General features: G+C 54.9%; 52 protein-coding genes (2 of these 52 cut by a window edge). 16 read left to right on the top strand and 36 right to left on the bottom strand.

All coding sequences use genetic code 11. From position 1 onward, the window contains the following. From HEQ60_RS05350 to purC, 7 genes are all read right to left on the bottom strand, one after another. Nucleotides 1-2,160, bottom strand: the start of a protein-coding gene (locus HEQ60_RS05350) for an autotransporter domain-containing protein (RefSeq protein ID WP_168070274.1). The gene continues 2,670 nt to the left of window position 1, outside the view; the window shows 2,160 of its 4,830 coding nt (coding positions 1-2,160); the start codon lies at nt 2,158-2,160; its stop codon lies beyond the left edge, outside the window. 215 nt (nt 2,161-2,375) lie between these two features. Beyond that, nucleotides 2,376-2,807: a group III truncated hemoglobin gene (locus HEQ60_RS05345; protein ID WP_168070272.1), complete on the bottom strand. Its 432-nt coding sequence runs from the start codon at nt 2,805-2,807 to the stop codon at nt 2,376-2,378. 5 nt (nt 2,808-2,812) lie between these two features. Beyond that, nucleotides 2,813-3,046 (bottom strand): BolA family protein, encoded by a 234-nt coding sequence (locus tag HEQ60_RS05340; RefSeq protein WP_168070270.1) that lies wholly within the window; start codon nt 3,044-3,046, stop codon nt 2,813-2,815. 42 nt (nt 3,047-3,088) lie between these two features. Next, a complete protein-coding gene (gene purL, locus HEQ60_RS05335) occupies nt 3,089-5,284 on the bottom strand; it encodes a phosphoribosylformylglycinamidine synthase subunit PurL (RefSeq protein ID WP_168070268.1) in 2,196 nt (731 codons plus the stop codon). Continuing rightward, entirely contained in the window at nt 5,281-5,976 is a 696-nt protein-coding gene (gene purQ, locus HEQ60_RS05330) for a phosphoribosylformylglycinamidine synthase subunit PurQ (protein ID WP_168070267.1), read from the bottom strand. The genes purL and purQ overlap by 4 nt, the downstream gene beginning before the upstream one ends. Nucleotides 5,977-6,051: 75 nt before the next feature. Continuing rightward, nucleotides 6,052-6,294, bottom strand: a complete 243-nt coding sequence (purS, locus tag HEQ60_RS05325; RefSeq protein WP_168070265.1) for a phosphoribosylformylglycinamidine synthase subunit PurS — start codon at nt 6,292-6,294, stop codon at nt 6,052-6,054. 48 nt (nt 6,295-6,342) lie between these two features. After that, the gene (gene purC / locus HEQ60_RS05320; RefSeq protein ID WP_168022292.1) at nt 6,343-7,110 is read right to left on the bottom strand and encodes a phosphoribosylaminoimidazolesuccinocarboxamide synthase; all 768 of its coding nucleotides are present in this window, start codon (nt 7,108-7,110) and stop codon (nt 6,343-6,345) included. Between the two features lie 454 nt (nt 7,111-7,564). Between purC and HEQ60_RS05315 the strand changes: the two genes are divergently transcribed. After that, nucleotides 7,565-7,891, top strand: coding sequence for a DUF1476 domain-containing protein (locus HEQ60_RS05315; protein WP_168070263.1), 327 nt, complete (start codon nt 7,565-7,567; stop codon nt 7,889-7,891). Between the two features lie 69 nt (nt 7,892-7,960). On the opposite strand, the gene purB is transcribed toward HEQ60_RS05315, so the two are convergent. Then, complete coding sequence (purB, locus tag HEQ60_RS05310) at nt 7,961-9,280, bottom strand: adenylosuccinate lyase (protein ID WP_168070260.1); 1,320 nt, start codon at nt 9,278-9,280, stop codon at nt 7,961-7,963. Nucleotides 9,281-9,487: 207 nt separating this feature from the next. On the opposite strand from purB, the gene HEQ60_RS05305 reads away from it, so the two are divergent. Beyond that, nucleotides 9,488-9,859, top strand: coding sequence for a pilus assembly protein N-terminal domain-containing protein (locus HEQ60_RS05305; RefSeq protein ID WP_168070258.1), 372 nt, complete (start codon nt 9,488-9,490; stop codon nt 9,857-9,859). Nucleotides 9,860-9,863: 4 nt separating this feature from the next. Here HEQ60_RS05305 and HEQ60_RS05300 read toward each other — a convergent pair whose 3' ends face one another. Next, nucleotides 9,864-10,145 carry a hypothetical protein gene (locus HEQ60_RS05300; protein ID WP_168070255.1) on the bottom strand — a complete coding sequence of 94 codons (282 nt, stop codon included), beginning with the start codon at nt 10,143-10,145 and terminating at the stop codon, nt 9,864-9,866. Between the two features lie 425 nt (nt 10,146-10,570). On the opposite strand from HEQ60_RS05300, the gene HEQ60_RS05295 reads away from it, so the two are divergent. Together HEQ60_RS05295 and HEQ60_RS05290 are read left to right on the top strand one after the other, a co-directional pair. After that, on the top strand, nt 10,571-11,005 hold the full coding sequence (locus HEQ60_RS05295) for a helix-turn-helix domain-containing protein (protein WP_168070253.1): 435 nt from the start codon (nt 10,571-10,573) through the stop codon (nt 11,003-11,005). Nucleotides 11,006-11,333: 328 nt separating this feature from the next. Next, nucleotides 11,334-11,528, top strand: coding sequence for a helix-turn-helix domain-containing protein (locus tag HEQ60_RS05290; protein ID WP_209315422.1), 195 nt, complete (start codon nt 11,334-11,336; stop codon nt 11,526-11,528). Nucleotides 11,529-11,895: 367 nt separating this feature from the next. Here the strand turns inward: HEQ60_RS05290 and HEQ60_RS05285 are convergent, their stop codons facing one another. After that, nucleotides 11,896-13,047 carry an OpgC family protein gene (locus tag HEQ60_RS05285; protein WP_168070251.1) on the bottom strand — a complete coding sequence of 384 codons (1,152 nt, stop codon included), beginning with the start codon at nt 13,045-13,047 and terminating at the stop codon, nt 11,896-11,898. 184 nt (nt 13,048-13,231) lie between these two features. On the opposite strand from HEQ60_RS05285, the gene HEQ60_RS05280 reads away from it, so the two are divergent. Together HEQ60_RS05280 and HEQ60_RS05275 are read left to right on the top strand one after the other, a co-directional pair. Next, nucleotides 13,232-13,954, top strand: a complete 723-nt coding sequence (locus HEQ60_RS05280) for an SDR family NAD(P)-dependent oxidoreductase (protein ID WP_168070415.1) — start codon at nt 13,232-13,234, stop codon at nt 13,952-13,954. 27 nt (nt 13,955-13,981) lie between these two features. Further along, entirely contained in the window at nt 13,982-14,518 is a 537-nt protein-coding gene (locus HEQ60_RS05275; RefSeq protein WP_168070249.1) for a gamma carbonic anhydrase family protein, read from the top strand. 7 nt (nt 14,519-14,525) lie between these two features. On the opposite strand, the gene HEQ60_RS05270 is transcribed toward HEQ60_RS05275, so the two are convergent. After that, on the bottom strand, nt 14,526-16,340 hold the full coding sequence (locus HEQ60_RS05270; protein WP_168070247.1) for a PHA/PHB synthase family protein: 1,815 nt from the start codon (nt 16,338-16,340) through the stop codon (nt 14,526-14,528). A gap of 232 nt (nt 16,341-16,572) precedes the next feature. Between HEQ60_RS05270 and HEQ60_RS05265 the strand changes: the two genes are divergently transcribed. The 5 genes from HEQ60_RS05265 (at nt 16,573) to recJ (ending at nt 22,969) form a co-directional block, all read left to right on the top strand. Beyond that, nucleotides 16,573-17,382 carry a hypothetical protein gene (locus HEQ60_RS05265; protein ID WP_168070245.1) on the top strand — a complete coding sequence of 270 codons (810 nt, stop codon included), beginning with the start codon at nt 16,573-16,575 and terminating at the stop codon, nt 17,380-17,382. Nucleotides 17,383-17,546: 164 nt separating this feature from the next. Beyond that, nucleotides 17,547-18,782 carry an LL-diaminopimelate aminotransferase gene (locus HEQ60_RS05260; RefSeq protein WP_168070243.1) on the top strand — a complete coding sequence of 412 codons (1,236 nt, stop codon included), beginning with the start codon at nt 17,547-17,549 and terminating at the stop codon, nt 18,780-18,782. 33 nt (nt 18,783-18,815) lie between these two features. Then, complete coding sequence (locus HEQ60_RS05255) at nt 18,816-20,108, top strand: homoserine dehydrogenase (RefSeq protein WP_168070241.1); 1,293 nt, start codon at nt 18,816-18,818, stop codon at nt 20,106-20,108. Nucleotides 20,109-20,176: 68 nt separating this feature from the next. Then, nucleotides 20,177-21,181, top strand: coding sequence for a class II fructose-bisphosphatase (gene glpX, locus HEQ60_RS05250; RefSeq protein WP_209315421.1), 1,005 nt, complete (start codon nt 20,177-20,179; stop codon nt 21,179-21,181). 18 nt (nt 21,182-21,199) lie between these two features. Beyond that, nucleotides 21,200-22,969, top strand: coding sequence for a single-stranded-DNA-specific exonuclease RecJ (gene recJ / locus HEQ60_RS05245; protein ID WP_168070239.1), 1,770 nt, complete (start codon nt 21,200-21,202; stop codon nt 22,967-22,969). 60 nt (nt 22,970-23,029) lie between these two features. Here the strand turns inward: recJ and HEQ60_RS05240 are convergent, their stop codons facing one another. The 4 genes from HEQ60_RS05240 to sdhC are packed head-to-tail and all read right to left on the bottom strand — an operon-like array spanning nt 23,030 to nt 26,423. After that, the gene (locus HEQ60_RS05240) at nt 23,030-23,812 is read right to left on the bottom strand and encodes a succinate dehydrogenase iron-sulfur subunit (RefSeq protein WP_168070236.1); all 783 of its coding nucleotides are present in this window, start codon (nt 23,810-23,812) and stop codon (nt 23,030-23,032) included. A gap of 26 nt (nt 23,813-23,838) precedes the next feature. Continuing rightward, nucleotides 23,839-25,629, bottom strand: a complete 1,791-nt coding sequence (sdhA, locus tag HEQ60_RS05235; protein ID WP_168070234.1) for a succinate dehydrogenase flavoprotein subunit — start codon at nt 25,627-25,629, stop codon at nt 23,839-23,841. After that, entirely contained in the window at nt 25,629-26,015 is a 387-nt protein-coding gene (gene sdhD, locus HEQ60_RS05230; RefSeq protein ID WP_168070232.1) for a succinate dehydrogenase, hydrophobic membrane anchor protein, read from the bottom strand. The genes sdhA and sdhD overlap by 1 nt, the downstream gene beginning before the upstream one ends. 24 nt (nt 26,016-26,039) lie before the next feature. Further along, on the bottom strand, nt 26,040-26,423 hold the full coding sequence (sdhC, locus tag HEQ60_RS05225) for a succinate dehydrogenase, cytochrome b556 subunit (protein ID WP_168070230.1): 384 nt from the start codon (nt 26,421-26,423) through the stop codon (nt 26,040-26,042). Between the two features lie 385 nt (nt 26,424-26,808). On the opposite strand from sdhC, the gene HEQ60_RS05220 reads away from it, so the two are divergent. Further along, nucleotides 26,809-28,374, top strand: coding sequence for an ATP-binding protein (locus HEQ60_RS05220; protein ID WP_168070228.1), 1,566 nt, complete (start codon nt 26,809-26,811; stop codon nt 28,372-28,374). A 43-nt stretch (nt 28,375-28,417) separates the two neighbouring features. On the opposite strand, the gene HEQ60_RS05215 is transcribed toward HEQ60_RS05220, so the two are convergent. Further along, nucleotides 28,418-29,983 (bottom strand): catalase, encoded by a 1,566-nt coding sequence (locus HEQ60_RS05215; RefSeq protein ID WP_168070226.1) that lies wholly within the window; start codon nt 29,981-29,983, stop codon nt 28,418-28,420. A gap of 299 nt (nt 29,984-30,282) precedes the next feature. Here HEQ60_RS05215 and pdxY point away from each other — a divergent pair, with 299 nt between their 5' ends. Continuing rightward, nucleotides 30,283-31,161 carry a pyridoxal kinase gene (gene pdxY / locus HEQ60_RS05210; RefSeq protein ID WP_168070224.1) on the top strand — a complete coding sequence of 293 codons (879 nt, stop codon included), beginning with the start codon at nt 30,283-30,285 and terminating at the stop codon, nt 31,159-31,161. A 12-nt stretch (nt 31,162-31,173) separates the two neighbouring features. Here the strand turns inward: pdxY and ctrA are convergent, their stop codons facing one another. Then, a complete protein-coding gene (ctrA, locus tag HEQ60_RS05205) occupies nt 31,174-31,899 on the bottom strand; it encodes a response regulator transcription factor CtrA (RefSeq protein WP_168070222.1) in 726 nt (241 codons plus the stop codon). A 176-nt stretch (nt 31,900-32,075) separates the two neighbouring features. Between ctrA and fliI the strand changes: the two genes are divergently transcribed. Both fliI and HEQ60_RS05195 read left to right on the top strand, forming a co-directional pair. Then, on the top strand, nt 32,076-33,422 hold the full coding sequence (fliI, locus tag HEQ60_RS05200) for a flagellar protein export ATPase FliI (RefSeq protein ID WP_168070220.1): 1,347 nt from the start codon (nt 32,076-32,078) through the stop codon (nt 33,420-33,422). Nucleotides 33,423-33,436: 14 nt separating this feature from the next. After that, nucleotides 33,437-33,883, top strand: a complete 447-nt coding sequence (locus HEQ60_RS05195; RefSeq protein WP_167804767.1) for a hypothetical protein — start codon at nt 33,437-33,439, stop codon at nt 33,881-33,883. Here the strand turns inward: HEQ60_RS05195 and HEQ60_RS05190 are convergent. The 18 genes from HEQ60_RS05190 to HEQ60_RS05105 form a co-directional block, all read right to left on the bottom strand. Further along, on the bottom strand, nt 33,866-34,777 hold the full coding sequence (locus HEQ60_RS05190; RefSeq protein WP_168070217.1) for an amino acid ABC transporter substrate-binding protein: 912 nt from the start codon (nt 34,775-34,777) through the stop codon (nt 33,866-33,868). The two genes, HEQ60_RS05195 and HEQ60_RS05190, sit on opposite strands and share 18 nt — an antisense overlap. A gap of 135 nt (nt 34,778-34,912) precedes the next feature. Next, nucleotides 34,913-35,653: an energy transducer TonB gene (locus tag HEQ60_RS10860; RefSeq protein WP_209315420.1), complete on the bottom strand. Its 741-nt coding sequence runs from the start codon at nt 35,651-35,653 to the stop codon at nt 34,913-34,915. Further along, on the bottom strand, nt 35,650-36,075 hold the full coding sequence (exbD, locus tag HEQ60_RS05180; protein ID WP_168070215.1) for a TonB system transport protein ExbD: 426 nt from the start codon (nt 36,073-36,075) through the stop codon (nt 35,650-35,652). Before exbD ends, HEQ60_RS10860 begins: the two co-directional genes overlap by 4 nt. Nucleotides 36,076-36,081: 6 nt before the next feature. Next, a complete protein-coding gene (gene exbB, locus HEQ60_RS05175) occupies nt 36,082-37,005 on the bottom strand; it encodes a tonB-system energizer ExbB (protein ID WP_168070212.1) in 924 nt (307 codons plus the stop codon). A 221-nt stretch (nt 37,006-37,226) separates the two neighbouring features. Further along, nucleotides 37,227-38,498, bottom strand: a complete 1,272-nt coding sequence (locus tag HEQ60_RS05170) for a DnaJ domain-containing protein (RefSeq protein ID WP_168070210.1) — start codon at nt 38,496-38,498, stop codon at nt 37,227-37,229. Between the two features lie 117 nt (nt 38,499-38,615). Then, nucleotides 38,616-40,193: a hypothetical protein gene (locus HEQ60_RS05165; protein WP_168070208.1), complete on the bottom strand. Its 1,578-nt coding sequence runs from the start codon at nt 40,191-40,193 to the stop codon at nt 38,616-38,618. A gap of 23 nt (nt 40,194-40,216) precedes the next feature. Beyond that, a complete protein-coding gene (locus HEQ60_RS05160) occupies nt 40,217-41,020 on the bottom strand; it encodes a MinD/ParA family protein (protein ID WP_168070206.1) in 804 nt (267 codons plus the stop codon). Further along, on the bottom strand, nt 41,017-42,189 hold the full coding sequence (locus HEQ60_RS05155) for a GTP-binding protein (protein WP_168070203.1): 1,173 nt from the start codon (nt 42,187-42,189) through the stop codon (nt 41,017-41,019). The genes HEQ60_RS05160 and HEQ60_RS05155 overlap by 4 nt, the downstream gene beginning before the upstream one ends. Before the next feature lie 58 nt (nt 42,190-42,247). Next, complete coding sequence (gene flhA / locus HEQ60_RS05150; RefSeq protein ID WP_209315430.1) at nt 42,248-44,326, bottom strand: flagellar biosynthesis protein FlhA; 2,079 nt, start codon at nt 44,324-44,326, stop codon at nt 42,248-42,250. 162 nt (nt 44,327-44,488) lie between these two features. After that, a complete protein-coding gene (locus HEQ60_RS05145) occupies nt 44,489-45,823 on the bottom strand; it encodes a sigma-54-dependent transcriptional regulator (protein ID WP_168070199.1) in 1,335 nt (444 codons plus the stop codon). Nucleotides 45,824-45,901: 78 nt separating this feature from the next. After that, nucleotides 45,902-46,771 carry a motility protein A gene (locus HEQ60_RS05140; RefSeq protein ID WP_168070196.1) on the bottom strand — a complete coding sequence of 290 codons (870 nt, stop codon included), beginning with the start codon at nt 46,769-46,771 and terminating at the stop codon, nt 45,902-45,904. A 34-nt stretch (nt 46,772-46,805) separates the two neighbouring features. Next, complete coding sequence (gene fliN / locus HEQ60_RS05135; protein ID WP_168070194.1) at nt 46,806-47,162, bottom strand: flagellar motor switch protein FliN; 357 nt, start codon at nt 47,160-47,162, stop codon at nt 46,806-46,808. A 19-nt stretch (nt 47,163-47,181) separates the two neighbouring features. Further along, nucleotides 47,182-48,222: a FliH/SctL family protein gene (locus HEQ60_RS05130; protein WP_168070192.1), complete on the bottom strand. Its 1,041-nt coding sequence runs from the start codon at nt 48,220-48,222 to the stop codon at nt 47,182-47,184. A 32-nt stretch (nt 48,223-48,254) separates the two neighbouring features. Further along, entirely contained in the window at nt 48,255-49,274 is a 1,020-nt protein-coding gene (fliG, locus tag HEQ60_RS05125; protein ID WP_066135988.1) for a flagellar motor switch protein FliG, read from the bottom strand. Between the two features lie 70 nt (nt 49,275-49,344). Next, on the bottom strand, nt 49,345-50,961 hold the full coding sequence (gene fliF, locus HEQ60_RS05120) for a flagellar basal-body MS-ring/collar protein FliF (protein WP_168070190.1): 1,617 nt from the start codon (nt 50,959-50,961) through the stop codon (nt 49,345-49,347). Nucleotides 50,962-51,227: 266 nt separating this feature from the next. Next, on the bottom strand, nt 51,228-53,417 hold the full coding sequence (locus tag HEQ60_RS05115) for a flagellar hook-basal body complex protein (RefSeq protein ID WP_168070188.1): 2,190 nt from the start codon (nt 53,415-53,417) through the stop codon (nt 51,228-51,230). 134 nt (nt 53,418-53,551) lie between these two features. Next, nucleotides 53,552-54,664, bottom strand: a complete 1,113-nt coding sequence (locus tag HEQ60_RS05110; protein ID WP_168070186.1) for a FlgD immunoglobulin-like domain containing protein — start codon at nt 54,662-54,664, stop codon at nt 53,552-53,554. Nucleotides 54,665-54,685: 21 nt separating this feature from the next. Continuing rightward, entirely contained in the window at nt 54,686-56,257 is a 1,572-nt protein-coding gene (locus HEQ60_RS05105; protein ID WP_168070184.1) for a flagellar hook-length control protein FliK, read from the bottom strand. A 501-nt stretch (nt 56,258-56,758) separates the two neighbouring features. Here HEQ60_RS05105 and HEQ60_RS05100 point away from each other — a divergent pair. After that, complete coding sequence (locus tag HEQ60_RS05100; protein WP_066135973.1) at nt 56,759-57,031, top strand: HU family DNA-binding protein; 273 nt, start codon at nt 56,759-56,761, stop codon at nt 57,029-57,031. Nucleotides 57,032-57,125: 94 nt separating this feature from the next. On the opposite strand, the gene HEQ60_RS05095 is transcribed toward HEQ60_RS05100, so the two are convergent. Beyond that, nucleotides 57,126-57,671, bottom strand: partial view of a response regulator gene (locus HEQ60_RS05095; protein ID WP_168070182.1) — the 3' portion only. It continues 165 nt past the right edge of the window; the window shows 546 of its 711 coding nt (coding positions 166-711); its start codon lies beyond the right edge, outside the window; it ends in the stop codon at nt 57,126-57,128.

The following is a 57,671-nucleotide window of genomic DNA, read 5'->3' as shown; positions in this document are numbered from 1 at the left end:
AGCGGCAAGGTTTGCCGGTTTCGGGCCTTTTTCTCCAGCCTTCTTTATGATTTCGGTGGGCGATGCGTCCCCAAGCTTGCTGAAAACAGCAACAGTCTTCTTCTGCGTTTCCAGAACGCTGGATGACGTCGTAACGGCTTCTAAGGACTTTCTTTCGGCTTTTTCCAGAACGTCCTTCACGGCCCCCAAGGTGGGTTGATCGCCCAGAGTCCCAAGTCCAGCCGCCTTTGCCTCTTCTTTGATTTTTGTTTGTTCCGCCTCTATCGCCTTCAGGTCCCGATAGGCTTTGGTCAGGCGCTCGAGGCGGGTGACTGGCGTACTCGACAAAACCCGTCCATCATCCGTCCAACTACCCTGACCGGGAAGCCGTTTTATTTCAGCTTCAATCTGTGCCGCAGTCAAATCCGCAAGTTTGGTATCTGCCGTTACCGTCAGAACAGCCCCCCCGGTGTGCAAGTTGGCCCCGGTCACGCCCGTGTGCAGGGTTTCAAGATCAGTCCACGTTGCATCTGTTACGCCTGCCAGACCGGACAGGGCGCTGACCTTGTCATCCGAGGCATAGCTAGAAAGATCAGAAAACGGCGTGTTGTCGGTTGCTGCCCAATTATGATCAACAGCCTTGAGGTTTGTATCAAGAGCTGTGGCATCCAGCTTGCCTTCCAGGGCTTTGGCTTTTTCCCATACGGTGTAGGCCGCTTTTTGCTCAGGAGTCCAACCGTTCCGGACGTTCTCGTTGATCTCAGCGGTTTCATCCCAGTCAGACTTTACAGCCTTTACAGCCTCAACAGCCTTCGCCTTGGCTGTGCCCAGTGTGCCCCGCAATGTGCCGAGTGTGGTGGTGCCGTTTATAGTCAAGACTGTAGTATCGTCAGTATCCAGCAGGCTTGCTGTGCCCAGAGCGGTTTTCAAGGCAGCGATATCGCTATTTGTCGTGCTGAGGGTTTCTGCGGCAGCGCCTTTTGCTCCTACGGCAATTTTGACATCAGCAACAGTCCCGGTCAGGCCCGCCGTTTTGATCTTTTCAAGGACGCCTTTAACGTCATTCTTTTTGGTATTATCGCCCAGCAGATCAGACACAGCTTTGGCGTGTTTCTCGACGCTACTATCTGCGAAGCCTTCTCCCGGTGCCGTCAGGCCGCTGGTTATGGCGTCCGCTTCAGCTTTGATGCCGTCAAGGGCATCGGTATTCGCGCCAATCAGAGTTCTGAAGATGACAGCGGTGTCCCCGACGGTTCGTATCCTCAATCCACTCAGGTCATCAATCCGGCCTTTCAGGTCTTGTACATCTGTATCCTTTAGAGAGGCTAGCGCGGTATTCTTTATTTCGGCTTTTCGCGCAGTTCCAATCTCACCTTCAAGGCGGGCAATGGCATGGGCAGGCTCTTCTTCCTGTCCCTGTATTGTCGCTTTTTGTGCTAGCAATGCATCCAGAACCGCAGCGTATCCCGTCGTGTCGGTTGGCGCATCGTTTTCTCCTGCCAAGTCCTTGTAGACTTTCTCCTGCGCCAGAAAATTTTTGAAAGTCTTGTCCCCATCATTTGCGGGGATATCCAAACCTGCCGCAGTCCACAGATTGTTTGAGGCCGCTTCCCCCAGTTTCTGTTCCAGCCAAGCCTTTGCGTAGGATTTTGCCCTGGTTACCTTCTCTTGCTGAAGAGTAGCTGTGTCCTTCAGATTCCCATCCGTATTAAAAGCCACCGTATGTGTGCTCAGAATGGTTGCGTCAAAGTCGCTCGAGGTTGTGGCCACAGCATTGGCCAACTCGGGCAGCTTTTCCTGCCCCGGGGTACTTGCGGAGCCGGTGAAGGGCTGGGGGTTAGCTTCTTCTGACAATCTTGTATTGAAATCAAAGCCTTCTACCTCTGACGCAACACTCTCTGAAGGTCGAACATCTGTTTCTTTCCCGACCACAGAGTCGTAGTCCGTTACGGTTATCTCCGCCTTTGCTAGCGCATTCTGTGCCTTGGTTGTTGCAGCTGTCAGCACAGCATTTTTGCCATTTATCCTGGCTTGAGTAACGCAGACTTTGATAATATCGCCTGTCCGGTCTGCCTTGAAATCATCATCAGTGTCGCAGGTTGTTGCATACGCCACGCCGGGCAGGGACAGGGCAGCGGCCAAAGCGGTGGTGGCCAGAAGGTTTGTACGGATTTCAGACATAACGGGGGAATAATCCTTGTGCATGAACGCCAGACAACAACGGCACACGAACCGCGTACCAAAATGAACTGTTTCTATTAACGCGATTACTTATACGAAATCTACCGTATAAAATAAAATATATTTCGTAACTTTTTTGTATAAAAGTACGCAAAAACATGGCCCGTGCTTTTCAGAACACAGGCTATGTTGTGACGGAATAAAAACAGGATGGGCTAGAACAAACGCTCGCCGCGCTGGATGGCCAGCGCCATGCGGAATGATGCCGCCATGCGTTCCGCGCGTATGCACAGTTGCTCCGCCGGTTCAGGGCAGAACACATCAGTTGCGGTGGCGCGGAACAGGGCCAGCCACTGGGTAAAGTGATGATCCTGCAAATCCGGCAAAGCCAAGTGTGCGGGCAGGGGGCGCCCGTCGTAAGTGCGGGTGCCCAGCATCATGGAACACCAGAACTCCACCATCTTGTCTAGGTGTGGTTGCCAGTTGCCCTGGATCGTGTTCTCGAACACCGGCCCCAAGTCGGGGTGTGACCGCACGCGGTCGTAAAAGGCCAGCACCAGACGGCGCAGGGAATCCCGGTCGATCACCGCAGCCCGTTCCTGCGGGGTCCACGCGTGCCAGTGGGGGGGGTGATCGACCGGTGTCATGGCGTTTATTCCGGTACGGCGGTTTGCAGCGCCAGGGCGTGCAGATCTCCGCCCATTTTGCCCTTCAGCGCAGCGTACACCATCTGGTGCTGCTGCACGCGGCTTTTGCCGGCAAAAGCGCGGGAGACAACCCGGGCGGCATAATGGTCACCGTCTCCGGCCAGATCCTCGATCACCACGTCGGCATCGGGAAATGCCTCGCGGATCAGGGCTTCGATATCAGCGGCGTGCATGGCCATGGAGTGTGTCGTCCTTTTCGTTGTGTTGTTGTGGTGCCGGTTTCAGCCAGCCATGTAATCCGGCAGCCAAGCTTCGTGGGTATGGTGGAGATCTTTCACAGTGGGGCCAGGTTGATCGTTGACGGTGATGCGGTCACCGCCGGTGCGCCCGATCACGCGGGCTGAAACCCCGGCTCCGGCTGCCATCGCCAGTATGGTGCGTGCGGGTTCTCCATCTTCTGTCACCACAACATAGCGGCCCTGATCTTCCCCGAACAGGGCTGCGTGCAGCGGGCCGCCAAAGTCAACCGTCAGCTCTGCCCCGATGCCTGAGGCCATCGCCATATCAGCAACCGCAGCCAGCAGGCCGCCATCGGATACATCATGCACCGTGCGGGTGTGGCCACACTGGATCACGGAGCGCACAAAGTCCCCTGTCTTGCGTTCGTGGTGCAGGTCAACCGGCGGCGGGGCACCGTCTTCCCGGCCAAGGATTTCGCGCAGGTAAAGAGACTGCCCCAGCCAGCCCCGTCGCTCTCCCTGACCAACCAGGATAATCGTTTGCCCTGGTGCCTGGAATGGAATGGTTGCTGTTCGGTCCAGATCCTCGATCAGCCCGACACCGCCTATGGCTGGTGTTGGCAAGATCGCTTGGCCGCTGGTTTCATTATACAGGGACACGTTACCCGAAACCACGGGGTAGTCCAGTGTCGTGCAGGCTTGTGCAATACCCTGGCAGGCCCCGACGAACTGCCCCATGATGGCGGGCTTTTCCGGGTTGCCGAAGTTCATGTTGTCGGTAATGGCCAGAGGGCGGGCGCCGGATGCCGTCAAGTTCCGCCAGCTTTCGGCCACAGCCTGTTTCCCGCCTTCAACCGGATCAGCCTTGACATAACGTGGCGTGCAGTCGGTCGTCATGGCCAGGGCGCGGTTTGTGCCGTGCAATCTGACAACAGCCGCATCGCCACCTGGGCGAACTACGGTGTCGCCCATCACCATGTGGTCATATTGTTCCCATATCCAGCGGCGACTGGCCATGTTGGGGCAGGAGAGAAGCTTTGGCAGAACCTCTGTCCACGGATGTTCCGGAACGTCATCGGGTGTCAGCTCTGGCTGTGGTGGGGTAGGGACCCACGGGCGATCATATTCCGGACTGGCCTCGGCCAAGGGATCAATCGGCAGGTCACCGACCACATCGCCGTGCCACTTCAGCACCATGCGCCCGCTGTCGGTCAGGGTGCCGATAATGGCGAAGTCGAGTTCCCACTTCTCGAAGATACGGCGGGCCATATCTTCCTTGCCCGGAACCAGTACCATCAGCATGCGTTCCTGAGATTCAGAAAGCATCAGTTCGTAGGGAGTCATGCCAGGTTCACGCATAGGAACCTTGTCCAGCTCCAGCTCCACGCCCATGCCGCCCTTGGAGGCCATTTCGAAGGAAGACGATGTAAGCCCGGCAGCCCCCATGTCCTGAATGGCCACGATCGCATCGGTGGCCATCAGTTCCATGCAGGCTTCGATCAAGAGTTTTTCCGTGAACGGGTCGCCAACCTGTACCGTTGGCCGCTTTTCCTCGGCCCCCTCACCAAATTCAGCCGATGCCATGGTGGCGCCATGAATGCCATCGCGCCCGGTTTTGGAGCCAACGTAGACAACCGGATTTCCCACCCCTGCTGCGGCAGAGTAGAAAATACGGTCCTGGCGGGCAACGCCGACCGTCATGGCATTGACCAGAATGTTACCATTGTAAGACGGGTGGAAGTTAACCTCGCCGCCGACAGTGGGCACGCCAACACAGTTTCCGTATCCACCAATCCCCGCCACAACGCCTGATATCAGGTGGCGTGTCAGGGGATGATCCGGGGTACCAAAGCGCAGGGCATTGAGATTGGCGACCGGACGAGCACCCATGGTGAACACATCCCGCAAAATGCCGCCGACGCCCGTTGCTGCCCCTTGGCAGGGTTCGATAAAGGACGGGTGATTATGGCTTTCCATCTTGAAAACAGCAGCTAACCCTTCGCCGATATCAATGATGCCAGCATTCTCACCCGGTCCGCAGATCACCCACGGCGCCTTGGTTGGCAGTGTTTTCAGCCATTTCTTGGATGATTTGTAGGAGCAGTGCTCCGACCACATGACCGAAAAGATCCCAAGCTCGGTCAGGTTGGGCTCCCGCCCCATGATCTCCAGGATCAGCGCATATTCGTCCTGGTTCAGGCCATGGCTGGCAATAACATCCGGAGTCAGTGCGGTCATCGTGACAGGGTCTCCACCAGGGAATCAAACAATGGCTTGCCATCCATGCCGCCGAGTTTCTCGTCAGCCAGTCGTTCAGGATGGGGCATCATGCCAAGGACCGTTTTGCTTTCATTAAGGATGCCGGCAATGCTGTTACGGCTGCCGTTGATGTTTGCGCGCTCATCCACAACGCCGTCGACCGTGCAGTAACGGAAGGCGACCTGCCCGTTGTCTTCAATTCGGGCAAGGGTTTCATCATCGGTGAAAAAGTTTCCATCATGATGGGCCACCGGGATGCGAATGACTTGCGCCGACGCGTACTGAGCCGTAAAGGAGCTTTGATTGTTTTCTGTTCTCAGGAAGACATCACGGCAGATAAAAGCCAGATTACGGTTACGCATCAAGGCACCGGGTAGCAGGCCGGCCTCGGTCAGGATCTGGAATCCATTACAGATCCCCAGAACACGGGTTCCCCGTGCGGCCAAGCGTTTGACTTCACGCATGACAGGGCTTTGTGCAGCCATGGCACCACAGCGCAGATAATCCCCGTACGAGAAGCCGCCAGGGATGGCAACAAGGTCAAGATCATCAGGAAGCTGGCTTTCACGGTGCCAGATCATGGCCGGAGCCTTGCCCGAACTTTTCTCCAGAGCGACAGCAAGGTCTCGGTCGCAGTTGGAGCCGGGAAATACAATAACGGCGGCTTTCATCGGATATCCTGCTATATGTCAGGAGACGGGGTGGTAGTTCAGGTCACCCCGGTCAGGGGCGCACCTGATTCCGGCTTATGGCTCTATGGTGATGGTGTAATTTTCCATAACGGTATTGGCCAGAAGATCCCGGCAGGCTTTTTCCACCAGTGCACGGGCTTCCTCCGGATTGCTGTCTGCCAGTTCAAGTTCGATATATTTGCCTTGGCGGATATCCTGTATTCCTGACAGGCCCAGGTTTTTCAGCGCGTTTCCGATGGCCTTGCCCTGGGGGTCGAGAACACCGTTCTTCAGTGTGATATGTACCGTTGCCTTCACGGATTTTAGTCCTTCCGCAGAAATCTCGGGGTAGAGTCCAGCCCTGCCTTATTGCATGGTTGCGGGGCCGGGCATGTCGCGTGGGCCACCTTCGGGCAGGATTCCGAGGCGGCGCGCCACTTCCTGATAGGCCTCTTCCACAGAACCCATGTCACGGCGGAAGCGGTCCTTGTCCAGTTTTTCGTTGGTCTTTACATCCCACAGACGGCAATTGTCGGGGCTGATTTCATCGGCCAGGATGATCTGTGGCTCGCCACTCTCGTGATAAATCCGGCCAAATTCAAGCTTGAAGTCAACCAAGCGTAGCCCGACCCCAAGAAAAAGACCCGAGAGAAAGTCATTGATGCGCAGGCTGACGGAAAGAATTTCGTCAATGTCCTGAATCGTGGCCCAGCCAAAAGCGGTGATGTGCTCTTCGGAAACCATGGGATCCCCCAGCTCATCATTTTTGTAATAATACTCGACGATTGTGCGGGGGAGCAGTGTGCCTTCGGGAATGCTCAGCCGCTTGGAAAGGGAGCCGGCGGCGCTGTTACGAATAACAACTTCGATCGGTATGATTTCTGCGGCCCTGACCAGTTGCTCCCGCATATTCAGGCGCCGGATAAAGTGTGTCGGGACCCCAATGTCACCCAGTTTCTGGAACAGGTATTCAGAAATCCGGTTGTTCAGAACACCCTTGCCGGTAATGGTACCCTTTTTTTGGTTATTGAAAGCGGTTGCATCATCTTTGAAGTACTGCACCAAGGTTCCGGGCTCGGGGCCCTCGAACAAAATTTTGGCTTTTCCTTCATAAATCTGTCTGCGACGTCCCATCGTAAGCGATTGTCCGTTCGTGGCTCCACCTTGCCGCACGGCAGGAGAGCGGAATAGGTACAAGGATGAAGCCGTCCGCCAAAAAGCAGGGCAGGCCGGGGTTCTTCCGGTTCGGAAGCGGTATAGCAGGCGCCACCGTTACCGACAATGGTGAACTGATAGTCTTCCGGACCTTTGTCAGAGTCGGGCATTTGGGGAAGAGCAGTGTGCCCGTGTGGGTATGAGTATGATGCACTACGTTATGATTCCTTTTTATATCATATAATTATCTTGTTCCATGAGCTTGTCCTTATGCACAGGGGTCTGTTACAATGGACCCTGTAGAGCTTCGGGATCTTCGGTGGGCAATGAATTGGGGATGGAAGTAAATCCCCGGGTTTTCTTGGGTGGCCAGATTCTCCTTTTACGGGGTCTTGGTCCGTGATCTCTGGCCGCAATGGGGGATATGTGCAGCATGGCTGAGGTTTTTCGCGATCGTGAGAAAGCATTTGAGGCCCAGTTCGGGCATGATCAGGATCTGGCATTCCGGATTCGGGCCCGGGGTAATAAAATGCTGGGTCTATGGGTAGCCGAAGCCTTGGGAATAGCTGGCGGTGGGGCCGAAGAGTACGCGCGCAGCCTTGTTGCGGTCGCTCTGGAGAAAGCCGGAGAGGAGGGTGTGATCAGGAAGATACTCACTGACTTTCAGAGCCAAGATGTGGAGATGACGGAGGCACATCTGAAAGTGAAGATCGAGAAAATAATGGCTGAGGCAAGGGATAGCATCTTGCGTGATGGGTAGAGTCTTGTTTTGCTTGTTGCTCTGCAAAAAGCCCGGCATAACGCCGGGCTTTTTGATTGGTCTTCAATTTCAGATAATTTTATCCCCAAAAACCCGGCGAAATATAGTGTCCACGTGGCGTGTATGATAGCCAAGGTCAAACAGCTTTATCAGGTCCGTCTCCGGTATATGGGTGGTGATGTCCTTGTCCTGCTTGAGAATGGACAAAAGATCACCGTTTCCTTGCCAGACCTTCATGGCATTGCGTTGCACCAGTGCATAGGCATCTTCCCGGCTGACGCCCGCCTGCGTAAGAGCCAGAAGGATCCTCTGGCTGAAGATAAGGCCACCCATCTGGTTGAGATTGCGTTCGATGGCTTCGGGGTAAATGACCAGGTTCCTGACAACGCTGGTCAGCCGGGCCAAGGCAAAATCAAGGGTTATGGTGGCATCTGGGGCAATCATCCTTTCGACGGATGAATGACTGATGTCGCGTTCATGCCACAGGGCTACGTTCTCCATCGCGGGGATGACATAGCCACGTACCAGACGCGCCAGTCCTGTCAGGTTTTCTGTCAGGATCGGGTTGCGTTTATGGGGCATTGCAGAACTGCCCTTTTGTCCTTCCGAGAAGAATTCTTCAGCCTCGCGCAGCTCTGTCCTCTGGAGATGACGTATTTCGGTTGCGATCCGTTCAATGGAAGAAGCAATGACCCCCAAGGTTGCAAAGTATTCAGCATGCCGGTCACGGGGAATAACCTGGGTGGACAGAGGTTCAGGCTTCAGCCCCAGTTTCTCTGCGACGTATTCCTCAACAAAAGGATCGATGTTGGCAAAGGTCCCGACAGCCCCGGAAATAGCGCATGTTGCTATATTGTCCCGTGCCCGGAGCAATCTGGCGCGTGCTCTCTGGAACTCGGCGTGGAAGCCTGCAAACTTTAGCCCCATTGTTACGGGTTCTGCATGAATGCCGTGGCTTCGCCCCATGCAAACCGTCAACCGGTGTTCCAAGGCACGGGTCTTGAGGGCATCCAGAAGGGCATCGATATCTCTCAGAAGAATGTCTGATGCCTGTGTCAGCTGTACAGCCAGGCAGGTATCCAGAACATCCGAAGATGTCATGCCTTGGTGCACAAAGCGGGCATCTTCACCAATATGTTCAGCCAGCTCTGTGGTGAAGGCAATCACGTCGTGCTTTGTTGTTTGTTCTATGGCATCGATCCGTGCGATCCGTTCAGGCGTGTATGGCTTGTCGCCGTATGTGCGGACAGACTCAGCGGCTTTCTGTGGAATGATTCCCAGTTTTGCCTGAGCATCGCAAGCGTGAGACTCGATCTCAAACCAGATGCGAAACCGGTTGGCAGGTTCCCAGACAGAAACCATTTCGGGGCGGGAGTAACGGGGAATCAAGGCTTTTCTCCTGATAGGATTGGTGTATTGGGGGCCTAGTCCTGTATGAAGGGGACAAATGAAGCATCCGGAAAATCCGGTCGGGGCGTATTCCTGTCAAGGAATTCCTGTGATCATGACTACCCGGGCGTTCCCCCGTCGGCAGAGTTGCCAAGTGGATAGCCTTTTTGGCAGTGTAGAAAAGGGTTGTTGCAGGGGAGTGTTGCGGTGCGTATCTTAAGGTTTATTGTTATCTTCGTGTCTATGTTTTTATGGTTTTTATCTGGTCCAGTAATGGCCCAAGCCTTCAGGATGCCTTGGGAAGATGAAAAGGCAAAAGCACCCGTTATCAACCCGGACAAGATTCATGACGTGAAGGTGGTGAGAGATTCTCTGGAAATCATCCGCTTGCCGGCTGGAGGGAAGATTATTATTTCTTCGGCACCGGAGGTTGCCAACCTTTACCTAAGAGACCCCAACATGCTGTTTATTGTCGGACGTCTAAGGGGATCCACCAGTGTCGTTGTGGCTGACGAGGGACTTGCTCCGGTTTGGAGCGGTTCGGTCATCGTCACGGATATTGAAGAAGAGGAAGAATGAGGGGTTACTTGGGAGGCGCAGAGACTGTCAGGTCCAAGGCGATGGTTTTATCCCGGGTTATGCGGGCTGCCTTGTGAGCCTTGCGGGCGATCGGGATTTTTTGGTCCATACACCAGGCAATCAAGGCAGAACACAGCAGGGCTGCATCGTAGCTCTTGGATACCTGTCGTCCGCTTTGCATCTGAATAACGCCGCGCACGTTGACTGGATCGCTGTTGATAATTTCTATGCCAATAACAGTGCCGCTTTCATCTTCCTCTCGCCGATCGTCCATATCTATTGACATGGCCTTGCATACCTCATCTTGTGTGAAAAGCAGCCTGCGAACTTCTGTCGGCATACTTACTGTCCCTCCCCCCCCTGAGATAGCGCCCTGCATTAAGGCTGGTTGGGTATTCTGTTCCCGTATTCGTGGCGTTGCAAGAGCCCTGCTGCATACTGTGCCGGATTATCTCATTGTTTTGGCATGCTGATGGTTGTGTTGTCTCATCCTGGACATTGGGGCTCTGAGGTTATTTGCAATTCATGATTGATCTCTTTTTGGCATACCTTGGCGTTATAATGTATGTATTCATATTTACTTTTGGGATATAAGAGCTACTTGGGATGGCTATTTCATAGTCCTCTTGTATGGTGTGTGGCGCGGGTAATTGACCTTCTCTGCAAGGTTGTGCTTTATAAGTGCTATCGAGTTGTTGAGAGGTGTCTAACGTGAATAGTGAAAAAGATCCTGATCCGATCGACATCCATGTCGGTTCGCGGATGCAGCTGCGCCGTACCTTGATGGGCATGACGCAGGAACAATTGGCCAAAGCCATTGGTGTATCATTTCAACAGGTTCAGAAATATGAACGAGGTCTGAATCGATTGAGTGCCAGCCGCCTTTTTGATGTATGTCAGGCGCTTGGTGTTTCGATGCTCTACTTCTTCGAGGATATTACCGAAGAATTGTTGCGTTCCCGCAAGCGCAACGCTGATGTTATTGATCCTGCTGCCCTTGGCGGACGGGGTCGGCGACCGGTTGGTGACCTTATGAACAAGACAGAGAGTCTTGAGCTTGTTCGGTCTTATTGGCATATGCCGGCCAACCAGAGAGAGAAAATCCGGGCCTTGGTTGATACCTTGGCAAGAGCCAATCGGGAATGATTGAGACAGGCGCGGTTGAGAGACTCTTCCGCGCCTGCTGCTTGTTTTTTGATTTTGTTTTGTCTTTGGGGCTTTGATCCGGTATCCCCATTCCTTATAGTTGGTTTCCGAAGCGGATTTACCTTATTGGTTGAACTGCTCGGTGCGTTCAACGCAGGTTCCTGCAGGATGCCCTTCGGGGTTTGTGTCGGGGCTTCTTTCGCCGTCTTGTTTTGTATGCTTGCCTGGCAAGAAGGAAGCGTGCAGTTGATTCTGTGTCTGTGTAGTCCGGCTTTTGCCACAGGGGTTGCTCAAGCTGGTTTGGCGTAAGTTTTTGGGGGACTTGCCTGTGTTGACAGATCGTGAAGCTGAGGTGCTCACTTGGGTTGCGCGAGGAAAGAGTACCTGGGAGATCGGTCAGATTCTTAGGTTGGCCGAGAGAACGGTCCTGTATCACATAGAAAATGCGAAGAAGAAGATGGATGCCACAAGCCGGACTCACCTGGTTGTGAAGGCAATGATGGCTGATCTGATTGATCCTTGATCGGACAGGGGACCTGTGCTCGCACGCCGAATAGCAGGTGAGGAGCCCCCGCACCAAGTGTTTCGGAATATCGAGTTGCCGAGAGCGTCCTTCAGAGCCGAAGCTCCATGCGAGGCGAGAGAGGGGCGCTCACACCCGGTGCAGGGGCATGTGCCCTCGAACAGGAGAGCACGGATGCATACTACACCCTCATTGAATGGCATGCCCCTGTAAAAACACGCAACCCCATAATTTAACGATGATTTTTTCTGGATGATCCTTTCTGAAGCAGGGGGAATGCTTAACATTTTTTACTGGCAGTATCGATTCGTCAGAAACTCTCTGTCTGTATGTGGGTCTTTGATATTGTGTCTTTCCAGAAAACTTTTCAGGCTGTTTTTGCGGCTGTTCTGGATGAGTGCACTGGAATAATGCCCGCTTTCCTGTCTGTGGCGTTTGTAAGCAGTGCCAGGAGCATCGTTCCGGCAAGGCCGGTCACAATATGGGCGACAGGGCTGTTTCCCACCGTCCGGGCTGTAATAGTCAGGGGAGGCGTGATGATAACGCCGGTGCCAAAAACAAGCAGGGAGTGACGGCCCATTCTTCTCAGGCAAACAGAATACGTGTGATCCAGCCATGTCCCCGACGGGATCATCGCCCTGCCAATCCAGGCAAGGGCAAGAAAATGAAAGATGCGCAAGGGATCTGGCAGGCTCTTGTCAATGGGATAAAGCCATGCCGCTAACGTTTGGGGCATGAAAGCGTCGTGCAGTTCCGGAAATTTCCAGCTCCAGGAAAGCAGGAAGCTGGTGCCGAGAATCAGCAGGGCTATGGTGCGGGTACGTGAGGAGTATGAGGATGGAAGGAAGCAATCACCGTATAACGCGCACAGACTACCCAGACAAAAAAGAAACTGCCACCCAAGGGGGTTGAAGAAAAGGGGATTTGCGGCTGTTCCCGGAACAGAAAGGTCAAATAACAGGGTTGATGCATACAAGCATGCCGACAAGGCACCGAGAACAAGCGGACGGTAGACGAGAAGGGGTATTGTAATAACCATGCCAAGCAGAAGAATGACATAGAGTGGCAGTGGATCGAGCAGTGGCAGGCAGTATTGCAGGGTTACAATGCCCCACCACGCTTGTGTGTCATTCAGCCAGATCGGCAGTTGGCTCCATTCCTCTTTATGTGCTGATAATTGTGGCAGGAGCTGTAGGGCCCAGACATTGGCAACGAGCAACCCTGTCAGCAGGAGATACGTTCCATAGAGCGTTACGGCCCGTTTCAGGATGTGTTTTGCCGTAATCCAGTACCCTTTCAGTCGCAGAAGGTTCCCCCATGCCATAGCCGCAGAGTATCCGGCGAGAAAGACAAAGATTTCAGCGGCATCACTCAATCCGAAGTTCCGGATTGTGATCAAGCCCAGAGGATTGTCTGGAAGGTGGTCCCAGAACATGAATACCAGCGCCAGGCCCCGGAAGAAATCAACCCTGGGATCGCGCAGTTTGGTTGCAGGCAGTGTGGGCGTGACAAGGCCCATGGTGGTATTCTTCCCTCATTGGTGGAAGCAGGCTCGGGCGCGGATGTATAGAAGTGAAACGTTGTCCTTTCAATCGGGATATTTTCCTGTTCAGGCCAATATGTAGACCGATATCTGTCATGCTTTGTGTCATAGTGATGGTCTTCTGACTGGGGAAGAGTAAAGGGCATCGATTGTGGCTATTGTGCAGACTGTTTTTATCAGTGGCGCCAGCCGTGGCATTGGCTTGGCAACCGCCTTACGTTTCTGTGATGAAGGGTGGCGGGTTATAACCTGTGCCAGGGGTGCTGTGTCTGTGCCGCGTCCCGGGGAATGGAGCGAGCACCTCTGTGCCGATTTATCCTGCCCTGATTCTGTCGAGCGTTTGGTGGAGCAGGTGCATTCGGTCTTGGGTGGTGATCCGTTGCATGCATTGGTCAATAACGCGGGGATCTCCCCTAAAACGCCTTTCCGTGAGCGTTTGGGGGTCCTGAATGGTGATCTCGATGGGTGGCGCTCTGTCTTCGAGCTTAACTTCTTCACCCCCCTGCGTTTGGCACGGGGGTTTGCTGCTGATCTGCACCGGGGGCAGGGTGCAATTGTCAATATTACCTCGATTGCAGGGCATGCTGTGCATCCCTTTGCCGGTTCTGCCTACTCCACAAGCAAAAGTGCCCTGTCGGGATTGACCCGGGAGATGGCGGCTGAAATGGCCCAATTGGGTATCCGGGTTAATGCTGTTGCCCCCGGAGAGATAAAAACAGAAATGGTGTCGAGCGAGTATGAGGCTCTGATTCCACGTATTCCGCTGGATCGTATGGGAACACCCGAGGATGTCGCCTCTTGTGTGTTTCGGCTTTGTTCGTCAGAGTTTGGTTATATAAATGGCAGCGAAATTTTTGTGACCGGCGGGCAGCACTTGTATTAAGTCTGCGCAGGCAAAAGGAGCTTTCGCATGCAGACAAACCCTATCATCCTGCCGTGGCGTGGTGTGGCACCCGTTCTTGACCCCACGGTTTTTGTCGCCCCGGGTGCCAGTGTGATTGGTGACGTGGTGATTGGTGCGGGATCTTCGGTTTGGTTCGGGGCTGTGGTGCGGGGGGATGTTCACCAGATCCGGATTGGGTGCCGCTCCAATATTCAGGATGGGACGGTTGTCCACGTCTCACGCGGGAAGTCTGGTACCGCTATAGGGGATGATGTTCTGGTCGGTCATAACTGTATTATCCATGCCTGTACCTTGCAAAGTCGCTCCTTCATAGGCATGGGGGCCGTTGTTATGGATTTTGCCGTGGTGGAAAGCGGGGCTATGGTTGCTGCCGGTGCCTTGGTACCCCAAGGGCGCAGGATACCGTCCGGGGAATTATGGGGAGGGAGTCCTGCCCGTAAAATGAGGGATCTGACGCCGGACGAGACAGACTTTATCGTCAGTCAGTGCGCGCATTACTCTGCACTGGGAAAAGAGTACAGGGAGATGATCGTCTCACTTTGAGAGACTCTCAGCCGGCACGGATGCGGACATATTGGCCCGGCGCGGGTTCAAGTGGTGTCAGTGGGCCCTGTCCGGGGTCTCTGGCCGGTACGTCTTCACCACTTTGTGGCTTGAGCCATGTCATCCAGTCCGTCCACCAACTTCCTTTGTGTTCCTTGGCTTTCTGCAGCCAGTCATCCGGTGTTTTGGCCTTCTGGCCGTTGGTCCAGTATGCATATTTACCGGCTGCCGGAGGGTTTATAACGCCGGCAATGTGGCCTGATGCTCCCAATACAAAGCGTACCTTCCCCGTGAAAATATGTGTTGCGGTATAGGTTGCTTTCCATGGGGCGATATGATCTTCGCGGCAGGACAGCATATAGACCGGGGTATCCACGCAGCGGAGGTTTATCGGTGTTCCCTTCAGGGTAATACCACCAGGTTTGACCAGATTGTTTTCCCTATACATGTTGTGCAGGTAGAAGCTGTGCATGGATGCCGGCATCCGTGTGGAATCGCTGTTCCAGTAAAGAAGATCAAAAGGAAACGGTTCCTTGCCAAGCAGGTAGTTGTTAACGACAAAAGACCAGATCAGCTCGTTGGAGCGCAGCATGTTAAAGCTGTTCGCCATGTCTGCGCCATCAAGGTACCCTGTCCTTGACATCTTGCTGTCCAGAACTTCCAGCTGCTCGTCATCAATAAACACGCTGATCTCACCGGGATCGGAAAAATCGGTCAGGGCTGCCAGAAGGGTGGCAGAGGCTACGCACTTGTTTTGCCCCCTGGCCTTGAGCCATGCTAATGTGCTTGCCAGCAGTGTGCCGCCAAGGCAATAGCCCAAGGCATGGATGGATTCCGTGTGTGTCTGGGCCTTGATTGCCTCTATTGCAGCCAGTGGGCCTTCGGTCATGTAATCTTCAAAAGACTTTGCCGCCAGATGTTCATCCGGGTTGACCCACGAGATGACAAAGACACTGAAACCCTGATCAACACACCATTTGACGAGGCTGTTGTTCTCTCTCAGGTCAAGAATGTAGTACTTGTTTATCCAAGGCGGAATAATAAGAAGGGGTACATGTTTCACAGTTTCTGTTGATGGCGCGTACTGAATAAGCTGGATAAGGTCATTCTGGAAAATAACCTGCCCCGGTGTGGATGCAACATTCCGGCCGATATCGAAAGCATTCTCGTCAGTCATTGAAATCCGGAGCCGCCCGCGCCCGCGTTCAAGATCAGACAGCAGATGCTCAAGGCCCTTGATCAGGTTCTCCCCGCCAGTCTCGGCTGTAATGCGAAGAACTTCCGGGTTGGTCAGAACAAAGTTGGAGGGAGCCATCGCGTCGACAAATTGGCGTGTGTAGAAGTCAACCTTGCGTGCTGACTGCTCATCAAGACCTTCAACATCCTTGACGGTGCTGCGGATCCAGCGCGCTGTCAGAAGATATGACTGTTTGATAAAGTCGAAGAGTTCGTTATTTTGCCATGCCTCGTCACGGAAGCGTTTGTCGTTCTTGTCAGGCTCTACCACGGGGGGGGCTTTTTCACCCATCATGCGCAAGGCCGTGTTCTGCCAAAGATTGACGTAGTCCTGCCAAAGAGACACCTGAGCTTCGACAAGCCTGGCGGGGTCGGCCATCAGGCGGGTTGTCATTTCCAAGAATGCACCGGCAATATTGAGAGGGTCGAGCGTATCTGGTTCTACATTTTCGGGATGACGCCGGATAAATTCCTGAATCAGGCGCTGGCTGCGTTCTGCAATATTGGACAAGGCCCGGGATATGTCCGTGGGGTCTGGGATCTGGGCGTCCGGGCGCGCTGGATGATCAGGGCTCTTGTCCGGCATGGGCTTTTTCTTTCCTGGGTCCTTGATCGTTCAGGTCTTGGTGATGGGTCACAAATCAGGCAGACGAAAGAGGAGGGCCCAGAAATCAGGATCTGGGGAAGGAACGAGAAGATACCATCATGAAGATAGTTTTTGTGAATTTCACTACCTTTCAGTAGATTGTTTTGCTTGGGAGTTATAATAAATCCGGGTGGGGTATGGAACGGGTTTCTGGCAAGGGGGTATTCAAGACATGTTCAGGGCCTTCTATGTGCATCTTTCTGTCATGTCTTGGTTTCTTGCTGTGCTGATCTGCTGCTTGGAAGTGGTTATGCCTGCCAAGGCTGACGGGACGAATCCGGACCTTGTACGTGATCAGGCTCATGAGTCTGAAGGGTTGGTCGCTGCTCCATCCCGCCCAGATTATTTACCGGGCAGGAAGAGAGAGCAGCCTTCAGAGCAAAAGATGCTTAGCGGTTCTGCTGTTAAGTCTGATGATTCTGTCGATACAGCGTCTCCCCCTGCTGTATCAAAGCCCGTTGATACTGTAAAAGCGGGGTCTGTTGCTGATAGTGTTGCTCCATCAGCAACCCCAAGTAATGGGGGCAAAGCCTTCGTGGCAAAGCCTGTCGTTGATACTCAGCCGGAATTTCCCGTTACTGTGCTTGTTGATTCTCAAGGCGTATCTGCTCTTCCACCTGGCAGGATGATCATTCCTGAAAGGATGGCCCAAGAGTCCGGGAAAGCTACGTTGGTGGCAACCATTGAATACCAGCCCGCATCTTTTTCTCTCGACCGCACAGGCCATGACATTCTGCGCCAAGTTGCACATCTCAGGCATCAGCGCGGGGCAGATGAGACCGTCCATGTGGTTGGTCACGCTGCATCTTATGGTACAGCCCTGCAGCGGGCTCGCAGCGTGGTCGATGTTCTACAAGCCCAGGGAATTCCTGCTACGGCTCTCCATGTATCGGCTATTGTCACAGCTGACAGGGAAAGTCATGAATCGGAGGTTTCTTTGGATGAAGGGGGGCGTTATACCCAGATCTGGTTTGGTTATTGATATTCTATGTTTTTCCTTTTTTTGTTATGAATGTTCCCGAAAATTGCTTTGATCGTATTTTGATCACTGGAAAGCTGTTTTCTGAAAAACAACTATCGCTTCCGTTTGTGTGACGCGGTAAACAGTGCAGTATCAAGTGCGCAGTTTTTTTTCCGGAACGGGACATGGACCAGGAATTTCATCGTATAAAACGCCTTCCGCCCTATGTTTTTGCTGAAGTCAACGCGATGAAAGCAAAAGCTCGTGCTGCCGGGGAAGATATTATTGACCTTGGCATGGGGAATCCCGACCAGCCGACGCCGCCCCATATCGTTGAAAAATTGATCGAAGCTGCCACTAATCCAAGGGCACACTGTTATTCGCAGTCCCGGGGTATACCTGGTCTGCGCAAGGCCTTGGCAGGGTATTACCGTCGTCGGTTTGATGTCAGCCTTGATTCCGAAGACGAGGTGATTGTCACCATCGGTTCCAAGGAAGGGCTTGCCAATCTGGCCCAAGCCATAACCAGCCCGGGTGACGTGATCCTGTCTCCGGATCCCAGTTATCCCATTCATGCCTTTGGCTTCATCATTGCCGGTGCAGCTGTGCGGTCAATACCCGCCTGTCCGGATGAAGAGTTTTTGCGCGCCTTGGAGCGTGGGGTACGCCACAGTGTTCCCAAGCCGGTTGCTGTCATCGTCAACTTCCCGTCCAACCCGACAGCAATGGTTGCAACGCTTGATTTTTATAAGGATATCATCGCGTTCTGTCGTAAGCATGACATCTTTGTGCTGTCCGATATTGCTTACTGTGAAATTTATTTTGACGGGAATCCCCCGCCATCCATCCTTCAGGTTCCGGGTGCAAAGGATGTGGCAGTGGAGTTTTCCTCCATGTCCAAGTCTTACAACATGGCGGGGTGGCGTATTGGCTTTGCTGCGGGGAATCCAAGGTTGATCAAGGCATTGGCCCGTGTCAAAAGTTACTTGGACTATGGTGCCTTTACACCCATTCAGGTGGCCGCCACAGCAGCCCTGAATGGTCCTCAGGACTGTGTGGAACAGATCCGCACTATGTACCGCCAGCGCCGTGATGTTTTGATAGAGGGGCTGCACCATGCAGGCTGGATGGTTCCCAGCCCGCCGGCTTCCATGTTTGCCTGGGCACCTATTCCACCCGCTTTCAGTCATCTCGGGTCTGTTGAATTTGCCAAGCTGCTGATGCAAGAGGCCAAGGTCGCGGTTGCTCCTGGCCTTGGTTTCGGGGAGCATGGCGATGGCCATGTCCGCATTGGCTTGGTTGAGAACAAACACCGGATCCGCCAGGCTGTCCGCAATATCAAGGGGTTTCTGCAACGCCAGGGTGTGGGCGTATCGCTGGAATCCGAGATCGGGCGCGTTATGGACCGTCCGGTTATATAAATTCCTCTTAATTTCCAAGGAGCTTGTTTTCTCGTGCCCAATTCCCTGAAGGTTGCTGTTGTAGGTCTTGGTACAGTTGGTGCGGAAACGATCAGGGTCTTGCAGAGAAATGCCCCGGTTATCGCGGCCCGTTGTGGGCGCCCGATAGAGGTTGTTGCGGTTTCTGCCAGAACCCCTGGCCGGGAACGCGGTTTTTCCATGGAAGGGATTACGTGGTACGACGACCCTGTGGCGTTGGTTTCCGAACACCATGTTGATGTCGTCTGCGAGCTGGTAGGCGGCGAAGATGGTGTAGCTGGACAGGTTGTCAGGGCAGCCTTGGGGCGTGGATACCACGTGGTTACGGCCAACAAGGCTTTGTTGGCTCACCATGGCGTTGAACTGGCTGCCCTTGCGGAAAAGAAGGGTGTTGCCTTGGGCTGGGAGGCTGCTGTTGCTGGTGGTATTCCTGTCGTCAAGGTCTTGCGGGAGGGGCTGTCTGCCAACCAGATCAACTGCGTTTATGGTATCCTGAACGGTACTTGCAATTATATCCTTACAAACATGCGCGAGACCGGACGGAATTTTGCGGATGTTCTTCTGGATGCCCAGAAGCTGGGATACGCGGAAGCAGATCCATCTTTTGATGTCGATGGTGTTGATACAGCTCATAAGCTTGCCATTCTCACCAGCCTTGCATTTGGTACACGTACGGACTTTGATGCCATTTATGTCGAGGGTATTCGTTCGCTGACAGCCATGGATATAGCCTTTGCTGACGAGCTGGGATACCGCATCAAGCTGCTGGGAATTGCCCGGGCCACAGATCGTGGTATCGAGCAGAGGGTACATCCGTGCTTGGTTCGCAAGGATGCCCCCATTGCTGCCGTAGAGGGTGTTTTTAATGCCGTTGTCGCCGAGGGTCAGTTTGTCGGGCGCTCGGTCCTGGAGGGCAGGGGTGCCGGTGGTGGTCCGACCGCTTCTGCTGTGGTGGCTGATTTGATGGATATTGCGGCGGGGCGTGTTGGTCCTGTCTTTGGTGTTCCGGTGTCTGATCTTGTGCCTTTGCCGGAGTGGACCATGGAAGCCCGCAAGGGTGCTTATTATGTGCGTCTGATGGTCGAAGATCTGCCGGGTGTTTTTGCCGAGATTGCTGCAGCCTTGCGTGATGCCAAGGTTTCGATGGAAGCGGTCGTCCAGAGAGGTCGTGCGCCGGGTGAAGCGGTGCCGGTGGTCATGATCCTCCATGAGACGGTGGAGGCTGCCTTGAATGAAGCGTTGCGCCGGATCCGTATCATTGCAGCTGTTGTTGAGCCTCCGCAGGTTATCCGCATTGAATCCTTCTGACATTCTTTTGCCGGAATTCTTGCGGCATAGTTCTGTTTTGTTGATCACGGGTGAGCGGAGCCGGTGTTATGGCTGATACATCACGTACATCGGTTCCCGGGTTGGAACGGAATCTGGCACTGGAAATGTGCCGGGTTACCGAAGCGGCGGCTCTTTCAGCATCCCGCTGGATGGGGTGTGGCAACGAAAAGGCCGCAGACCAAGCTGCTGTTGACGCCATGCGTCGTGCCCTCAATTCCATTCTTTTTGACGGAACCGTTGTGATTGGAGAGGGAGAGCGCGACGAAGCGCCTATGCTCTATATCGGGGAGAAAGTCGGGCAAGGGCAGGGGCCTAAAGTCGATATTGCATTGGATCCGCTTGAAGGGACCACAATTGTTGCAACCGGAGGAGCCAACGCGCTGGCTGTTGTTGCCTGTGCTGAACATGGGGGTTTTCTCAATGCTCCTGATGTTTACATGGACAAGATAGCGGTTGGGGCAGGTCTCCCGGATGATCTCGTCGATCTTGATGCAACGCCACAGGATAATCTGGAAGCCTTGGCATCTGCCAGGAAGGCATCGGTCTCGGACTTGGTTGTATGTATTCTTGATCGCCCACGTCACAAGGACTTGATCAGAGCTGTGCGGGAAGCCGGTGCACGCATTACCCTGATCCCGGACGGAGATGTTTCGGGTGTGATCGCAACAGCAACGCCGGGGTCTGGCGTTGATATGTATATTGGCAGCGGTGGTGCCCCGGAAGGTGTCTTGGCTGCTGCGGCCTTGCGCTGTATTGGCGGCCAGATGCAGGGGCGACTTTTGTTCCGGAACGATGATGAGCGTGCGCGTGCCGCCCGTTGGGGTATTACGGATCTCGATCGCAAGTATGGCCTTGCCGATATGGCCAAGGGGGACGTTATGTTTGCCGCAACAGGGGTAACGGATGGTGCCATGTTGCGTGGTGTGCAGCGGTGGTATAACGGGGCGCGGACACATTCGTTGGTTATGCGTTCGCGTTCCGGAACGGTCCGTTGGGTTGAGGCCTTGCATAATTTTGATCGCAAGGTAGGCTTTCTGCCTGTCGATATGTAGGACGCGCGAGAGAAAACCATGGTTGCATTTCTGGATGTGGAGCGGTCATTGGCTGGCCGTCGGTGGTGTCTGCGTGCCGGTGACGAGCGCCATGCTGAAACCATCAGCCAGCGTTTCGGGCTTCCTGGTATTGTTGGTCGCATGCTGGCTGCGCGAGGTGTTGATGTGGATGCAGCGCCCTTGTTCCTCAATCCAACCTTGAAGGCTCTTTTGCCGGATCCTCTCCATCTGAAGGGCATGACACAGGCGGTAGAGCGTTTGTGCTCTGCTATCAGGGAAGGTGAAACGGTTGCCATATTTGGTGACTATGACGTGGACGGGGCTACCTCATCTGCTTTGCTGCTGCGTTTCTTGCGGACACTTGGCCTGCAACCCGTTCTTTATATTCCCGATCGTATTGCCGAGGGATATGGACCCAACACCGCTGCCATGCTTGCGCTCAGGGAGCGCGGTGTCGATCTGGTGATAACAGTTGATTGTGGAACAACAGCGTTTGAGCCGCTTCAGGCTGCAGCGACCGCGGGTCTTGATGTTATTGTGGTCGACCATCACGAGGCAGAGCCGACCTTGCCTGAAGCGGTGGCGGTTATTAACCCCAAGCGTCTGGATGACCCCAGCGAGCACAAGCATCTGGCTGCTGTTGGTGTGGTTTTTCTGTTGATTGTTGCCGTCAACCGTGCGCTGCGTCAGCAGGGTTGGTACAGCAGTTCATCCCGGCTCGAGCCTGATTTGATGACATGGCTCGATATTGTTGCCCTTGGTACGGTTTGCGACGTGGTCCCCCTTGTCGGGGTCAATCGGGCCTTGGTTACGCGTGGGCTGGAGGTGATGGGGCGTCGCGGTAATGTCGGTTTGGTAGCTTTGGCCGATGTGGCAAAGATCACCGAAACTCCGACAGCGTTTCATCTGGGGTATCTTCTGGGGCCACGTGTTAATGCCGGTGGGCGTGTAGGACAAGCAGATCTTGGGGCCAAGCTTCTGGCGTGTGACGATCCCGCCGAGGCTGGCGTTCTGGCCTTGCGTCTGCACGAGTATAATGCAGAGCGTCAGGATATAGAGGCTGCTGTCCTGTTCGAGGCCATCGAACAGGCAGAGAGTCGCACAAACACGGATGATCCGCTGGTTATGGTGGTCGGAGAAAACTGGCACCCCGGTGTTATTGGTATTGTCGCGGGGCGTTTGAAGGAGCGCTATAATCTGCCTGTTTGCGTGGTTGCGCTTGATGGGGGGATGGCCAAGGGATCAGGGCGCTCCGTTGTTGGCTTGGACTTGGGACGAGCGGTTCTTGCTGCTCGTGAAGCCGGCCTTTTGGAAGCCGGTGGTGGTCATGCCATGGCGGCGGGTTTTTCCCTGAAAGCAGAGCGTTTAGACCAATTCCGTCAGTTTCTGGCTGACAGGTTGGCAAGCCAGCTGAGAGAGGGGGGCTTGTCATCCGTTCTTGAGGTTGATGGTGCTGTAGATATTCGTGCGGCCACGCCTGATCTTTTGCAGACCGTCGAGAAAGCTGGTCCGTTCGGAGCGGGTAATGAACCGCCCAAATTTGTTGTGCCCTCTGCCCGTATTATTCGTGCAGATGTTGTCGGGCAAGGTCATGTGCGGATGACCCTGACCGGTGCATGTGGCGGGCGCCTGAAGGCCATTGCTTTCCGCAGCGTTGATACCGATCTTGGTGTTGCTCTGCTCAATGCCCAAGGGACAGCGTACCATCTGGCCGGGTCCCTGCGTCTGGATACGTGGCAGGGGCGGAATGAGTGCCAGCTGGTTGTCGAGGATGCGGCACCGGCCTGAGAAAAGAGAAAGGGGAAGCGCGATCATGCTTCCCCTTCTGGATAGTGTTCGTGCGTTCGATCAGAGTGAGCGCTCGATGATCTTCTTCTTGATATCGGCAATGGCTTTGGCTGGGTTTAAGCCTTTCGGGCACGTATTGGTACAGTTCATGATCGTGTGACAGCGATACAGCTTGAACGGGTCTTCCAGCGCGTCCAAGCGTTTCCCTGTTGCCTCATCACGGGAATCATTAATCCAGCGTGCAGCCTGCAGCAACACCGCAGGTCCCAGGTAGCGATCACCATTCCACCAGTAGCTGGGGCAGGACGTGGAGCAGCAGAAACACAGGATGCATTCCCACAGTCCATCAAGCTTCTCCCGGTCTTCTGGAGACTGGAGGCGCTCCCCGTTCGGGGGAAAGGGGGTATCAGCCTGCATCCAGGGTTCTATGGAGGCATACTGGGCATAGACGTGGGTCAGGTCCGGCACCAGATCCTTGACCACAGGCATGTGCGGCAACGGGTAGATCTTTACGTCACCTGCGACATCAGCAATAGGTTTCAGGCATGCTAGTGTATTTGTGCCGTCGATGTTCATGGAACATGAGCCACAGATACCTTCCCGGCAGGAGCGACGGAGGGTTAGTGTCGAGTCAATCTCATTCTTTATTTTCAGCAGTGCATCCAGAACCATTGGGCCGCACGCATCAAGATCAATCTCGAAGGTGTCCAGTCTCGGGTTCTGCCCGCTGTCCGGATCATAGCGATAAATCCGGAAGGTCTTGACGTTCTTGGCACCAGCCGGGGCCTTGACAGTTTTTCCTTCAGTAACCCGGCTGTTGGCAGGTAGGTTGAATTCAACCATGGTGTTTTCCCTTTCAGCCAGCGCGCTCAGTAAACGCGCTTTTGCGGCTTGATATACTCAACCTCGTTCGACAGCGTGTAGGTATGCACCGGCCGATAGTCCAAGCGGACAGAGTATTTCTCGTCAACATAAGCCAGCGTGTGCTTCATCCACGTCTGGTCATCGCGTTCCGGGTAATCTTCGTGGGCATGCGCCCCGCGTGATTCTTTTCGGGCCTCGGCAGAAACCATTGTGGCATTGGCGCAGGCCATAAGATTTTCAAGCTCCAGCGCCTCGATCAGGTCGGTATTGAAAATCAGCGAGCGGTCGGTAATGCCCATATCCGGCATGGTGCCTGCGATTTTCTTCAGGTTGCCCACGCCTTCTTGCAGGGATTTGGAGGTGCGGTACACAGCTGCATCCATTTGCATGGCTTTTTGCATGTCAAGGCGAATATCAGACACGCGACGCGGCCCTTTTGCGTGACGCACGCGATCCAGACGGTCCAGCGCATTCTGTCCGGCATCGGCGGGCAGTGGCTTGTGCTTGGATCCCGGCTTTATCAGCTCTGCTGCCCTGTGTGCTGCGGCGCGCCCAAAGACAACAAGATCCAGCAAGGAGTTTGTACCAAGCCGGTTTGCCCCGTGAACGGAAACGCAGGCGGCCTCTCCGACAGCCATCAAGCCCCCGCACAGGTTATCCGGGCTTCCCGCTTTGGGGCGCACAACCTCGCCAGTGTAGATCGTTGGGATGCCGCCCATGTTATAGTGTACGGTTGGCAGAACCGGGATCGGCTCACGCGTGGCATCAACCCCGGCGAAAATTTTGGCGGTTTCTGTAATGCCGGGCAGGCGTGCATGCAGAACATCAGCACCCAGATGTTCCAGATGCAGGAAAATATGGTCCTGCTCTTTTCCAACACCCCGTCTTTCGCGGATTTCCATGGTCATGGCGCGGGATACGACGTCGCGTGATGCCAGATCCTTGGCCGTTGGTGCATAACGCTCCATAAAACGGTCGCCGCCGGAGTTTGTCAGATAGCCGCCCTCTCCACGGGCACCTTCTGTAATCAGGCAGCCTGATCCATAAATGCCGGTGGGGTGGAACTGGACAAATTCATGGTCCTGAAGAGGCAACCCGGCGCGGGCAACCATGCCATTTCCGTCTCCGGTACAGGTGTGGGCGGATGTACAGGAGAAATAGGCACGGCCATATCCCCCGGTTGCCAATACCGTCTGGTGTGCCCGGAAGCGGTGGATGGCACCGGTTGCCATGTCGAGTGCGACAACGCCCAGACATTCTCCACTGGATGGATCCATGATCAGATCAAGGGCAAAATATTCAACAAAGAACTCTGCCTTGTGCTTCAGGCTTTGCTGGTACAGCGTATGCAGAATGGCGTGGCCGGTCCTGTCCGCAGCAGCGCAGGCCCGTTGTACCGGGGCCTTGCCAAAATCACGCATATGGCCGCCGAAGGGACGTTGGTAGATCTTGCCTTCGGGAGTACGCGAAAAGGGAACCCCGAAGTGCTCCAGCTCGTGGACAGCAGGTATAGCCTCGCGGCACATGTATTCAATGGCATCCTGGTCGCCCAGCCAGTCTGATCCTTTGACTGTGTCGTACATATGCCATTCCCACTTGTCCTCGGCCATGTTGCCCAAGGCAGCGCCGATGCCGCCCTGTGCGGCAACAGTATGTGAGCGCGTAGGAAAAACCTTGGTGATGCAGGCCGTCTTCAGCCCGGCAGCCACCATGCCGAATGTGGCGCGCAAACCAGCCCCGCCTGCGCCGACAACAACAACATCATACGTGTGGTCAATAAAGGTATATGCAGCCATCAGCCCCGGCCTCCCATTGCAATCATCAGCACCGAAACAACAGAAAAGATGCCGAACAAGACTGCAAGCAGTTTGGTAACAATAATTCCGGCAACCTTTGCCGCATTACAGTGGACGTAGTCTTCAAACACCACCTGAAGGCCCAGTTGGGCGTGGTGAAAAACGGCAACCAGAAGCGCAATCAGCAGCGTTGCATTGAGCGGCGAAGATAGCCAGCCCCGCATCGCTGCATGGTCGGCCCCTACGTGTGATGCCAGCGAGGCAACAAACCAGAAAACGAGGGGGATCATGGCAACCGCCGTGACACGTTGCTGCCACCAGTGGTGTGCACCCTCGTGGGCAGATCCAAGCCCGCGGGCCCGGGAAAGTGGAGTGCGCAAGGTCATGGTATTTTCAACTCCCTGTCCGGCTCAGTGCATCATGCCTACGCCCCAGGCCAGGGCGGTCAGGGCAATAGAGGCAATGAGAACAACAATGCCGGAACCCCGTATTTCATGAATTTCGAAAAGCTTGCCGGCATCCCAGAACAAGTGCCGGATACCGTTACATACGTGGTAAAACAGCGCAAAGCTCCATCCTGCAAGCAGGAGCTTGCCCAGAGGAGAACCAATCAGGGCTGCCGCGTGGGCATAGGCATCAGGGCCCGATGCCGCGGCCCACAGCCAGTACATTAGCAGGGCGGTTCCTGCGATCAGGGCAACGCCGGTAATGCGATGGCTGATGGACATCGCCATGTGCAGCCTGAAGGCATAAATCTGGAGGTGCGGGGATACTGGTCTGGTATCAGCTTTCATGGCCCAAGCCTCTTGCGGGGTTTCCCTGCCGGAGCGCAATACCCTGGATGCGCATGGTGCGGAAAATTTCTGGTTTACGGTGCGTCGGTGATGTAGCTCTTCGTCTCGTTTCTTGTCAATGATTGGAACAGTTTCCAAAGGATTGTCCGGTATCGTGCCCCAGACACGGGGCTTCTGCAATCCAAAGCCCCGGTATCATCCGCCTTGCTACGGTGTGAAAGCCCATTTCCATGACCTGAATGGCAGAAAGGCTGGGTAATTGGTGCCTTGGGCAGGAGGAGGCAAAGGGCTGTACAGACAACTTTGTTGTTGGCTCAAGGGTTGACATATACGCCCCAATAGACAGATTCGCCCCTTTGCTGTGTTGACCATTACCGGAGAGACCATGACCGTCAGCATCGATATGGGCCGGACGCAGACGGGAACCCCTGCTTTTCTTGATCTGGAAGAGCTGCTTGCAACACGTTTGCTGGTGCAGGGAAACTCGGGATCGGGGAAGTCACACCTGTTACGCCGTTTGGTAGAGCAGGCGGCCAGTCATGTCCAGCAGGTTATTATTGACCCTGAGGGTGATTTTGTAACCCTGTCCGAACGTTTTGGGCATGTTGTGGTGGATGCGGCCGAGCATTCCGAGAATGGCCTGCAGAAAGTGGCCGGCCGGGTCCGCGAACATCGCGTTTCCGTTGTCCTGACCTTGGAGCACCAAGAAACAGAACGGCAGCTGCGGTCGGCTGCAGCCTTTCTTGGGGGGCTTTTTGATTCAGATAGAACGTTCTGGTATCCGGCTCTGGTTGTTGTTGATGAAGCGCAGCTGTTTGCGCCATCTGCAGCGGGAGAAATATCGGATGAGGCCCGCAAGGTGTCCCTTGGGGCGATGACCAACCTGATGTGTCGGGGGCGTAAACGGGGCCTTGCCGGGATTATTGCAACCCAGCGCCTTGCCAAGCTGGCCAAGAATGTTGCCGCCGAGGCTTCAAATTTTTTGATGGGGCGGACCTTCCTGGATATCGATATGGCACGTGCCGCAGATCTTCTGGGGATGGAGCGGCGCCAGGCCGAGATGTTCCGTGATTTGCAGAGGGGGCAGTTTATTGCGCTTGGTCCGGCGCTTTCCCGTCGTCCCTTGCCCATCCGTATCGGTGCGGTCGAGACTTCGGGCCGCTCTTCCAGCCCGCGTCTTTTGTCTCCACCTCCTTCGCTGGGAGAGCAGGCCCGCGATTTGCTGATGGCTTCCGAAGGGCATGATATTCGGCCTGTGTCTTGTGTGCGGATTACCCCTGTGATGACGGAGCCTACCCCTCCGATATCAGACATGCCGTTGGCGCGTGCCCAAGATGAGGGGCAAGAGATTCTGTCGTCTGTTCTTGTCGAAGCTGGAGAAGCTGACTCCCTTCCAGCCCCTTGTCCTGTTGCTGCACCGGCTCCGGTCCAGGCAGTCAAGCCTATCGCTGAAATTGGACAGAGCGCTTTTTACGACATGGTGCTCCGCGATCTATTGTCTGATGACGATGCGCCCTATCGTTCAGTCGCCGTCCTGTATCAGGATTTCCTGGTCCGCTGTCGTAGTCATGGCGCCAGCGGTCGGGGCCTTGATCTTCCTGGCTTCCGGCGCCGTCTGGCTGTTGTGCGGGCCGGGTTGACCGAGCGTTGCATGCCGGAAGAGGATTGGAATCGTGTGATGGCGGCCGCAGATCTGATTCCTGAAGATTTACGGGCGTTGTTCCTGATGTTGGCCAAGGCCGCATTTGAGAAGGGCCCTTGTCCGTCCGATGCGGATATTGCCAAGGCCAGGGGCAGCCGGTCATCCCGTCGCGCCCGTGGCTTGTTAAGCCATCTGGAGGAGCAAGGCGTGATTGTCATTCGTGACGATGTGTATGGAAACAGGGCGATTGCACTGCCGGGTCTTGGTTGGGAAACTGCACCGGGGCATCCGGATGCTGTAGACGCTTAGGCAGCACCTGCCATCGTGTGAGATGACAGGTGCTGCATTAGGTCTACTTCTTACGTGTTCCTGACTTTGCCGTTTTGCTTTTGGCGATCACTGCTTTTTTCTTTGTCTCTTTTTTTGCCTTTGCAGCTTTCTTGGTTTTGTCACTTGACCCACCTTCTTTCAGGCCAAGTGCCTTGGCAACGCCAGCCCCGTAGTCTGGATGCACTTTCTTGAAGAGGGCAATCTGGCGCTTTTGGATATCCTTGGATATTCCGTCCATATCAGCAGCAATGTTCTGGTACAGCCTTTCTCTTTGCCCCTTGTCGAACAGCTCGAACAAGGCGCGTGGTTGGCTGTAGTAATCTGTATCCTCGCGATGGTTCCAATGATCCGCATCGCCTTCAATTTTCAGCGGGGGTTCGGCATGTTCCGGATGTTCATTCCAGTATCCGAAGCTGTTCGGCTCATAGGTCACGCGCCCGGAGTTGATGTTGTCAACGCGCATGGGTCCATCCCGGTGGTAGATCCCATGTGCCGGGCAACGTGATGCATTGACCGGGATTTGATGGTGGTTGACACCCAGCCGGTAGCGTTGTGTGTCCCCATAGGAGAAAAGCCTGCCCTGTAGCATCTTGTCCGGCGAGAACCCAATGCCGGGCACAACATCAGCCGGGTTGAAGGCTGCCTGCTCCACTTCTGAAAAGTAATTTTCAGGATTGCGGTTCAGTTCGAGCTCGCCGACCTCGATCAGGGGATAATCTTTGTGAGGCCAGACCTTGGTCAGGTCAAAAGGATTGAAGCGATATTTGGCCGCGTCCTTTTCCGGCATGATTTGTACACAGAAACGCCAGCGCGGGAATTTGCGGTTTGAAATGGCATCGTACAGGTCGCGTTGAGAGCTTTCGCGATCCTGCCCGATCAGGGTAGCTGCTTCTGTGGGGTCCAGGTTCTGGATGCCTTGCCGTGATTTCAGATGGAATTTGACCCAGAAACGCTGCTTTTTGGCATTGATGAAGCTGAATGTATGGCTGCCAAAGCCATGCATATGACGATATGAACGGGGGATGCCACGATCGCTGAAATCTATGGTCAACTGGTGCAGGCTTTCAGGCAGGTGGGAGAAAAAGTCCCATTTCCATGTGGCATTGCGCAGGTTGGTATGTGGATCACGCTTTACCACGTGATTGAGGTCGATAAACTTGAGCGGGTCGCGCAGATAAAAAACAGGTGTGTTATTGCCTACCAGGTCCCAGTTTCCATCCTCAGTATAGAACTTGATGGCAAATCCCCGGATATCACGTTCAGCATCGGCGGCACCGCGTTCCCCTGCAACGGTCGAGAAGCGTATGAACAGGTCGGTTTTCTTGCCAACCTTGGAAAAGATCTTCGCCTTGGTGTATTTGGTGATGTCCTTGGTAACGGTAAAGGTGCCATAGGCACCTGATCCCTTGGCATGCATCCGGCGCTCGGGGATAACTTCACGGTCGAAGTGCGCCATCTTTTCCAGGAACCATACATCCTGCAACAGGAGTGGCCCCCGGGGGCCTGCGGTCATGCTGTTCTGGTTGTCGGTAACCGGTGCGCCGGCTTTTGTGCGTAAGCGGCGATGTGATGTCGGTGTACTGGCCATGGATTCTTCCCCCCGAAATCCAGATTGTGTTCTAGAGCGGTAGTGAGAATGAGCGAGGCCATGACGGATGCAAAGAGGTGACAACAGCTGCTAAAATTCATGGAACGTACAGCCATGACTTCTTTTTATGATGCCGATAGTTATAAGATGTTACCCCATGGCGTCATCTTAGCAAATTTTCTGTTCGGAGATATACCGGTTCATTCTGGTGCTGTGAGCGCAACACGGTGCGGTACTGGAAAGATCGGTCTCGATGTTTTGTGCGATGCAGGTTTGTTCTTCAGGGGTGTTTTTTGGGCATGTTTCCTCCTGTCCGTAGTATCGTATCTGTGCAGTCGCATGTAGCCTATGGCCATGTCGGCAATGCTGCGGCTGTCTTTCCCTTGCAGCGCATGGGATTTGAGGTGTGGCCCGTTCATACATGTCAGCTGTCCAGCCGTCTTGGTTATCCCGATGTCCGCGGCGATATTTTTCGTCCGGCGCATGTCCGCGATGTTTTGTCGGGCCTGGAGGGGAATGGCATTCTTGGGCAATGCTCTGCCATGATATCGGGTTTTCTCGGACGCGCTGCGCTGGGAAAGGTCATTGCCAAGGCCGTTGGTCGTATGCGTGATTCCAACCCGGAAAGCTTGTATGTCTGTGATCCTGTGATGGGAGATGACAATGCTTCCGGAACCGGGGTCTTGTATGCACCTGCGGATATTCCAGCCTTCTTTGCTGATTATTTGGTGCCAATGGCTGATGTTGTGGTTCCAAACCGTTTTGAGTTGGCTCTCCTTGCCGGCCTGGATGTTCGTACAGTTGAAGATGCCTTGAAGGCAGCCAAGGCTGTTATTGGACGGGGGCCCCGTCTTGTGGTCACGACCAGCCTTCCTTTGCCTGATCTTGGCGAGATTGGTTGCCTGGCTGTAACTGCTGCGCAGGCTTGGTTGGTTCGTGCCGAACGTATTCCCGTCAAGGCCAGTATGCACGGAACCGGTGATATCTTCACCGCATTATTGACCGGTGCCTTGTTACATGATGTGCCGGTTCCTCAGGCCATGGCGCATGCGGCATCCTCGCTGCATGCCATTATTAAAGAGACCGTTCGTCGGGAAGAGGCGGAGCCACAACTGATTGTATGCCAAGAATATCTTCTGACACCCCCATACCTGTTTGATGCTGAAATTCTTGCGTAGTATGTGCTTGTTTTAGGCCGATACAGCATCGGATGTCTGAGACGCTGCTGTATCGGCGGCAGCGGATGGGTCGCGCAGCACATAGCCACGTCCCCAGACTGTTTCGATGTAATTGTCCCCGTCGGATGCTACGGCAAGTTTTTTACGCAGTTTGCAGATGAAAACATCGATAATTTTCAGCTCTGGTTCATCAATGCCATTGTAAAGATGGCTGAGAAATTGGTCCTTGGTGAGTGTCGTGCCCTTGCGGAGAGCCAGAAGCTCAAGAATACCGTATTCCTTGACCGTCAGGTGTACGGGATTGCTGTCGATCGTGACGGTATGGGCATCCAGATTGACGCACAGGCGTCCGGTTCGAACAACGGACTGGGAGTGACCCTTTGAGCGTCGCACGATTGCCTGAATGCGCGCGATCAGTTCTGAGCGGTCGAATGGCTTTGTCAAATAGTCATCGGCACCGCTGCCAAGCCCGCGGACTTTTCTGTCTGGTTCGTCAAGGCCGGACAGGATCAGGACGGGTGTTTCAATCCGCGCAGCTCGCAACTGCCGGATGACATCCATTCCGTCCATGTCCGGGAGGACCAAGTCGAGCAAGATGATGTCATAGTCGTAGAGCTTGCCGATTTCCAGACCATCTTCGCCCAAGTTGGTGGAATCAACAACCCACTGCTCTTTACGAAGCATGAGTTCGATACTCTGCCGGGTGGCTGTATCGTCTTCTACGACAAGAACGCGCATGGGGCACCCTCATGCTCTGCGCAGATGTCTTGATCCCTGTTCTTTGAATCCGGACATCCGATTAACCCGACATTAACGATAGAGTGATTGATTGTTACGTGCAAGCACCAAGTGTCTGTGTGCCCGTAGTGTAACAGGACACAGTGTCTTGTGATTCATGGCGGAAAGATCCTCGTATGCCCATACCGATAAGCAATCTGCTGACAGACATTGCTCGCTTGCCTGATTACAGACTTTTTGGTCGCGTGGTTGCTGTGCAGGGGCTTCTGGTCGAAGTTGGTGGTATACAAACATCTGTCTCAGTCGGTGACCGTGTGATGCTCACAAGGCGGGACCAGCACATGGTGCCTGGTGAGATTGTCGGTTTTCGCGATGGTCGGGCTCTGCTGATGCCTTTTGGGACCTTGGACGGGATAGGTTTGGGGGCTTGTGCCGAGGTAATGGCTGCCGCTCCGGCTGTCTATCCGCATGAATCCTGGCTGGGGCGTGTCATAACCGCTATGGCTGAGCCTGCTGACAGTTTGGGGCCTTTGTTGTCGGGCCCCGTTGCCTATCCGGTCCGGGCCTCGCCGCCACCGGCTCATGCACGACAGAGAGTAGGGGGGAAGCTGGACCTTGGTATTCGGTGCCTGAATGCCTTCACAACGTGCTGCGTTGGCCAGCGTATGGGGATTTTTGCTGCGTCCGGCGTGGGGAAATCCTCTGTTATGTCCATGATGGCCAAGTACTCATCAGCTGATGTGATTGTTTGTGGGCTTATAGGAGAGCGTGGGCGTGAGGCCCGGGAGTTCATAGAAGATGATTTGGGGCCTGAAGGTTTGGCCCGCTCTGTTGTTGTGATTGCCACGTCTGATGAGCCCCCTTTGATCCGGCGGCAGGCAGCCTATCTGACCATGACGGTGGCAGAGTATTTCCGGGACAAGGGTGCCGAGGTCCTCTGTTTGATGGATAGTGTGACCCGTTTTGCCATGGCCCAGCGCGAGATCAGCCTTTCTGCGGGAGAGCCACCCGCCAGCAAGGGGTATACGCCAACCGTTTTTGCTGAATTGCCCAAGTTGCTGGAGCGTGCTGGCCCCGGAGGTCCCGGGCAAGGCAATATAACCGGTCTGTTCACAGTTCTGGTTGAGGGAGATGATCATAACGAGCCTGTCTCGGATGCTGTGCGCGGTATTCTGGATGGGCACGTTGTGTTGGAGCGGTCCATCAGCGAGAGAGGTCGCTATCCTGCCATGAACATTCTGCGATCCGTTTCCCGGACCATGCCTGGCTGCAACACGGAATGGCAAAACCAGTTGGTTTCCCGTTGCCGCCGGATTGTGTCTGTTTATGAGGATATGAGTGAACTGATACGCCTTGGTGCCTACAAAGATGGATCCAATGCGGAAGTGGACGAGGCGATAGCCCTGTATCCCCGTATAGAAGCCGTGCTGGGTCAGGGAAAGACTGAGTCCGCAACGCTGGACCAAACGTATACGGCCTTGGCCGAGGCCGTGGGGTTTAAGATGGCAGCTGAGAGCAGATAAGAAGGGGGGCTGTTATGTCGCGTACCCTGAAGGGTCTTGTGCGTCTGCGTAAGTGGGATGTGGATGAGAAACGTCGTTTTCTGGCGCGTCTCATCGCTTCTGAGGAGCAGCTTATTGCTTTGCTGCTTGCTCTGGAAGAGCAGGGGATCAAGGAGCGTCATGCGGCAGCGGCTGATCCCTTGGGTGCCGGTCTGACTTATGGTGGTTATGTGCGCTGGGCCAAGGAGCGCCGTGAGACTCTTGAAAAAACCCTGAAAGACCTTCGCCGGCAGATCAGTGCTGCCCGTGACACGCTGGCCGAGGCATTCAAGGAACTAAAGACCAGTGAAATTGCCGAGGACAACCGTATCGGGCGTGAGACATCCATGCGTGAACGCCAGGAACGTGCCCTGCAAGATGATATTGGTCTTGAGATTTATCGCCGTCGTGGGGGGCGGACCAGTTTATTGACCCGTAAGTAACTCTGTGGTTGGAATTGCCAGTGTGGGACCGTGAGCATCTGGATCATTCAGCATAATAACGCGACGGCTCTTCAGGTTCAGGGCCTCCAGATCCTTGCGGAACAATACGTCAAACCGGGTCTTCAGGGTTCCACTAGCCAAGATGCGGCCCATCCCGGATTCCAGGCGCTCTTTTAGTTTGTCTTCACCGACTGACACGTAAAGCCACATAGCAATCGGGGTTCGGACCAGCAGTGTTTGTTCGATCGCCAGATTCGGGTATATCTGCTTGTAGTGATCAAGCTCACGCATGACTTCGTAGACGCTACGGGACAAATAATCCACCCGACCTATAGACAGGAGATTATACAGGCCATCCAGATCAGGCCACAGAGTCACGGGCAAATCATTACCTATGAAAATTTTGCTTATATGCCAGTTCCGGCCAGAGGCAACGGGGAAGGCAGCAAGATCATTCAGGGTCTTGACGCCGGAAAACTTGTTTTGCTCACCGGCCCGTATAATAGCAACTCGGTATCCCAGAAGACCCCGGTCCGCAACGTGACTGACCCGCATGAACCGTTTGTCACTGATCGTGCAGCTGGGGAGAAGAGCAACATTGATCAGCCCTCCCTTTTCAAGCTCCGTTTCCAGTCGTGTTCGATCCGAGACCCTGGATTCCAGAACCAATTTCCATGGACCAAAGTCTTGCTCTGTCGCTTGTAGAGCCATCTTCAGGACCTCTACAGACCAGGCAAAGCGGGGATCATCCGGGTTTTCCGGGGCAGGTGTCCGCACTTCTATAGGCTCTTGCGCCAGGCAGGGGCCAGATACAGGAAGCAGCGCAAGCATTAGCGCAACCATTGCCAACCTCAACATCCGCCATACCTGACAGGGACTGATGGTCTGGAACATGTGCGCTCACCCTTTGTCATGCGATAGAGTGTTGACTGGGTATTCTAGTATTCAGGAAGACCACAGTGAGTATCGCAAATATACTCACGCAAAACCAGCATACTTGACCAAGATGTGTCACCGGGATCTTTGGCCTTATCTCAGATAGAATTGTATCGGAGAGACAAGCTCCAGAACAGAGCTTTCCGTTCCGGGCGGAGGGGGAGGAAGAGGGCTTGCGCGCCTTACAAGATCCAGGCCTTCCTGATCCAGAAGCGGGAAGCCCGATGATTCTTCCAGGGCCACGGACAAAACATCCCCCGTTCTGGCAATCCTGAACCGGATAACAACCGTGCCTTCCTGATAGCGTGCTTTTGCAAGGCGGGGGTAATGCTTATGGCGTTCAAGATGTGACAGGATCTGGCCATGCCAGAGCGACATCTTGGCCGCAGCAGAGCTGTTGGGCTGCGTTATGACGCTGGTATTGGAAGAAGATGCTTGTTGGCTTGCCGTATCCTGCGACTGGTCCTGTTGTACCGGGTTCTGTTCCGTATGTAATGCGGCAGACTTGGGATTGGTCCTGCGGCGGCGCGTTTCTGTCCTAGGGGCCGGCTTGGGTAGCATCACTTCTGCTGCCTGAACGGGTTGCAGCTTTTGTTCTTGTTGGTGTGGTTCTTCTAACGCACGAGATAGTGGTGCAGAGGTTGACGGTGCTGGTACCATGTCAACAAGCAAAGTTTGCCCTGTGACAAAGCCTGCTGTCGGCTCTGGTGTGATCCAGGTCCCCAGTGCGGCAGCAACAAGAAGGCCGTGAGCCAGAAGTACAGTACCAAGACAGCTCGCCCAGCGATTGAAGGACTCTGGCTCCCATGGCAAGGATGCTGTGTGCTTCCTCACGGATTTTGTCCTCCCTCCACCCCGGTCAGGGCAATTTTCAGATATCCATTGTCCCGCAGTACATTCATGACGGCCATGACTGTTCCGTAATTCACCGCCTTGTCTGCCATAAGAAAAATACGCTGTTCACGGTTTTGACCGGTTTGTGCGTCCAGTACTGTGGGGAGCGTGGTGGTGGACAGTGTCTCGTGCCCCAGAAGAAGGTTCCCGTCGCGGGTCACTGTCAGAAAGACGGGATTGTCTTGTCTAGGTGTTGGTATTGCGGTTGAGGATGGCAGATCAACGGGTATGTCAACGGTCGACAGGGGGGCGGCTACCATGAAGACGACCAACAGCACCAGAACAACATCGATAAAGGGCGTCACATTGATAGCGTGATTTTCCATTAGTTCATCACGACTATTATGAACAGGGCCGGCCATGCTTTCTTACTCCGCAGCAGAGCGCGGGATTGCCACCCGGACGGGGGAGGGTTGATGGTTGCGTGGCTGATGAATATCGGGAGAGCTGTCCGAGCGCAGGTCCAGCTCACGACTGACCAAACGCAGCATAGTTGCCGACATATTGCCAACAAGACCACGGTACGCTCCGATCGAACGAACCAGCAGATTATACAGGATAACCGCCGGGATTGCTGCCACCAGTCCCATTGCCGTTGCCAGTAAAGCCTCGGCGATGCCTGGTGCCACGATCGCCAAGTTCGTTGTTTGTGCCTTTGAAATACCAATAAAGCTATCCATGATTCCCCAGACAGTGCCGAACAGACCAATGAATGGGCTATTCGACCCTATGCTGGCCAAGACACCCAGACCTGAGGCCATACGGCGTCCAGCATTGGCCTCAATCTGTTCAAGCCGTGAAGATGTCCTAGCTTTGATGCCGTCCTTGCCGCTCTCCCCGGACAGGGTGATTTCAGTAATGGCAGCCTCGATCATTGTGTGGCACAAGCCGGTATGGTCGCGGAATACAGTGCGTGCTTCTTCCGCTGTACGGCATGTGTCCAGTGCGTGAATGGCACGGGATAGGTCGCGTTTTGCCGTGCGTAATTCAAGGCTTTTTGCCCCCCAAATGGTCCATGTCATAACCGAGGCTAGAGCCAGACATCCCATAACAGCTTTGACCACGCTGTCGGCAGCCATAAACATACCGCCCAGCGAAAGATCATGGGGCAGTGCTGAAAGGGCGGCTTCAACGGCTCCGGCGGTTGCGACTGCAGCGGTTGTTGCTTCTGTGGCATCGGTCGCTGATGCTTGGGACGGGAGGGAAAACACGCAGAAAAGCGTCACGGCCGCCAGGATAGTCAGAAGGCGTATGGTGTCTGTCGGGAATACTTTTACGTTTATTTTATACATTTCAAAAAACCCTGTCCGCCCTAGCGAGGCATTCTGGAACAGCGCTGCCTTGATTCCCGCGCTGCCCGATTGTCCGGAGAGACAGGCACTTTATGGAAAGTGAGAGTCATCCGCAACAAGACTTGTGCCAGCATACACGCTCTGACAGAGACGGGTCCAGCCCATGATCGGGCTTTTTCGCCTGATTCTGCCAGTATGCCTTACTATAGGCATACTTCCTCCTATTCCCTTTGTGTTCCCGTTGTTCGCTGCTGGCGTGGAATATGAACCGGGTTAAGAAACCGGGACGGAACATAGCCTGACATGCCTTCCGGTGTGATAATGCGGGCCCAGTTACCGCCGGTATCCATCTCTGTCACCAGAACCATGGCACCAGCTGCCAGTTCTCCCGTTTTTTGGAAACCTGTCCCCGGTCCGCTGCGTATGGCCAAGCCTGCGGCCATGGTTTCATGCAGCCCCCCCGCTTTCAGGGATGGTGACGACGGGGATACAGAGTCAGTGTTTCCAGGCTTGTCCTGATCAGGCCTGACAGGGGGCAGCTCGCCATCGCGGACTGTATTCCAGCTGACAACAGCTGTTACGGCGCCGGCTAGGTACAGTGGCGACAACTGCAGCAGACGGAAAATGCCAACGTCGCTCCATCGATTTCTCAGTTGGCGGGCTGCCGACTGTGGGGAGGCAGGGACAAGGCTATCTGCCATATACTGCTGCCCGACGGTTGTGGCAAATTGCCTGGCCTGCCGTGCGATATTATGGGCCATGTCCCTGTCCTGCCTGGCCAGGAAGGCGCGCGCCTGGTGCATAAGGGCCCGATAGTTGCGATCCGCAGGCAGAATTCCTCCCCGTGCGGTTACCCAAAGGGCATGAATGGTATCAACGGGTCCAGACAGGCTCCACCAGCCCAAAAGCCAGTTCCGGGCAGAAACCTGTAAGCCGGTTATATCGGCGCAGCGGCGGCAGTACAGACCCTCGATGCTGGAGTGCAGACTGCGTACCAATGTCCCGCGAACCAGTGGAAAAATAACGTAACGCGGCTGTGCTGCAACACGGCGGCAGCGATCGCATGTGGAGAGAGGAAGAAGGGGAGGAGGGGAGGAGGTGGACCATGTCCGTTTCCGCCGTTGGTCTTGCGGGTTTTCCTGTCTGGTTTGATTGGCTGAGGATCTGGGGCCTGTACGTTCGGACTTCTGCTTGTCCCGTGCCCCTGTTCCTGCTGACGCTTGCCGTTTATGCTGTGTCTGCTGTTTTTCGGCTGTATCAGCATTCTGGGACAGCGCATCGTATTGCGCCTTTTTCTCGGGGTTGGAGAGAATTTCATAGGCTGCGGTGATGGCATGAAACTTTTCGTGCGCATCCGGGCTGTTGTTCCGATCTGGATGCAGCGCCATTGCCATTTGACGAAAAGCTGTTTTGACAGCGGTGCCATCCGATCCGGGATCAAGGCCCAGAACGCGGTAATATCCTTTGGGATCACCGGTGAGCTTGGCAGCCATTCCGTACGGTCTCCTCGTATCCTTTGAATCTGTACGGACTGTCCTTCACGTCCTGATCCTTAGTACAGGCATTACATGCATGTCAAATGATCTGCACGTCATGCTGTCCCCGTTTCCTTATACAATCAGGCCCGGGCCTGGATCAGGGTGTCCGGGTATGGCATCAGCCGGTCCGGCGAAGGCTGTTGAGACATGAAACAACAGGCTCCCGACCAGGTTCAGGGCTTGGGATGCGTTGGTATACAAGGACAGCATGGTGGTTCTGATCTCTGTATCCAAGGGAACGTGCGTGCGGATCAGCAGGTCCAGACGGCGATCCTTATACAGGTAAAGACCATCAAATTGCATGGGGCCAAGGCGGGAAAGATCAAGATTAAGCAGAAAACGGAACCGCTCTCCTTTTTTTACTTTCGCTGTGTCCTTTTCACTGTCCTGCTCTCCGTCGCGCCTGCTGATAAGGGCAATCTTTTCAATACTGTTTCCATTCAGGAAGGGGAGATTCTGCAGTCTCCAGTCTCCTCCCCCGTCTGTAGAGGGGCGTATCATCTCGCGCAGTTCTGCGGAAAGGGTACGCGCGCTTTCACGCCCCAGGGATTGCTCAAGAATGTCGCGCACGCTCTCCCCCGTCCATGGGCGCATGCTGCCAACCGGGCGCGATAACTGGCTGAACGCCATAAGAGCGAGCAGCATGCGTCCGTCGCTGGTTGGAAGGTGGTGGAGCAAGGCCTTGATACCTTCAGGTCCGCTGCTCTGCAGGGCCAAGGCCCGCTCCATCCCGGGCCAGCCCAGCGCGGATATGGGGCCGATCTTCATGCTTTCAGCTGACGGTATGATGTCTGGACGACCGGGTTGTGGGGTAATCTGCATAACATCCAGCGTAACAGGGGTACCAGCGGGCAGGGACAGAGGGCGATCCATGGATAGCAGGCCCATGGGAGTGGCAATAATGGTATGCCCGGAATTGGTGTGTGGGGCGATAATCCCGGTTATAGATCCGGGAGTGGGTATTGATGCTCCGGGAGGAACAGCGGATGGAGTGCCCTGCAGCCCAGGTTGGGTGATGGAACCTTGCCCTGTCAGCAGTCCTGTTTGAGAGGCAGGGGCAGGAGAGTGTATGGATGATGACGCGGATGCTGCTCCGGCATTGTCGGACGCAATAGGGGTGAGGCGGACCAGAACAGTTGTCCCTATTGGCCACGGAGGCAAGGGGGCTGAACTGCGATCAGCATGAACCGGGAAGAAACGATCCGGTGCGGCAATAACCTGCGCAGGTATGTGCCTGGGTAATGATGTTTGCCATACAGCTGCAGCTGTTGGAGTTACACCAGGTCTAGGAGGAGGGGATCCCAAAAGAGTATCAGGCTTGGGGGATAGCCATGGCACAAGGTTCACAGCCATGATGCGGAGCATGACAGCCTGTCCGGGTCGGGCTTCTGTTGTCTCCAGAACAAGACGTGTTCCCGCTGCAAGTGTAAGTGTAGCAGGCAGCTTGGCTTTTATTTGGCCATAGGTCGTATCAAGAAGAACGTCGTGACGAGACGGTTGCGGCGTGCGAATGACGACTGCCTCGATCTTTGTACCGGCGGGTAGTGATGCCACTGGGGCAGGGGGAGAAAGAAGGGTGACAGAGCCGGAAACAGATGGCGTCTGAGGCAAGGGGGAGCCCGAGGAGGGAGGCGGAGGAACATTCGACATATGCTCTCCTTCCCAGCCCTTGCTCACCCCGCCAGCAGGCGGTCGGCAATTGCTTCTACATCAACTGCGGCATCTGCCCCCGGGGAGCGCAGCAGAATGGACGTCTGGTTCCGGATTGCATCCCGAACCCGCATGTCCCTGCGTATAATCCCAACCAGGGGCGGGCTTATTTTCAGGAACCCCTCGCAGGCCTTGCGCAGGGTTGCGTAGGTGCGTTCCCCTTCACGAACGGAATTGGCGGCGTTGATGACAACCCGGATATCCGCATTCGGACGTTCCATGGTCGTTACCTTGATAAACGCGTAGGCATCGGTCAGCGATGTTGGTTCATCCGAGGTAATGACCAGAATGGTTCCGGCAGCCCGTGAAAGCTGGCGTATGCTTTTTTCTACCCCAGCCCCCAAGTCAATAATCACCTTGTGGTATGCCGGGGCGGCCAGCTCAAGGTCTTCGGCCAGTACCTGCAGACGCGAGAGCGGGATATTCGCCAGCGAACCAGATCCGGAACGACCAGCGAGAACATCAAACCCCCCGCTTTGATAGGGAGTAAAGGCCTGGTTCAGGGTTACGCGTCCGGTGATGACACTGGCCAAGTCATACCGGGGCATCAGCCCAAGCTGAATATCCACGTTGGCAAGCCCAAGATCTCCGTCAAAAAGCAGGGTCTTGCGTTTGCGCATGGCAAAGGCGTGCGACAATGTGATCGAGAACCATGTTTTACCGACCCCGCCCTTGCCGGATGCAATGGCAATAATATTGCTGCTGTGCCGGCCCGGAGCCGATGGTGCAAGAACGGGCGCCTGTCCGTAATCGGTCTGAAGAGTCATCCGCGGGCCTCACTCATGTCATTTCCTGTTTCTTGAATATCCGCCCCGGCGTGGATGGCGAACATTGGCCTGGTATCCTGATCCGGGTCGGGCAGGTCCACGGGCTCCTCCTGCTCGTCCATCAGAGTTGGAGTATCGTGATTCCACGAGGTTTTCTGCTGTGGTGGTGTTGCAGGTCTACGGCTGGCCCAGTCATCAGGAGCAGCCGTCAGCGAGTTATCACCCGGCGGAACCAGAAGGCGTGCCATGGAGATTGGATTGATGGGGCACAATCCATTGGCAACATGTGGATTGATGCTGACATCGCAGAACATGAACTGTCCGGAATCAGCTGCAGCGAGGACGGCCCCCAGCCGTCGTGTCATGTCCAGACGGGTTGCCAGAATGCGTGTGGCTCCCACTGCAGCAAAGGCCTCAGCGACTTCCGTTGCTTCTACAGGATCTCCCCCCGCCGCCAGTACCAGCACGGGTTCCACCTCTATGGCACGGGTCAGGCCACGCAGAAAACCCATGTCTTCCGGGCTGAACGGATTAAGGCCCGGGGTATCAATGTAAACAAGGTCGCTGCAGGCCGCAGCCTCTGCAACCATCGTTTCCAGGCTGGTTATGCCGCGTGCCTTCTTTAACTCAACGCCCAGAATATTGGTAAAGGCAGACAACTGTTCCAGGGCACCGGCCCTGACCGAGTCCGCCGTTACAACAGAAACAGAGCGGCCTGCAATACGTGCCCGTGCGGCCAGTTTGGCTACCGTGATTGTTTTGCCTGTCCCCGGAGGACCAACCAGCATGACGGGCACTGGCGAACGTTTTGCCGGCAATGCGGCAAAAGCAAACAGTTCATCCAGGGCACCGGCCGTCGCCAGTGTGGGATCATCGGTTCCAATGGCCTTTGCTGCGGCCACAATGCGTTCTGAAAGGCGGGGTAGGACGCCGTGATAGGAGAGGCATTCGCGGATTGTTTCGGTCAACGCAGAGGGCGGTGTCCCCAAGGCAAGGTATTCGTTGATTTCCTCATCCGGCGCGGTTTCCTCCAGTGCTGCGGTAATACGTACACCTTCACTGCCATTGGCTCTCTGGGTCGAGATAATGATGGCATCATCCCCCAGCTCTGCCCGTATCATGGCCATACCCTCAGCCATCGAGGGCGCTGTATAATATTTCATCCGCATGCTATGCCTCCCCACTTGGAGGAGAGCCGTGCTTTACATGGGGAAACGCGGTCTGCCATCATACCTGCCCCAGTGTTTTGATACGAGCTTTAGGATGGATTTCGTTCTGACTCATCACCATGGTCATGGGACGGAAGCGTTCAATGATTGATCGCACATAGGGCCTGATCATCGGACTTGTTAACAAGACCGGGGTTTCCCCTTGCATGGCAAAGCGTTCAAAGACCTGTCGCACACTGTTGATGAACTCGTGAAGTGTGGATGGTGGCATAGCCAACTGGCGCTCTTCACCCTGACCGACCAACGCTTCAGCAAAGTTCTGCTCCCACTCTGGCGACATCGTGACCAAGGGGATAACCCCTTCTTCATCGGTGCAGGCATCGCACAGCTGGCGGGCCAGCCGCATGCGGACGTGCTCGGTCATCATTGTCAGATTCCGGCTGATCCCCGATGCTTCGGATATGCCTTCCAGAATGGTTGGCAAATCACGGATCGAAACCCGCTCCGCCAGAAGATTTTGCAGGATCCTCTGGATCCCGTTGATGTTGATCTGGTTGGGGACAATGTCGGCAATCAGCTTCTGGTGATCCTTGTCCAGCTCATCAAGAAGTTTTTGCGTTTCAGCATAGGACAAAAGTTCTGCCATGTTATCGCGGACAACTTCGGTCAGGTGTGTGGTGATAACCGTTGCAGGGTCAACAACTGTGTAGCCCCGGAACAGGGCTTCCTCGCGATTGGAGCTTTCGATCCACACAGCAGGCAGACCAAAGGTCGGTTCGCGTGTTTTTTCGCCGGGCAGCGTTATGTCTTCACCGCGTGGATCCATGACTAGCAGCATGTTGGGGCGCAGATCACCGGTCCCGGCCTCGACTTCCTTGATAAAAAGCGCGTATTCATTGGCCGCAAGCTGCATGTTGTCCTGGATCCGGACACTGGGCATGACAAATCCCATTTCCGTAGCCAGTGCGCGGCGCAGGGCCTTGATTTGGTCTGTCAGCCTTTGGTTGCCCCCGGCAGAGATCATGGATAACAACCCATATCCAAGCTCGAGACGAACCATATCAATCCGCAGGGCGCTGGAAATAGGTTCTTCTGCGACCGGTGCAGCCTCACGTTCTGCTTGGGCGGCCATCTCTGCCGCATGTATGGCGGCTTTGTGGTGGCGGTGATCTGTAAACCATGCGGCTCCGCCGGTTATGCCTGCAAGAAGCAGAAAGGGCAGGGCCGGTGTGCCCGGGATAACAGCCAGAAGGCCCGCAACAGCCGATGACATGCCCAAGGCTTTTGGATACTGCGTAAACTGACTGCCCAAGGCCACTTCGGTGCTTTCGCTCAGCCCTGCCTTGGAGACCATCAAACCGGCGGATACCGAAACGATCAGGGCCGGGATCTGGCTGATCAACCCATCCCCGACGGTCAGCCGGGTATATGTGTCGGCAGCGACCGAAAAGCTCAGATTGTTCTGGACCATGCCAATGATCATGCCGCCTATAATGTTAACAGCCGTAATGATCAAGCCAGCAATCGCATCGCCCCTTACGAACTTCGAGGCACCATCCATGGCCCCGAAGAAGTCTGTTTCTTTTTGCAACTCACGACGGCGGGCGATGGCTTCACGTTCATCAATGACTCCGGCAGACAAGTCTGCATCAATCGCCATTTGCTTGCCGGGCATGGCGTCCAGGGTAAACCGGGCCGTGACTTCGGCGATACGGGTTGATCCCTTGGTAATAACCATGAAGTTAACAAGAATAAGGATCAGGAAGACAATCACTCCGATGACGAAGTTACCGCCCATGATGAAGCCACCGAAGGCTTCTATAACGTGCCCGGCAGCATCGGTGCCCTGATGCCCGTATTGTAGGATCAGACGGGTTGATGCCAGGTTCAGAGACAGGCGAAGCAGTGTTGTCATCAAGAGAATAACCGGGAAGCTGTTCAGCTCCATGGCCTTCTGGATGAAAATCACGGTCATCAGGACAAGAACAGACAAGGTCAAGGACAGAGCCAGGGCAATATCCAGAAGCCATGGCGGCAGCGGGATAATCAGGATGACCAGTGTTGCGGCAATACCAATGGCCAGGAACAAGTCACCACGCAGTGCCGCCCGTTTGAGAAACGCTGCTCCGCCATCCATGGCACCGGACAAGCCCGCTGTTGTTGTCGCCTCTGTCGAAGAGGGATCAATGCGGTCTGCCGTTTGCAGGTGTGTTGCCTGTTCTGCCATGCGTTTGTCAGTTCCCGCGCAAAGAGTGGTATTGAACTGTTCTAGATTCGAAAACCTGATTCTATCTCACAATCAGGCTGGAACATCGGCCTCCCCACCTGTTGGCGGTGGAACCGGAAGCCCTTGATCGGTGTACAGCCTGAGTTTGTTGCGAAGCGTCCGGATCGAGATTCCAAGGATATTGGCTGCGTGTGTTCTGTTGCCCAGCGTATGGCGCAGTGTATCGATGATCAGATCTCGCTCAACATCAGCAACGGTCCGTCCTACCAAGGTTCCAATACTGCCGTTCGGGTTGGGCACATTCTCCCCGTCTTCCGTCAGAAGAATGGCGTCACGGTCAATTGTGTCGCCGCGTGCCAAAAGAACAGAGCGATGGATCGTGTTCTCAAGCTCGCGGACATTTCCTTTCCATATGTGCCGCTGTAAGGCCTCCATCGCATTGGCTGCAATGGGGCGGGCCGGTACCTTGTTCAGGGCCGCATACTTTTCTGCAAAATGCTTGGCGAGAATCTCTATATCCTTGGGGCGGTCACGCAGTGGTGGGAGAGACAGTGTCATGACGTTCAGGCGGAAAAACAGGTCTTCGCGGAATGTGCCCTTGCGTACTTCTTCCTGAAGGTTGCGGTTGGATGTTGCCAGAATGCGGACATCGACTTTGATGGATTGGTTGCCTCCGACGCGTGTCAGTTCCCGTTCCTGAAGAACGCGCAGCAGCTTGGCCTGAAGGCGGACATCGATTTCCGATATCTCGTCCAGTAGCAAGGTACCGCCGGTGGCTTCCTCAAACTTGCCGATGCGTCTGGCAATGGCACCTGTGAAGGCCCCCTTCTCGTGACCAAACAGTTCTGACTCAAGAAGATTTTCGGGAATGGCGGCGCAGTTGACGGCAACAAAAACACGGTTTGCCCGTCGTGATTTCTGGTGGATGTGTCGGGCAACCAGTTCCTTGCCGGTTCCGGACTCTCCGACGATCAGGATACCGGCCTCGGAAGGAGCAACCTGATTGGCCAAGTCCATGATTTTTTGCATGGAGGGATCACGGAATATAATAGTGTTGTCCTGCTGCACAACGGCGGCAAGGACAGCGGCAATCAATTCTGGATCAGGAGGGAGGGGGACGTACTCCTTTGCGCCGGCCCGTATCGCCTCCACGGCAGCCTTGGTATCGGTAGAAACGCCACAGGCAACGACGGGTACAGATATGCGTTCGGATTCAAGGCTGGCGACAAGAAGACGGATATCCAGCCCGATATCAACCATCATCAAATCAGCACCATGGCCGCTGCGCAGTTGGGTCAGCGCAGCGTGAATATCGTCGGCCTGACTGACCTTGGCGCCACGGCGCATGGCAATCTGGCTTGCCGCACCAATCTGTCCGCCCAGGGAGCCAACAATCAACAAACGCATTCGTGCAATCTCCCACTACAAAACAGACATGACCCAAGGCTGCTACCGCACTATAGAACGGCAAATGTCAAAAAATTCTTATCCTCCTGCCGGTTGTCGGATCATGTTGGCGTGTACGGGCAGCCGCTGACCAGGGGGCAGGATGCTGTTGAAGTGCAGTTCCAGTTGCGATGGACTTTCCCTGCGTTCAATCGACAGGACTGTTGTCAGCCATATCTGGTGCACCAAGGCTTCTTCCTGGCCATTGCGTTCCAGCCGTGACCCAAGTGGGCCGAGGATCATGTAGGCCATGACAGCACCATAGAAAGTGGTCAGAAGAGCAATGGACATTCCCGGTCCGATCGCGGCCGGATTATCCAGATGCCCCAGCATCTGCACCAGGCCAATCAGGGTCCCGATCAACCCCATGGCAGGGCTGGTCTCTGCCGCGCGCCGCAGGACGCAGACTGCCCGGTCACTGTGAATTCGGCTTGAGGCGATATCTGAAGAAAGAATACGTACAATCTCATTTTCGGCTGTACCGTTCAGCACAAGCTGAAGCCCCTTGTGCAGAATCTGGTCGCGATGCAGCGAATTCAGAACAACGCCGCGCAGTTTCAGGATGCCATGGTGGTGTGTATATTCGGCGATACGAAGCATATCGAGCGCGACATCCTGTGGGGCGGGTATCTTGTATCCAGCGGATCGACCCAGTTCGCGTAGTGTTTGCCGTATATCAGACCAACTGAAACTGGTTGCTGTGATCAGTATGGTGCCACCCAACACAATCAACAGGCCCGACATATCGACAAATGACAATGGCGAGCCGCTGGCTGCAATAGCCATCACCGTAAGGGCAACAGCACCCAGTATGCCCGAGAGTGTCGCAACATCCATGCCCCGGGGCCGGCTTGTATAGTCATCCGAGGAGTCCGGCAGGCTTTCCTGTATGTTACCGCTTTCGGCCATCAGGTCTGGTCCTTGATGCGTGTTGAGAGATGTATCAGGTGCGGTCTGTCTTGATGATTTCTGTCATGGTAATGCCGAGCCTGTCCTCGACAACAACAACCTCTCCGCGGGCGACGAGGCGATTGTTGACATAGATATCAATAGCTTCCCCGACTTTCCGGTCTAGTTCGACAACGGCCCCGCGCCCCAAGCGCAGCAGGTTGTTGACCTGCATGGATGACTTCCCGAGAACGGCGGATACTTGTACCGGGATGTCGTAGACAGCCTCAAGGTCAGCGGCCGAGCGTGGTTTGTCCGGAAGCTCCTCGGCAATCTCCATATCGTCATCGCGTTGGCCGGTTTCATCCTCTTCCTCCGGCATTTCATCCAGCTCAAGATCATTATCAGCCATAACAAGCGTTCCTCCCTGTTTACGCGTCGGGTTTTAGGTCTTCTGCCGGATCTGCATCTGCAGCGTGTTGTGTTATCTCGTCTGCTTGCAGTATTTCAGTGTCTTCACCTGTATTTATGTTTTCATTCGTGATGACCTCGGATGGCATGGGTTCTGGTTCGGCCAAGGCAGTCTGTTCAGAGGCTTCGCTTGTCTGTTCCGGTTCCGGATGACTTGCTTGCTGTACCAAGACCGTTTCCGCATGCTTGCTTGGGGGCGTGTACCAGTTGGCCGGATCAACATCGGGCCATATGTCCTCGACCGTCCTTGTTACGGTATCGGTTTCCCCACTATGGGACAGGTGCCCGGGTTCCAGGGTTTTCCCTTGCTGAAACAGCGGAATATTCCGCTGTACCAGAGCGTTTATTTCATCAAGTGCCCGGGCCATGTTTCGCTCTGCGCCGCCATCAGCCCATTCAACACGGGCATCAGCGGGAAGCATGGAGGAATCACCCAGCAGAACCATACGTCCCTCGAATCCCGTTTTGTTGATTGTTTCGGTCAGACGTTTGCGGAGGAGATCCACCATTTTCGGGCTGGTATGGATCAGGATACGGGGCTGTCCGATCAAATCCGGCAGCAGGGATTGTACAAGGCTCGCAATCTCGCGTATGGCATAATCATCGGCTGTATGTGGCAGCAACTTCTGGCAAATCGTGTGTACAACCTGGACGGCTGCGGATGTGGCTGCATCAGCAAGAGGGTCTGTCTTGTTTGCAAGAGCAGTCATTGACTCTGCGCAGCGATTCAAGGCCTCGGCCACAAATTGCTCCACGGATGCGGCTGCTTCTTGAAGGGCGGCAGCGTGTCCGGCGACATAAGCTTCTTCACGAGCGAACTCCAGTTCCTCCTGACTGAAAACAACCGGGGGCGGTTCTTCTGGTTCCGGCGGCAGTTCCGGCTCTGGTTCCGGCGGAGGTTCGCTGATCAGGAGTTCGGAAAGAACAGGCTGTCGCTCCGAGGGTGTCGGTTCGTCGAAACGGACATCAAAGGTAAATTTGCGGACAGTCGGCGGGGCCATGAAGTACTCCGGGGATCAGGCAGGGAAAGGAATCAATAGACCAGTTCGTCGTCTTCCTTCCCTTCAGAGATGACAATCTGCCCGGAATTGGCCAGCTCCTTGGCCAGGACAACAATAATATTCTGCGCTTCGTCCACTTCACGCAGACGGACAGGACCCATGGCATCCATGTCATCACGCAGCATCTTGCCAGCGCGTTCGGACATATTCTTGAAGAACAGGTCTTTCAGGCCATCCGAGGCTCCTTTCAGGGACAGCGCCAGCTTGTCTTTTTCCACATGCCGCAGCAAGGTTTGAACGCCAGCAGCATCCAGGCGGTTGAGATCTTCGAATGTGAACATGAGCTGTTTGATCTTTTCCGCGCTTTCACGGTTACGCTCTTCAAGGGCGCCCATAAACCGGGCCTCGGTGTTGCGATCAAGGTTATTGAAGATGTCGGCCATCATTTCATGCGCATCGCGGCGCTGTGTGCGTGCCAAGTTCGACATGAATTCGGTCCGCAGTGTCTTTTCAACACCATCCAAAACTTCCTTCTGGATCGCTTCCATGTGCAGCATGCGCATGATGACTTCCAGCGCAAAAGGTTCGGGCAAAAGGCCCAGAACCCTGGCACCGTGATCTGCCTTGATCTTTGAAAGCACAACGGCAACGGTTTGCGGGTATTCGTTCTTCAGGTAGTTTGCCAGCACCTGTTCGTTAACGTTACCAAGCTTGTCCCACATGGTACGTCCTGCGGGACCACGTATTTCCTCCATAATGGATTCCACGCGGTCTTTCGGCAGGGTCTTCATCAGCAGGCGTTCTGTCGTGTCAAACGAACCAACCAGCGACCCGGTGTTGGAGATGGCATCGGCAAATTCCACAAACAGGCGCTCGACAAGGGCCGCTGAGACGGTACCAAGGTTCGCCATGATCTGTGAAAGTTCCTTGATCTCGTCGTCATTCATCATCGAGAACAAGCGGGTTGAATGCTCGTCACCCAAGGACAGCAGAAAGATGGCCGCTTTCTGTGGTCCGGTCAGGCTTCTGTAATCTTCTTTCAGGCGCCCCACGGTGCCTTCTCCTCTGTCAGGTATGCATCAAAAGGCCAGAACATGTGCTGCCCGGGCACAAGCCAAACCTCTATGCGGCTTCCTGGTAAAGCCAGTTGCGAATGATCGACACGGCTTCTTCCGGATGCTTGTCGACAATCTCCCCGATCTTGCGCAGGGATGATGCTTTCACGCGACCCTCAACCTTGTCGATATCAATAAGCTCGTCAGAAATGTCCTCTTCCTCCGGAATAGGCGCTGGGCCGGACAGCTGCGCATTGGGCATTCCATCTGCGGTCAGCAGCTGGTTGTCCTCGCTTGCCGCCATGCCCTCGAAGGCCCGTGCCACCAAGGGACGCACCACCATCAGGATGATCAGGATCGCAACAATCGCAACACCGAAGCTTTCAGCCATACGCATGACTTCGGGTTTGGTGAAACCCATGAACATCCACGGCGCTTCCAGATCAGCCTCGTCCAAAGCCTGGAACTGCATGTTGACCAGTTCAACCTGATCTCCGCGCGCGGCATTGAAACCAATGGCCGAGCGCACAATAGCAGCCAGCTTGTCCATTTCTTCGGCTGGACGCGGTTGGAATTGCCTTTCCCCATTGTCCCCCGTGCTGTAAATGCCGTCAACAAGGACCGCGACAGACAACCGCCGGATTTGGGGGCCTTCCTTAACCTGGTTGGTAACCTTCCGGGAAATCTCGAAGTTTGTTGTTTCCTCGGTCCTGTTCTCGCGCGATGTGGCAGCAGGGCCACCGGAGGCTGTTTGTGCATTGGGCAAATTGTTGGCAACGCTGACATTGCCAGGATCATTTTCCGATGATTCGTTGCTTTCCTGACGATTTACGGTAGATCTGGCTACCTGGGCTTCTGGATCGTAGATTTCCTGGTTGGTCACAACTTTGTCAAAATCGATATCGGCGCGGACTTCGGCCCTAATCTTGCCCAGCCCCACGACATTTTCCAGAAGCTGTTCCAGGGAGCGTGCGAGTCGTGCTTCTTCCCTGCGGCGCATCTCCTCCTGGGTATTGAGCTTGGCGACCCCTTCATCTTCCATACCCGGTGTCAGAAGGGTGCCGCGATCATCCACGATAGAAATCCGGGCTGGTTTCAGGCGCGGCACCGAGGCGGCGATCAGGCGCTGTACCGCATTGGCTTGTTCACGGGACAGGCGGCCACGGTGCATTTTGATGAAGACGGCAGCAGATGGATCCTGCGTTTCGCGGGTAAATACCTCCCGCTTGGGCATGACGAGGTGTACGCGTGCCGCCTTGACCCCCTCTATGGCCATGATGGTCCGTGCCAGCTCACCTTCCAGTGCCCGCACCTGATTGACGTTCTGCATGAAGTTGGTGGCACCCAGACTGTCCATCTGGTCGAATACTTCGTAACCAACGGCCCCACCTGTTGCGGAGGTTTTTTCTGCAAGTTGTACCCGAAGCTTAAGAACCTGGCTGGATGGTACCGCAATTTCAGTACCGTTGTTGCGTAGCTCAAAAGGGACTTTCTGGCTTTCCAGCTCGGAAATAATGGCTTTTGCATCAGCTGTGGACAGATCGCCAAACAGGCGTTCCATGGGCGGTGTGCCCAAACGTGTGGCAAAGTAAACAAGAAAGCCAAGAAGACCAATTGCGACGCCAGCCAAAGCGGCCAGGCGCGCCGGCCCCAGATTGCGCATTTGCTGAACAAATGAGTCCACAGTCTGCTTCCCGCCAAGCCACGTCTTGGTTCGTGCCCAAGAACGTACGTTTCTGAAAACAAGGGTCAGATCGCCCCTGCGCCCGTATTCAGGAGGCTATGCTGTGACGGTGAACAACCGGTTAATACCGGGCAATTTTTGCCTGGTCTGATGGCTTTCCGGACAAGAGGAGACGGACAGTAAGGAAGCCCCGGGCTTGTGTATTCCGAAGCTCCCTTCACGTTATCAGTGTAAAAGATTTGCACACACAATATCAGCCGGGATCATCAGCGCTTGATATTGACCAGTTCATCTAGCATCTGGTCGGTTGTTGTGATGATCTTTGATGCCGCTGAATAGGCCCTTTGTGTCGTGATCATCGTGGTAAATTCTTCCCCCAGATCAACGGTTGAAGCCTCCAGCGATGCACCGGATACAATGCCGGCTGTCCCGCTTCCTGCTTCGCGCAGGGTTGGCAGGCCGGACTGGCTTGTTTCCTGGAACACGTTGCCGGTTTGGCTGTTCATACCATTCGGATTCACAAATGTGGCCAAGGGGATCATGAAGATGGGAATGGTGACCCCGTTATCAAAACGGGCTGTCACAACGCCATCTTCCCCGATTGTCAGGCCGGCAAAGTTACCGAATTTGTTACCGTTCTGGGCAACCTTGTTCAGCTGGTACGCCCCGGCTTTTTGCTGCATGGCTTCGTTGGGGCTGTTGTAGTTGCCCAGAAACAGGGCAATACCGGGGCTGCCACCTGTCAGCGGTGTTGACCCATCCATGTTCAGCGCCCCGTTGGCCCAGCCAACCCGAACCCGCAAGCGCGGATCAACGGCTGTTGTTTCATCAGACCCATGCAGTTCGTTGATCGTACCATCCCCATTGAACTTGACGGCGGGTGGTTCACCCCCGGTAGGCTTGATCCACGACATGCTGGGGCCAAGCGCTGGTACCGTAAAGACAGTGCTCTGGAGAACGGATTTCTGGCTGTTTATGTCCTCAAGGGCGGATGCATCAACAGAAATTTCCTGACCGGGTATGGCCGAGAACTGACGGAACATAATGCCGTTTTCCCCTGCCACCCGGATAGCCAAGTTGGCAGGAGGAGAGGGCGGAAACCGGCCAGAAGCATCATTCAACGAAGCGGAGGAGGCCGTATTGATCATTTTGCCAAGAATATCCAAGATCTGGCTCAATGATTTACCGGTGGTGTTTATGACGAACTCGTTGTTTGCCACGGTGCCGCCAGTGATGTCATTGTAGGCTCCCGTTACGAGATTTCCTGTGCCAGCGCCTATAGCTAGCGATGATTGGATTTGTGCGCCCACGCTGGTTACCCAGTTCCCTGGACCAAGACGGGTGCTGAAATACGATTGTGCTGTTTGTGCGATTTGGTTGGCAACGGCAGTAGAATTTGACAGTCCACTAACGTCAACTTCGGTTGCATTGCTGGCTGGTCCAGGATTGCGAACCGTGAATGTGATACCGCCAATTTGCAGTGTATCCCCATTAACAGGCAACGTTCCTCCAACGGTAGTTGTGTTGGCTGTTACGCCGTCATCACGGTATCCGCTGGTTGGATCTGCTGTGCTGAAGCGGAATGTGTAGTTGTTTCCGCCCAGAGCCATCGTCATGGTTTTGCCATCAGCGGGGATATTGCTGAAATCAATCCGCCCTGCAGCGAAGTACACGCGTTTTGCGTCTGTCTGGTCATCAAGGGTCAGGTATGTGGTTCCTGCCGGGGGCATGGCTTCGTAGTCCCACTGGTTTTGTCCCCGCTTGATCCATGAAAAGTTCAGGTTGTGGCTGTTTCCAAGGCTGTCAAAAATCGGGGCATTTGTCTTCTCGGTGGCGCCAACCAAGGCGCCGGATGGCAGGTTTGCTGCGATGGACAATATCGAGGTTGCCCGTGCGGTCCCCCCGATACTGCTGAGGTTCATAGGCTGCAGGTTGACATTATCAATGGCGTTGTCGTTCATATAGTACGTTTCGCCAAGATTGTTTTTATACGATTTCATATATGTATTGCCGTCTTTGACAACGGTGGCTGCACTTAATGATCCGTCCCAGTTTTCCAGGGGCCACCCTTGCAGATAGTACCCGCCAACGTTTTGCAGGTATCCGTCTTTATCGATCTTGAAGGAGCCGGCCCGGGAATACCCGAAGCCCGTGGAGTTCAGGGCCTGCTTTGACACGACAAAGAAGCCGGCACCGGATATGCCGACATCGGTTGAGGAGGTGGAGGATTGCAGAAGTCCCTGTATGTCAACACCAGTGCGGGGGCGCGACTGCACACCGCCGGCGCTGTAGGAGGTTGACGAGACCTGACGGGTCACAAAGGTGGCAAAGTTTGTCTTTGTCCCCTTGTATCCAATCGTGTTGATGTTTGTGACGTTGTCGGCAATTGCCCCCATGGCCGTAGACTGGGCGGACAGGCCGGACACACCGGCAAACAGGGCTCCGTACAGCGACATTGGTTGAACTCCTTGCTTTTTGCCCCGTCCCTTTTCGCCTCTGATCAGGACGGAAGATCACTTTTTTTGCTTCCTAGCCGCCCCGGGACGGATACTGTGTCCGCTCATGTGGGCAGTTTTTCTTTTTCCTGCATCTATATGCCTGCCGCTGCCAGGATGGCAGAAACCGGAATGGTTGATGTACCCATCACGACCATTGGTGTGCCGCCGGCATTGCTGACTGCGTTCACAGTTCCAAAAGTTGTGGTGGCAATATTCTCCAGCAAGGTTTCTCCTTGCTTGGCTGTGACCCGTACAGAGTAGGGGCCGTCTTCCAGAAGAACCCCCTCGTCATTGGAACCATCCCATTCCAAGGTATGGTTCCCACTTCCGGTACGACCGTCCAGGGTCCGGACAGTAAATCCGTCACCATCCACAATGCTGATCGTCGTGCTGTCCGTCATTGATGGCAATGTGTAACCAAACTTGGCCTTGCCATTCTGCAGGGTCAGCATATTGCTTCTGACCTCGACATTCTTGCCAACATAACCAAGGGCAGAATCCAGGGAGGCATTCTTGCCGTCCCATGTGGCAGAGATGGACAGGATCTTGGAAATCGGGACACCGGCCTTGTCCATGACCAGAAGTACTTCACCATCCTTGCTGGTGACGCCTGTGACCTTGCCAAAAGCCGTGGACCACGTTTCGACAGATCCCTTGTCGCTTGTGGCCGTGATGGCAAGGTTATAGGTTCCGTCGGGCAGTTGGTCTCCGTTGTCGTCCTTACCATCCCAGCGGAAGTCATGCATCCCGGCCGATGTTTCACCATTGAAGGAGCGGACAACGCGCCCGGTGGCGTCCTTGACCAGAATACCAACCTGTTTGGCCGCTTCCCGCAGGCCGTATGCAAACCGACCCTTTCCATCCTGAAGGGGAACCTGGTTGCTTTCTGCTTCCACGTAATTACCGATATAGCTGACAGCGGTTGCGGCCAGGCTGGCATTCTGCGCAGCGACCAGTTTGTCGAGTTTCTCGTTTTGTGACATTTGCTGTTCAACTTGTGCAAATTGAACCAGCTGCTGGGTAAATTCTGTTGAATCCATCGGCGACAGGGGGTCCTGATGCTTCAGCTGACTGGTCAGAAGCGTCAGGAATGTGTTCAGATCCTTGGCCAGCTTGTTCCGTGATACATTCTCTTTCCCACCATTCTCTTTGGTGAGCTGCTGGTAAAGAGCCTGATCATGGGCCGAAGCGCTTACCGATGGCATGGTCTCTCTCTCCGTCCAGATTTAGATGCGGACATCAACGCCACCGCGGGCTGCGGCTGCTGTTCTGCGCAGGCTTTCGATGTCCGGTGCTTCGGCCAAGTCATCGTCCAGGGTGTGACGGTGAGGGTCATAAGGGGTACCGGCCCCTTGGCGTCCGCCGTCATTCTGATCGGCTTGCCGTGGGTTTCCTTCACCACGCAGGGAGAAATTCAGGCTGCTGTTGTCTGTCTTCAGCCCCGATTCCTGCAGGACACGTTCCAGGTTGCGGGCATCTGCCTTGAGAAGGTCCAGCGCATCCCGGGTCTCCGCGACAACATGTGCGCTGACCCGTCCTTCATGGACTTCCAGACGTATATCAACTTTCCCCAGCGTTTCGGGGCGCAGCTGTATACGAATGGTATCACCGTTCATGGCACCCTTGGTTATCTTGAGTCGTATCTGCTCAACTGGGCTGGGATCGGGTGTCTTGGGTGTTTGTGTTGGTCTGAAGGTAGATGTAGTTCTGGATGCTTCACGCTGTTGCTGTGTTGTTGCGCCAGCGGCTTGTGCGGATGTTGCTTTTGAACCTGACGTAGCTTCGGCATTCTGCCCGGATGATGCGTCAAGGGTCGTGCGGAAGGAGGGTGTTGATGTACCGGTTGTTCCAGCTAGTACTGAACCGCCGTTCTGGAGGTTGTTCCCTTGCGGAAGGTGTTGTGTTGTCTTGCCATTCTGGCCGGTTCCATCGCTGTTGTTGCCATTCTGGCCGGTTGTTCCCTGATCTGATGCCTGTGATGCCAGTGTCCAGGATTCTCCCTTGGTGGACTGGCTGAAATCATGTCCTTGGTAGCGGGCTTGCCCATCGCGGGCTTCTGCCCGCACGGTTACTTTTATACCTCCCTCTACAGCATCTCCGACGGCAGCCTCGATACCCTCGGACTGCGCGATATTGGCTGTCCGGAGATCTTGTGGCCGTATCTGGTTCTGCTTTGCCTCTTTTTGATCGGTGGGTTCGGTTGCTGCCTGTAAATCAGCAACGGGATTTACCGGTCCTTGTCGTGCAGACCCATCAACAAAACTATTGCTTGTCTGCTGTGTCCCGTTCAGTTTGACATGTGCTCCTGCGTTTGCCACCAAGGACTCATCACCTTCTGATGTGGCAACCAAGGACATGGCCTGTATCTGCGAGACCAGCGGAACCAGCGATTCCGGAGCCCTGTCCTTACCTTCCGACCTGTCGGAAGAAGAGGACTCAGTCTCACTTCTGCTGGTGTTGTTTTTGCGCTCTGTATGTGCAGAGCCTGTTGAGACTCTTGCTTCGTCCCGTTCTCCTGCCGTCCGTCGTGGCTCTGTACGTTGACGTACGCTCCGCTGGGATGGTTCAGGCCGCTCGGCGCGTTCAATGGTGCGTGTTACGGAGTGGGCAGCCGTCAGGGTATCGGCAGATTGGATCAATTTCTCACGCAGGGCATCCGTGCCATCCGTCAATGTCCCCTTGGCGAGAAGAGCGGCGAAGTCCGGGGTCTCTCCATCAAGAGAAGGTGTGGCATCCGGGTTTGCCGGATTGCCTGACTGATTCGAAAGCGCTTTCGTTTTGACCGCTGACACATCCATTGTTGGCTATCCCTGACTCTGTTGTCCCATTTATCTGTTGTTCCGGGGCAGACAGGTGCTCCCGCCGCCAGTGCAGCAAATGGTGTGCCAGATCAGTTTTAGGCTGTTGCTTGGCGTTTCTGCATGTTTGCCTGGCCGGTATGGTTCGCCTTGGCGTACGATGCGGTAAATATTGCCGCCTGATGGGGTATCTCCTGCCGACCATTGAAGATACAGACTTTGGGCTTCCTGCAGGGCAAAACGCCATTTGTTCTTCGTATGTTCTGGTTTGGTGAGTGAACGCAAGGGGGATGTGATGAAAAAATAAACTGTCAAGGTAGGAAACATGTGCCTTTGGTAAGGGATTCTCTTGCGTCCGGGCGTGAAGCAGATGAAACTGCCGCCTCGACCAGGATGTTGGTTTCGGAGGGCATGGTTTCCCGAAGAGGCCTGCCCCACCAAGGGTCGGGGGATGGATTGCTATTTGCCATTCGTTGTCTGAACGCAAGGAGACCTTGAGTTATGAACAAGAGTGAACTCGTCGACGCCGTATCCAATGAAGCCGGCCTCAGCAAAACAGATGCTGCCCGTGCTGTTGATGCACTTTTTAATGCTGTGACCTCTGCCCTGAAAAAGGGTGATGAGGTGCGTCTGGTTGGTTTCGGGACCTTTGCCGTGTCCAAGCGTGCGGCCCGTACCGGCAAAAATCCGCGCACAGGCGAAGAGATCAAGATTGCTGCCAGCAAGCAGCCAAAGTTCCGGCCGGGAAAGGCCCTCAAGGATTCGATCGCCTGAGGAATCCTTGGCAGATTACTGCCAACAGAAGACCCTCCTGCTTTCTGTGGCAGGGGGGTTCTTTATGCTTTGATTTTGCTGTTGTGTCCCAGAATCAGGAGGGTACCTGTTCTGCTTCACGTCGTGCAGCATGGATGGCTTTTGCCCGGCTGCTGACGGCGTAGGCTTTTAGAATAGCTGTAATGTGTACCTTAACAGTCGATTCGGCAACGCAGAGAATCTCTGAAATCTCGCGATTGGAGTATCCCTCGATAACCAGCTCCAAGACCTCGGCTTGCCGTGGGGTCAGGGTTGTTGCCCTGCCTTGTTCCATGAGAGGTGCCGTTGTGGCAAAAGTGCCGTGACCCGGCTTGCTGTAGCCGGCAAGGGTCCTGCGTCCGTGTTCGGTAGAGAAGGAGGGCGTCCTGTATGCTGACAGCACCAAGGAAGGGACATAGGTGCCACCTGAAAGAATCAAGGTCAGGGCAGCCCTCATAACATCTTCCGGAAGGGACTTTGGCAGGTATCCGACGGCACCGACGCGCAAGGACCCAAGCGCAGTTTCAGGGCGCTCGTCCGCAGAAACAACAGCCACCGGGCTTGGTGCAGCATGGTTTATTGCCTGCTCCAGACTCCCGAGACCTGATGTGCCCGGCATTGT

The organism is Haematospirillum sp. H1815 (assembly GCF_012102705.1).
Classification (GTDB): Bacteria; Pseudomonadota; Alphaproteobacteria; order Rhodospirillales; family Rhodospirillaceae; genus Haematospirillum.
Note: the sequence above shows the minus strand (reverse complement) of the source record. Positions and strands in the feature narration are given on the sequence as shown.

Coding starts and splice junctions, on each gene's coding strand:
- HEQ60_RS05345 (WP_168070272.1), bottom strand. CDS start 2,807: ATGACACCGGTCGATCACCCCCCCCACTGGCACGCGTGGACCCCGCAG.
- HEQ60_RS05340 (WP_168070270.1), bottom strand. CDS start 3,046: ATGGCCATGCACGCCGCTGATATCGAAGCCCTGATCCGCGAGGCATTT.
- purL (WP_168070268.1), bottom strand. CDS start 5,284: ATGACCGCACTGACTCCGGATGTTATTGCCAGCCATGGCCTGAACCAG.
- purQ (WP_168070267.1), bottom strand. CDS start 5,976: ATGAAAGCCGCCGTTATTGTATTTCCCGGCTCCAACTGCGACCGAGAC.
- purC (WP_168022292.1), bottom strand. CDS start 7,110: ATGGGACGTCGCAGACAGATTTATGAAGGAAAAGCCAAAATTTTGTTC.
- HEQ60_RS05315 (WP_168070263.1), top strand. CDS start 7,565: ATGGCTGAGGTTTTTCGCGATCGTGAGAAAGCATTTGAGGCCCAGTTC.
- HEQ60_RS05300 (WP_168070255.1), bottom strand. CDS start 10,145: ATGTCAATAGATATGGACGATCGGCGAGAGGAAGATGAAAGCGGCACT.
- HEQ60_RS05285 (WP_168070251.1), bottom strand. CDS start 13,047: ATGGGCCTTGTCACGCCCACACTGCCTGCAACCAAACTGCGCGATCCC.
- HEQ60_RS05275 (WP_168070249.1), top strand. CDS start 13,982: ATGCAGACAAACCCTATCATCCTGCCGTGGCGTGGTGTGGCACCCGTT.
- HEQ60_RS05270 (WP_168070247.1), bottom strand. CDS start 16,340: ATGCCGGACAAGAGCCCTGATCATCCAGCGCGCCCGGACGCCCAGATC.
- HEQ60_RS05265 (WP_168070245.1), top strand. CDS start 16,573: ATGTTCAGGGCCTTCTATGTGCATCTTTCTGTCATGTCTTGGTTTCTT.
- HEQ60_RS05260 (WP_168070243.1), top strand. CDS start 17,547: ATGGACCAGGAATTTCATCGTATAAAACGCCTTCCGCCCTATGTTTTT.
- glpX (WP_209315421.1), top strand. CDS start 20,177: ATGGCTGATACATCACGTACATCGGTTCCCGGGTTGGAACGGAATCTG.
- recJ (WP_168070239.1), top strand. CDS start 21,200: ATGGTTGCATTTCTGGATGTGGAGCGGTCATTGGCTGGCCGTCGGTGG.
- HEQ60_RS05240 (WP_168070236.1), bottom strand. CDS start 23,812: ATGGTTGAATTCAACCTACCTGCCAACAGCCGGGTTACTGAAGGAAAA.
- sdhA (WP_168070234.1), bottom strand. CDS start 25,629: ATGGCTGCATATACCTTTATTGACCACACGTATGATGTTGTTGTTGTC.
- sdhD (WP_168070232.1), bottom strand. CDS start 26,015: ATGACCTTGCGCACTCCACTTTCCCGGGCCCGCGGGCTTGGATCTGCC.
- sdhC (WP_168070230.1), bottom strand. CDS start 26,423: ATGAAAGCTGATACCAGACCAGTATCCCCGCACCTCCAGATTTATGCC.
- HEQ60_RS05220 (WP_168070228.1), top strand. CDS start 26,809: ATGACCGTCAGCATCGATATGGGCCGGACGCAGACGGGAACCCCTGCT.
- HEQ60_RS05215 (WP_168070226.1), bottom strand. CDS start 29,983: ATGGCCAGTACACCGACATCACATCGCCGCTTACGCACAAAAGCCGGC.
- pdxY (WP_168070224.1), top strand. CDS start 30,283: ATGTTTCCTCCTGTCCGTAGTATCGTATCTGTGCAGTCGCATGTAGCC.
- ctrA (WP_168070222.1), bottom strand. CDS start 31,899: ATGCGCGTTCTTGTCGTAGAAGACGATACAGCCACCCGGCAGAGTATC.
- fliI (WP_168070220.1), top strand. CDS start 32,076: ATGCCCATACCGATAAGCAATCTGCTGACAGACATTGCTCGCTTGCCT.
- HEQ60_RS05195 (WP_167804767.1), top strand. CDS start 33,437: ATGTCGCGTACCCTGAAGGGTCTTGTGCGTCTGCGTAAGTGGGATGTG.
- HEQ60_RS05190 (WP_168070217.1), bottom strand. CDS start 34,777: ATGTTCCAGACCATCAGTCCCTGTCAGGTATGGCGGATGTTGAGGTTG.
- exbD (WP_168070215.1), bottom strand. CDS start 36,075: ATGGCCGGCCCTGTTCATAATAGTCGTGATGAACTAATGGAAAATCAC.
- exbB (WP_168070212.1), bottom strand. CDS start 37,005: ATGTATAAAATAAACGTAAAAGTATTCCCGACAGACACCATACGCCTT.
- HEQ60_RS05170 (WP_168070210.1), bottom strand. CDS start 38,498: ATGGCTGCCAAGCTCACCGGTGATCCCAAAGGATATTACCGCGTTCTG.
- HEQ60_RS05165 (WP_168070208.1), bottom strand. CDS start 40,193: ATGTCGAATGTTCCTCCGCCTCCCTCCTCGGGCTCCCCCTTGCCTCAG.
- HEQ60_RS05160 (WP_168070206.1), bottom strand. CDS start 41,020: ATGACTCTTCAGACCGATTACGGACAGGCGCCCGTTCTTGCACCATCG.
- HEQ60_RS05155 (WP_168070203.1), bottom strand. CDS start 42,189: ATGCGGATGAAATATTATACAGCGCCCTCGATGGCTGAGGGTATGGCC.
- flhA (WP_209315430.1), bottom strand. CDS start 44,326: ATGGATGGCGGAGCAGCGTTTCTCAAACGGGCGGCACTGCGTGGTGAC.
- HEQ60_RS05145 (WP_168070199.1), bottom strand. CDS start 45,823: ATGCGTTTGTTGATTGTTGGCTCCCTGGGCGGACAGATTGGTGCGGCA.
- HEQ60_RS05140 (WP_168070196.1), bottom strand. CDS start 46,771: ATGGCCGAAAGCGGTAACATACAGGAAAGCCTGCCGGACTCCTCGGAT.
- fliN (WP_168070194.1), bottom strand. CDS start 47,162: ATGGCTGATAATGATCTTGAGCTGGATGAAATGCCGGAGGAAGAGGAT.
- HEQ60_RS05130 (WP_168070192.1), bottom strand. CDS start 48,222: ATGGCCCCGCCGACTGTCCGCAAATTTACCTTTGATGTCCGTTTCGAC.
- HEQ60_RS05115 (WP_168070188.1), bottom strand. CDS start 53,417: ATGTCGCTGTACGGAGCCCTGTTTGCCGGTGTGTCCGGCCTGTCCGCC.
- HEQ60_RS05110 (WP_168070186.1), bottom strand. CDS start 54,664: ATGCCATCGGTAAGCGCTTCGGCCCATGATCAGGCTCTTTACCAGCAG.
- HEQ60_RS05105 (WP_168070184.1), bottom strand. CDS start 56,257: ATGGATGTGTCAGCGGTCAAAACGAAAGCGCTTTCGAATCAGTCAGGC.
- HEQ60_RS05100 (WP_066135973.1), top strand. CDS start 56,759: ATGAACAAGAGTGAACTCGTCGACGCCGTATCCAATGAAGCCGGCCTC.